General features: G+C 65.8%; 50 protein-coding genes and 1 riboswitch (2 of these 51 running past the window's edge). Of the genes, 30 read left to right on the top strand and 20 right to left on the bottom strand.

Going from position 1 to position 57,214, the window contains the following annotated elements:
• Nucleotides 1-762 carry the 5' portion of a LysR family transcriptional regulator gene (locus B2W22_RS08550; RefSeq protein ID WP_286937213.1) on the bottom strand. Its footprint begins 180 nt before the window's first position, so the window shows 762 of its 942 coding nt (coding positions 1-762); its start codon is at nt 760-762; its stop codon lies off the left edge, out of view.
• A gap of 123 nt (nt 763-885) precedes the next feature.
• Between B2W22_RS08550 and B2W22_RS08545 the strand changes: the two genes are divergently transcribed.
• From B2W22_RS08545 to B2W22_RS08535, 3 genes are read left to right on the top strand one after another with little or no spacing between them, the layout of a single operon-like run.
• Nucleotides 886-1,860 carry a Bug family tripartite tricarboxylate transporter substrate binding protein gene (locus B2W22_RS08545; RefSeq protein ID WP_286937212.1) on the top strand — a complete coding sequence of 325 codons (975 nt, stop codon included), beginning with the start codon at nt 886-888 and terminating at the stop codon, nt 1,858-1,860.
• A 20-nt stretch (nt 1,861-1,880) separates the two neighbouring features.
• Nucleotides 1,881-3,092, top strand: coding sequence for a CaiB/BaiF CoA transferase family protein (locus B2W22_RS08540; protein ID WP_286937211.1), 1,212 nt, complete (start codon nt 1,881-1,883; stop codon nt 3,090-3,092).
• Nucleotides 3,089-3,874: an enoyl-CoA hydratase/isomerase family protein gene (locus B2W22_RS08535; RefSeq protein WP_286937210.1), complete on the top strand. Its 786-nt coding sequence runs from the start codon at nt 3,089-3,091 to the stop codon at nt 3,872-3,874. The genes B2W22_RS08540 and B2W22_RS08535 overlap by 4 nt, the downstream gene beginning before the upstream one ends.
• A 2-nt stretch (nt 3,875-3,876) precedes the next feature.
• Here the strand turns inward: B2W22_RS08535 and B2W22_RS08530 are convergent, their stop codons facing one another.
• On the bottom strand, nt 3,877-4,680 hold the full coding sequence (locus tag B2W22_RS08530) for an enoyl-CoA hydratase/isomerase family protein (RefSeq protein WP_286937208.1): 804 nt from the start codon (nt 4,678-4,680) through the stop codon (nt 3,877-3,879).
• Between the two features lie 254 nt (nt 4,681-4,934).
• Here B2W22_RS08530 and B2W22_RS08525 point away from each other — a divergent pair, with 254 nt between their 5' ends.
• The 8 genes from B2W22_RS08525 to B2W22_RS08490 all read left to right on the top strand — a co-directional run bounded on the left by B2W22_RS08525 (nt 4,935) and on the right by B2W22_RS08490 (nt 13,429).
• Entirely contained in the window at nt 4,935-5,759 is an 825-nt protein-coding gene (locus tag B2W22_RS08525; RefSeq protein WP_175123393.1) for an ABC transporter ATP-binding protein, read from the top strand.
• Entirely contained in the window at nt 5,759-6,637 is an 879-nt protein-coding gene (locus B2W22_RS08520; RefSeq protein ID WP_175123392.1) for a branched-chain amino acid ABC transporter permease, read from the top strand. The genes B2W22_RS08525 and B2W22_RS08520 overlap by 1 nt, the downstream gene beginning before the upstream one ends.
• Before the next feature lie 3 nt (nt 6,638-6,640).
• A complete protein-coding gene (locus B2W22_RS08515) occupies nt 6,641-7,678 on the top strand; it encodes a branched-chain amino acid ABC transporter permease (protein WP_286937207.1) in 1,038 nt (345 codons plus the stop codon).
• Between the two features lie 52 nt (nt 7,679-7,730).
• On the top strand, nt 7,731-8,912 hold the full coding sequence (locus tag B2W22_RS08510; protein ID WP_056318909.1) for an ABC transporter substrate-binding protein: 1,182 nt from the start codon (nt 7,731-7,733) through the stop codon (nt 8,910-8,912).
• Between the two features lie 79 nt (nt 8,913-8,991).
• Entirely contained in the window at nt 8,992-9,786 is a 795-nt protein-coding gene (locus B2W22_RS08505) for an ABC transporter ATP-binding protein (RefSeq protein ID WP_370647810.1), read from the top strand.
• Nucleotides 9,783-11,627: an AMP-dependent synthetase/ligase gene (locus B2W22_RS08500; RefSeq protein WP_286937203.1), complete on the top strand. Its 1,845-nt coding sequence runs from the start codon at nt 9,783-9,785 to the stop codon at nt 11,625-11,627. Before B2W22_RS08505 ends, B2W22_RS08500 begins: the two co-directional genes overlap by 4 nt.
• Entirely contained in the window at nt 11,624-12,772 is a 1,149-nt protein-coding gene (locus tag B2W22_RS08495; protein WP_286937202.1) for a thiolase family protein, read from the top strand. The genes B2W22_RS08500 and B2W22_RS08495 overlap by 4 nt, the downstream gene beginning before the upstream one ends.
• A 6-nt stretch (nt 12,773-12,778) precedes the next feature.
• Nucleotides 12,779-13,429, top strand: a complete 651-nt coding sequence (locus tag B2W22_RS08490) for a TetR/AcrR family transcriptional regulator (RefSeq protein WP_175138338.1) — start codon at nt 12,779-12,781, stop codon at nt 13,427-13,429.
• On the opposite strand, the gene B2W22_RS08485 is transcribed toward B2W22_RS08490, so the two are convergent.
• The 4 genes from B2W22_RS08485 to prfB all read right to left on the bottom strand — a co-directional run bounded on the left by B2W22_RS08485 (nt 13,413) and on the right by prfB (nt 17,186).
• A complete protein-coding gene (locus B2W22_RS08485) occupies nt 13,413-13,733 on the bottom strand; it encodes a preprotein translocase subunit TatB (protein WP_286937198.1) in 321 nt (106 codons plus the stop codon). The genes B2W22_RS08490 and B2W22_RS08485 overlap by 17 nt on opposite strands.
• Nucleotides 13,734-13,748: 15 nt before the next feature.
• Nucleotides 13,749-15,272 carry a lysine--tRNA ligase gene (lysS, locus tag B2W22_RS08480; protein WP_175123385.1) on the bottom strand — a complete coding sequence of 508 codons (1,524 nt, stop codon included), beginning with the start codon at nt 15,270-15,272 and terminating at the stop codon, nt 13,749-13,751.
• Between the two features lie 10 nt (nt 15,273-15,282).
• Entirely contained in the window at nt 15,283-16,038 is a 756-nt protein-coding gene (locus B2W22_RS08475; RefSeq protein WP_286937197.1) for an SDR family oxidoreductase, read from the bottom strand.
• Between the two features lie 43 nt (nt 16,039-16,081).
• A protein-coding gene (gene prfB / locus B2W22_RS08470) for a peptide chain release factor 2 (RefSeq protein ID WP_175138336.1) occupies nt 16,082-17,186 on the bottom strand; the annotation gives its coding sequence in 2 pieces (ribosomal slippage) (nt 16,082-17,104 and nt 17,106-17,186; 1,104 coding nt in all).
• 254 nt (nt 17,187-17,440) lie between these two features.
• Between prfB and B2W22_RS08465 the strand changes: the two genes are divergently transcribed.
• A complete protein-coding gene (locus B2W22_RS08465; protein WP_286937196.1) occupies nt 17,441-18,751 on the top strand; it encodes an MFS transporter in 1,311 nt (436 codons plus the stop codon).
• 46 nt (nt 18,752-18,797) lie between these two features.
• Here the strand turns inward: B2W22_RS08465 and recJ are convergent, their stop codons facing one another.
• Both recJ and B2W22_RS08455 read right to left on the bottom strand, forming a co-directional pair.
• Nucleotides 18,798-20,498 (bottom strand): single-stranded-DNA-specific exonuclease RecJ, encoded by a 1,701-nt coding sequence (recJ, locus tag B2W22_RS08460; RefSeq protein WP_286937194.1) that lies wholly within the window; start codon nt 20,496-20,498, stop codon nt 18,798-18,800.
• Nucleotides 20,480-21,430 carry a hypothetical protein gene (locus tag B2W22_RS08455; protein ID WP_218344245.1) on the bottom strand — a complete coding sequence of 317 codons (951 nt, stop codon included), beginning with the start codon at nt 21,428-21,430 and terminating at the stop codon, nt 20,480-20,482. Before B2W22_RS08455 ends, recJ begins: the two co-directional genes overlap by 19 nt.
• Nucleotides 21,431-21,560: 130 nt before the next feature.
• Here B2W22_RS08455 and B2W22_RS08450 point away from each other — a divergent pair, with 130 nt between their 5' ends.
• The 4 genes from B2W22_RS08450 to B2W22_RS08435 all read left to right on the top strand — a co-directional run bounded on the left by B2W22_RS08450 (nt 21,561) and on the right by B2W22_RS08435 (nt 26,922).
• Nucleotides 21,561-22,841: a lipoprotein-releasing ABC transporter permease subunit gene (locus B2W22_RS08450; protein WP_056318935.1), complete on the top strand. Its 1,281-nt coding sequence runs from the start codon at nt 21,561-21,563 to the stop codon at nt 22,839-22,841.
• Complete coding sequence (locus tag B2W22_RS08445; RefSeq protein ID WP_056562341.1) at nt 22,834-23,547, top strand: ABC transporter ATP-binding protein; 714 nt, start codon at nt 22,834-22,836, stop codon at nt 23,545-23,547. The genes B2W22_RS08450 and B2W22_RS08445 overlap by 8 nt, the downstream gene beginning before the upstream one ends.
• Before the next feature lie 80 nt (nt 23,548-23,627).
• Nucleotides 23,628-24,446: a TatD family hydrolase gene (locus tag B2W22_RS08440; protein ID WP_175123379.1), complete on the top strand. Its 819-nt coding sequence runs from the start codon at nt 23,628-23,630 to the stop codon at nt 24,444-24,446.
• A gap of 226 nt (nt 24,447-24,672) precedes the next feature.
• Nucleotides 24,673-26,922 (top strand): TonB-dependent receptor domain-containing protein, encoded by a 2,250-nt coding sequence (locus tag B2W22_RS08435; RefSeq protein ID WP_286937191.1) that lies wholly within the window; start codon nt 24,673-24,675, stop codon nt 26,920-26,922.
• 21 nt (nt 26,923-26,943) lie between these two features.
• Here the strand turns inward: B2W22_RS08435 and B2W22_RS08430 are convergent, their stop codons facing one another.
• Complete coding sequence (locus B2W22_RS08430; RefSeq protein WP_286937190.1) at nt 26,944-28,365, bottom strand: sensor histidine kinase; 1,422 nt, start codon at nt 28,363-28,365, stop codon at nt 26,944-26,946.
• A complete protein-coding gene (locus B2W22_RS08425) occupies nt 28,365-29,078 on the bottom strand; it encodes a response regulator transcription factor (RefSeq protein WP_175138330.1) in 714 nt (237 codons plus the stop codon). Before B2W22_RS08425 ends, B2W22_RS08430 begins: the two co-directional genes overlap by 1 nt.
• A gap of 210 nt (nt 29,079-29,288) precedes the next feature.
• On the opposite strand from B2W22_RS08425, the gene B2W22_RS08420 reads away from it, so the two are divergent.
• From B2W22_RS08420 to B2W22_RS08400, 5 genes are all read left to right on the top strand, one after another.
• Entirely contained in the window at nt 29,289-31,310 is a 2,022-nt protein-coding gene (locus B2W22_RS08420; RefSeq protein WP_286937189.1) for a ligand-gated channel protein, read from the top strand.
• A gap of 44 nt (nt 31,311-31,354) precedes the next feature.
• Nucleotides 31,355-32,305 (top strand): siderophore ABC transporter substrate-binding protein, encoded by a 951-nt coding sequence (locus B2W22_RS08415; RefSeq protein WP_175123375.1) that lies wholly within the window; start codon nt 31,355-31,357, stop codon nt 32,303-32,305.
• A gap of 28 nt (nt 32,306-32,333) precedes the next feature.
• Nucleotides 32,334-33,326: an ABC transporter permease gene (locus tag B2W22_RS08410; RefSeq protein ID WP_286937188.1), complete on the top strand. Its 993-nt coding sequence runs from the start codon at nt 32,334-32,336 to the stop codon at nt 33,324-33,326.
• Nucleotides 33,327-33,420: 94 nt separating this feature from the next.
• Nucleotides 33,421-34,305, top strand: a complete 885-nt coding sequence (locus B2W22_RS08405) for an iron chelate uptake ABC transporter family permease subunit (protein WP_286937347.1) — start codon at nt 33,421-33,423, stop codon at nt 34,303-34,305.
• Entirely contained in the window at nt 34,302-35,060 is a 759-nt protein-coding gene (locus B2W22_RS08400) for an ABC transporter ATP-binding protein (RefSeq protein ID WP_286937187.1), read from the top strand. The genes B2W22_RS08405 and B2W22_RS08400 overlap by 4 nt, the downstream gene beginning before the upstream one ends.
• Nucleotides 35,061-35,102: 42 nt before the next feature.
• Here the strand turns inward: B2W22_RS08400 and B2W22_RS08395 are convergent, their stop codons facing one another.
• Both B2W22_RS08395 and thiM read right to left on the bottom strand, forming a co-directional pair.
• On the bottom strand, nt 35,103-37,223 hold the full coding sequence (locus B2W22_RS08395; RefSeq protein WP_286937186.1) for a 5'-nucleotidase C-terminal domain-containing protein: 2,121 nt from the start codon (nt 37,221-37,223) through the stop codon (nt 35,103-35,105).
• A gap of 74 nt (nt 37,224-37,297) precedes the next feature.
• Nucleotides 37,298-38,113, bottom strand: a complete 816-nt coding sequence (gene thiM, locus B2W22_RS08390; RefSeq protein WP_286937184.1) for a hydroxyethylthiazole kinase — start codon at nt 38,111-38,113, stop codon at nt 37,298-37,300.
• Between the two features lie 31 nt (nt 38,114-38,144).
• A riboswitch (TPP riboswitch) is annotated at nt 38,145-38,276 on the bottom strand.
• 127 nt (nt 38,277-38,403) lie between these two features.
• On the opposite strand from thiM, the gene B2W22_RS08385 reads away from it, so the two are divergent.
• On the top strand, nt 38,404-39,105 hold the full coding sequence (locus tag B2W22_RS08385) for a glycoside hydrolase family 19 protein (RefSeq protein WP_224776692.1): 702 nt from the start codon (nt 38,404-38,406) through the stop codon (nt 39,103-39,105).
• Nucleotides 39,106-39,354: 249 nt separating this feature from the next.
• Here B2W22_RS08385 and B2W22_RS08380 read toward each other — a convergent pair whose 3' ends face one another.
• Nucleotides 39,355-39,804, bottom strand: coding sequence for a PA2169 family four-helix-bundle protein (locus B2W22_RS08380; RefSeq protein WP_175123369.1), 450 nt, complete (start codon nt 39,802-39,804; stop codon nt 39,355-39,357).
• Nucleotides 39,805-40,063: 259 nt separating this feature from the next.
• On the opposite strand from B2W22_RS08380, the gene B2W22_RS08375 reads away from it, so the two are divergent.
• The gene (locus tag B2W22_RS08375; RefSeq protein WP_286937182.1) at nt 40,064-42,451 is read left to right on the top strand and encodes a DNA internalization-related competence protein ComEC/Rec2; all 2,388 of its coding nucleotides are present in this window, start codon (nt 40,064-40,066) and stop codon (nt 42,449-42,451) included.
• Between the two features lie 116 nt (nt 42,452-42,567).
• On the opposite strand, the gene B2W22_RS08370 is transcribed toward B2W22_RS08375, so the two are convergent.
• Nucleotides 42,568-42,975: a TonB family protein gene (locus B2W22_RS08370; RefSeq protein WP_175123364.1), complete on the bottom strand. Its 408-nt coding sequence runs from the start codon at nt 42,973-42,975 to the stop codon at nt 42,568-42,570.
• A gap of 216 nt (nt 42,976-43,191) precedes the next feature.
• Between B2W22_RS08370 and B2W22_RS08365 the strand changes: the two genes are divergently transcribed.
• From B2W22_RS08365 to B2W22_RS08345, 5 genes are all read left to right on the top strand, one after another.
• On the top strand, nt 43,192-44,112 hold the full coding sequence (locus B2W22_RS08365) for a LysR family transcriptional regulator (RefSeq protein WP_286937180.1): 921 nt from the start codon (nt 43,192-43,194) through the stop codon (nt 44,110-44,112).
• Between the two features lie 198 nt (nt 44,113-44,310).
• Complete coding sequence (locus B2W22_RS08360) at nt 44,311-45,309, top strand: threonine ammonia-lyase (RefSeq protein WP_254594836.1); 999 nt, start codon at nt 44,311-44,313, stop codon at nt 45,307-45,309.
• A gap of 6 nt (nt 45,310-45,315) precedes the next feature.
• Nucleotides 45,316-46,383, top strand: a complete 1,068-nt coding sequence (locus B2W22_RS08355) for a DUF4392 domain-containing protein (RefSeq protein WP_175121121.1) — start codon at nt 45,316-45,318, stop codon at nt 46,381-46,383.
• Complete coding sequence (locus B2W22_RS08350; protein WP_175121122.1) at nt 46,380-46,853, top strand: RidA family protein; 474 nt, start codon at nt 46,380-46,382, stop codon at nt 46,851-46,853. Before B2W22_RS08355 ends, B2W22_RS08350 begins: the two co-directional genes overlap by 4 nt.
• 43 nt (nt 46,854-46,896) lie before the next feature.
• Nucleotides 46,897-48,216 (top strand): MFS transporter, encoded by a 1,320-nt coding sequence (locus tag B2W22_RS08345; RefSeq protein ID WP_286937178.1) that lies wholly within the window; start codon nt 46,897-46,899, stop codon nt 48,214-48,216.
• Nucleotides 48,217-48,233: 17 nt separating this feature from the next.
• On the opposite strand, the gene B2W22_RS08340 is transcribed toward B2W22_RS08345, so the two are convergent.
• From B2W22_RS08340 to B2W22_RS08320, 5 genes are all read right to left on the bottom strand, one after another.
• Nucleotides 48,234-49,613, bottom strand: a complete 1,380-nt coding sequence (locus B2W22_RS08340) for a four-carbon acid sugar kinase family protein (protein ID WP_286937176.1) — start codon at nt 49,611-49,613, stop codon at nt 48,234-48,236.
• Nucleotides 49,610-50,887 (bottom strand): ribulose-bisphosphate carboxylase large subunit family protein, encoded by a 1,278-nt coding sequence (locus B2W22_RS08335; RefSeq protein ID WP_286937174.1) that lies wholly within the window; start codon nt 50,885-50,887, stop codon nt 49,610-49,612. The genes B2W22_RS08340 and B2W22_RS08335 overlap by 4 nt, the downstream gene beginning before the upstream one ends.
• A 25-nt stretch (nt 50,888-50,912) precedes the next feature.
• Nucleotides 50,913-51,452, bottom strand: coding sequence for a VOC family protein (locus B2W22_RS08330; RefSeq protein ID WP_175183784.1), 540 nt, complete (start codon nt 51,450-51,452; stop codon nt 50,913-50,915).
• Nucleotides 51,453-51,518: 66 nt separating this feature from the next.
• Nucleotides 51,519-53,399, bottom strand: coding sequence for a TRAP transporter large permease subunit (locus B2W22_RS08325; RefSeq protein WP_175183783.1), 1,881 nt, complete (start codon nt 53,397-53,399; stop codon nt 51,519-51,521).
• 11 nt (nt 53,400-53,410) lie between these two features.
• Nucleotides 53,411-54,427, bottom strand: a complete 1,017-nt coding sequence (locus B2W22_RS08320) for a TRAP transporter substrate-binding protein (RefSeq protein WP_286937171.1) — start codon at nt 54,425-54,427, stop codon at nt 53,411-53,413.
• 112 nt (nt 54,428-54,539) lie between these two features.
• Here B2W22_RS08320 and B2W22_RS08315 point away from each other — a divergent pair, with 112 nt between their 5' ends.
• Nucleotides 54,540-55,601, top strand: coding sequence for a LacI family DNA-binding transcriptional regulator (locus B2W22_RS08315; RefSeq protein ID WP_239212803.1), 1,062 nt, complete (start codon nt 54,540-54,542; stop codon nt 55,599-55,601).
• Between the two features lie 207 nt (nt 55,602-55,808).
• Here B2W22_RS08315 and B2W22_RS08310 read toward each other — a convergent pair whose 3' ends face one another.
• On the bottom strand, nt 55,809-56,657 hold the full coding sequence (locus tag B2W22_RS08310) for a class I SAM-dependent methyltransferase (RefSeq protein ID WP_218344232.1): 849 nt from the start codon (nt 56,655-56,657) through the stop codon (nt 55,809-55,811).
• A 149-nt stretch (nt 56,658-56,806) separates the two neighbouring features.
• On the opposite strand from B2W22_RS08310, the gene B2W22_RS08305 reads away from it, so the two are divergent.
• On the top strand, nt 56,807-57,214 hold the beginning of the coding sequence (locus B2W22_RS08305; RefSeq protein WP_286937168.1) for a transcriptional regulator. 1,722 nt of this gene lie beyond the right edge of the window; only the first 408 of its 2,130 coding nucleotides appear in the window; the start codon lies at nt 56,807-56,809; the stop codon falls past the right edge of the window.

Here is a 57,214-nt window from a genome sequence, read left to right as displayed (position 1 = left end):
GGCTTCAAACGACAGGATCGTATGGGCGACGCCGGCCTGCGCCAGCTCGATCAGCTGCGGGATGGCGTTGGCTTCGGCAATGACGCGGAATTCAACTTGTTCGCGCTGCTGATATTGATCCAGTAAGCGTCGCAGGCTGTGCGGATTGCCCGGCAGCACCAAAGGCAACGCGGACAGGGCGCGCAGGCTGATGGTCGGCAGCGCAGCCAGCTCTGATGATGCGCGTTTGCCGCGTTTTGCCAGGGGCGGTGATACGACCACCAGCTCCTCGTCGATCAGATGCTGGAAACGCAGATCGACGGACGCTTCATCGCTGAATGTCAGTCCCAGATCGGCATGGCCCGAGCTGACGAAGCCGGGGATGTAGCCCGTGCTGGACTCGATGATCTTCAAGTAGACGCCCGGCCAGTGGGCGAGGCTGAACCGCAGCAGCGGCACCGTCAGCAGCTTGGCCATGGACATCGACATGGCCAGCGACACCGTGCCACGCGGCGCGTTGAGGTCTTCGCGCACATCGGCACGCGCCGCGTCGATGCGGCCGAGGATTTCACGCGCGTGCGCCAACAGGCGCGAGCCCGCCGCGGTGGGCGTAACGCCGCGGGCGCTGCGTTGCAGCAGGACGACGCCCAGGTCTTCTTCAAGATTGCGGATCTGCAAACTGAGCGCAGGCTGGGCCACATGCAGCGCCGTGGCGGCGCGGCTGATCGAACCCGTTGACACCACCGCGACAAAGCATTGCATCGCGCGTATGGACATGGACATGAAGGATCTCAAAAAAGCGGGCCATCATTTTTTTGTTATGGCCCGCATATTTAAACGGTATTTCTAATATAGCAATCCGCTTCCGATAATGGGCGTCATCCAAGAAGAACCACAGGAGACATCATGACGCTCAACAAACTGTTTGCCGCCTGCCTCGCTTGTTCGGCGCTGTCCGCGCCCGCGTCTGCGGAAGCGTGGCCCTCCAAGCCCATCACGCTGGTGGTGCCGTTTTCAGCGGGCGGGCCAACGGATTTCATCGCGCGCCTGGTGGCCGAGCCGCTGGCGCGTGAACTGGGCCAGCAGGTCATCGTGCAGAACAAGCCGGGCGCGAGCGGCAACGTGGGCTACCAGAGCGTGCTCAATGGTCCGACCGATGGCTACACGCTGATGCACAACACGGTGGCCATGCAGGCCATCAATCCGCTGATGTATCCCAGCGCCAAGATGCATCCGCTGAAGGATTATGTGCCGGTCGGCACGACGGGCGCGATGCCGAACCTGCTGGTCGTGAACCCCGAGCGCACACCCGTCAACACGCTGGCCGAGCTGGTCGAGCGCGGGCGCAGCGCGCCGCACGGCCTGAGCTACGCGACGTTCGGTCCCGGCAGCTCGCCGCACGTGTACGGCGCGTCGCTGCAGAAGCTGGCCAATTTTCAGGCTGTGGGTGTGGCCTACAAGGGCAGCGCCAATGCCGTGACCGATGTGATCGGCGGGCAGGTCGACTTTCTGTTCGACAGCATGTCCACCAGTATCGGGCAGGTGCAAGGCGGCCGGTTGAAGGCGCTGGCCATCACGTCCGCCGAACGATCGCCGTTGCTGCCGAACGTGCCCACCTTGAAAGAGGCGGGCTATCCCAGTCTGGATTTGAAGTTCTGGTTCGCGTTGCAGACGCCCGCCGGCACGCCGGACGACGTCGTGCAGAAGCTGCGCGCCGCGGTTGCCAAGGTAGTGGCCAGCGACGCGTACCGCAAAGCGATGCAGGAGCGCGGGGCCGAGGCCTTTCAGGTGGCGCCGGCCAAGCTGGATGACTTCTTCAAGCAGGAAACCGCGCAGTGGACGCAGGCCGCGAACACCATTGGGCTGAAGGCGGAACAGTGAACACGGCAGGCGGGCATCGCATGACTCCATTGAAGAACATCACCGTCCTGGACCTGAGCAAGGTGCTGGCGGGACCGCTGTGCGGGCAGTATCTGGGCGAGCTGGGCGCGCGCGTGATCAAGGTCGAACCGGTGGGCACCGGCGACGATACGCGGGCGTGGTTGCCGCAGGATGCGGGCCAATCCGCGACTTTTCTGGCCGTCAATCACAACAAGCGCAGCCTGGCGGTGGACTTGAAGTCCGAGGCGGGGCGGGCGGTGGTGCATCGCCTGGCCGCGCAGGCCGACGTCGTGCTGCAGGGCTTTGGCGGCAAGACCGCCGCGCGGCTGGGCGTGGACTACGAGACGCTCGCTGGCATCAACCCGCGCCTCGTGTACTGCGAGATCTCGGGCTATGGGCGTGAGGGTCCGATGGGCGAGGAGCCCGGCTACGACGTCATGCTGCAAGCCTTCAGCGGCATGATCAGCACGATGGGCGATCCGGGCGGCAATTTTGCGCGTGCCAGCTTTTCGCCCGTGGATCTGGGCACCGGTTCGTTTGCGCTGAGCGGGATTCTGGCGGCGCTGCTGGAGCGCGGCCAGACGGGCAAGGGGCAGTATCTGGACGTGTCGCTGCTGGATACGTCGTTGGGCCTGATGTCCTACATGGCGCAGAACTATTGGCGCACGGGCAAGGTGCCCCGGCGCATGGGCACCGGGCATCCGGCCATGTGTCCTTACCAGGCCTTTCGCGCATCTGATGGCGATCTGATGCTGGGGGTGGGTAACGACGCGCAGTGGCGGCGTTTCTGCGCGGCGGCGGGGCTGCAGGATTATGTGGATGCGCCGGCGTTTGCGACCAATGCCGAACGTGTCCGCAACTTTGATGCGACGGTTGCCCTGGTGCAGTCGTGCATCGAGACGCGCACGGTGGCGCAATGGCTGGACGTGCTCAAGCCGGCGGGCATTGCTTGTTCCGCCATTCACACGTTGGACCAGGCGCTGGCGCATCCGCAGGTCGCGTCGCGTGAGCTGATCGTGACGAGCCAGCATCCGGTCCTGGGCGAGGTTCGCAACGTAGGCCTGCCTGTGCGCTTCGGACGGCAGCCGCGCGTCGCTGCGCGGCCCGCGCCGATGCTGGGCGAGCACAGTCGCGAGATCCTTGCGGAACTGGGCTTTGACGAATCGGAGGTCGCAACGATGTTGGCAACCGGCAGCGTGCAGCAACACGCCGCCCACGGAGATGCGATATGAGTCCCTTGCGTTATGAGGTCCGCGACGGCATTGCGGAAATTCATCTGTGCCATGCGCCCGTCAACGCGCTGGACGTGGGCGTGCTGGACGCGCTGATCGGCGCGCTGGACGAGGCAGATGCGGATCCGTCCGTGCGCGCGGTGCTGCTGGCGAGCGGTCTGCCGGGCCGATTTTGCGCGGGGCTGGATATGAAGCAGCTGCTGCAAAGCACGCCCGCGCGCGTGCGCGAGTTGTTGACGCGGCTCTACATCAAGCTGTATGACGCGCAGTTCAATCTGACCAAGCCGTCGATATCCGTCGTGTCGGGCGCGGTGCGCGGCGGCGGCATGACGGTCGCGATTTCCAGCGACATGATTGTGGCGGCCGACACCGCGACGTTCGGTTATCCGGAGATCGACGTGGGTGTGCTGCCCGCCATTCATTACGTGCATCTGCCGGCCATCGTCGGCAAGCACCGGGCGTTCGATCTGCTGTTCACCGGCCGCACCTTCGACGCGCACGAGGCGCACGCGATGGGCCTGGTGACGCGCGTGGCGCCGGAGGCCGAGCTGCTGGATCGAGCGCGCGCGCTGGCGCGGTCGCTGGCCGACAAGCCCCCGGAAGTCCTGGCGATGGGACGGCGCGCATTCGTGTACAGCAACGACAACGAGTACCGGCGCCGGGTCGCGACGGCGGTGGAGGTGTTCTGCAACGCCGCTGCCACGCCGGAGGCGCACGAAGGCTTGAGCGCCTTCGTGCAGAAGCGCGCGCCCGACTGGGCCAGCGTCGCCGAGGCGCGCTAGCGCTACTGGCCGGTGAAACGGGGAGGGCGCTTTTCGCGGAACGCCGCGACGCCCTCCGCGAAGTCCGCCCGCGCGGCCGACTGCAGAAAGCGTGCGGTCTCTTCGGCAAGCTGCGTTTCCAGCGGCGCGTGCGCGGCACTGCGCAGCAATGCCTTGGCGCCTGCAATGCCGTGCGGTGCGTGGCGGGCGAAATCCTGCGCATAAGCCTGCGCCGCAGCCGCCAGTTCACCGGCCGGCGCGGTGCGCGTGATGATGCCCCACTCCTGCGCCTCGTCAGCGGTGAACGCGTCGTGCCGCAACAGAAGATCAAGCGCGCGCTTGGGACCGGCGGCGCGGATGAGGCCATGCGTCATGCCGGCATCGGGCGTGGCGCCGAGCTTCAGGTAGGCCGTCATGAAGCGTGCGCCGGCTTCGGCGATGGCCAGATCGCAAGCCAGCACCAGCGACAGGCCCGCGCCCGCTGCCACGCCGTGCACCTGCGCGAGCCAGACCTTGTCCATGCGCGGAATGCGCGCGACGAAATCATTGAGTGGCGTGAAGAGATCCGACAGCGTGGCGCGCACCGTTTCGGTGTCGCCCGTGAACATGCTGATGTCGCCGCCCGCGCAGAAGGCCTTGCCCACGCCGCGCAACAGCACGACCTTCACGGCGTCGCGGGTTTCGAGCCACTGCGCGGCCCGCAGCAGGTCGCGGGCCATGGCGACATCGATGGCGTTGAGCGCGTCCGCGCGGTTCAGCGTCAGAGTGGCGAGGGCGCCGTCGGTCTCCAGCAACAGCGTCTGGAACTCCGGTAGTTCCTGGGTCATGGCGAGTCTCCGTTGTCGGGTAAATACCAACTGTCGATCAAAAAACCGCGATGCTATGGTCTGAACCGAGCGCTTGCTTGGTTGGGGTTTGAGCACGCTTAGCGTAACGCATAGAACGATTTTCCGGCGCTGTACTGGCGAAGGTAAAGACAGGTTCGTTGCATCACCTGCCTCGCAGGGTCGCCAGGTTCACCGTCGTAAAAAATGCCCGCCACAGGCGGCAAAAAAACTTCGCATCAAAAGCGGGGAGACAAATGGTGGATCAGTCCGACAGGCCTGCGTTGCTGGAGGCCGAGGGGGTGACGCTGGCGTTCGGCGGGGTGAAGGCGCTCACCAATGTGGGCTTTCGCGTCGCGCCCGGCTCCATCACCACGGTCATCGGCCCGAACGGCGCCGGCAAGACCTCGCTGTTCAACACGATCTCCGGGTTCTACAAACCGGCCGCCGGACGCATCCGCTTCGAGGGCCGCGACATCACGCGCGTGCATGCGCCGGAACGCGCCAGGCTTGGGCTGGCGCGCAGCTTCCAGAACATTGCGTTGTTCCGCGGCATGACGGTGCTGGACAACATCAAGCTGGGCCGCCACGCGCATCTGCGCACCAACGTGCTGGATGCGCTGTTCTACCTGGGCCGCGCGCGCCGCGAGGAAATGGCGCTGCGGGCTGACATCGAAGAACGCATCATCGACTTCCTGGAGATCGACCATATCCGCCACGCGCCGGTCGCGGCGCTGTCGTACGGGTTGCAAAAGCGGGTGGAGCTGGCGCGGGCGCTGGCGATGCAGCCGAAGGTGCTGATGCTGGACGAGCCGGTTGCCGGCATGAACCGCGAAGAGACGGACGACATGGCGCGCTTCATCCTGGATGCGCGCTCTGAATGGGGCGTGACCGTGCTGATGGTGGAGCACGACATGGGCATGGTGATGGACCTGTCGGATCACGTCGTGGTGCTGAACTTTGGGCAGGTGATCGCCCATGGCACGCCGGCAGAGGTGCAGGCCAATCCCGAGGTCATCAAGGCGTATCTGGGCGCGGGCGACGTGGGCGATCTGCGCCGGCGGTTGCGGGAGGCAGCCTGATGGACTGGCTGTTCCTGCTGGAGGTGTCGCTGGCCGGGCTGGGCAGCGGCGGCCTGTATGCCCTGGCCGCGCTGGCGTTCGTGATCGTGTACAAGGCGACCCGCGTGGTCAACATCGCCATCGGCGAGTTCCTGATGCTGGGCGCCTACGTGTTCTACGCGTTTGCGACGGGCATGGAGTGGCCGATCTGGCTGGCCATCGTCGGCGCGGTCGTCGTGTCCGGCGCGCTGGGCGCCGTTGTCGAGCGCCTGACGATACGGCCGATGCTGGGCGAATCGCCGATCTCCGTCTTCATGATCACTGTGGGCCTCGCGTCGATTCTGGTCGGCGCGGTCGAACTCATCTGGACGGCCGATCAGCGGCGCCTGCCGGAGTTCATGCCGCGCGCGCCCGTCATGGTGGGCGAGGCGTTCGTGGCGCCCAAAGTGTTCTACGGCTTCTGGGTGGCGGTGGTGCTGGCGCTGCTGGTGCTGGTGGTGTTCCGCTACTGGCGCGGCGGCGTGGCCCTGCGCGCGACCGCGTCGGATCAGGGCGCGGCGTATGCGATGGGCATCAACGTGCCGCGCGTGTTTTCGCTGGCGTGGGTGACGGCGGGCGCCATTGCCGCGGTGTCAGGCGTGATCGTGGGCGCGATCGGCGGCATTTCGTCGTCGATGGGCGTGTTCGGGCTGTCGGTGCTGGTGGTCGTGATCGTGGGCGGTTTGGACAGCGTTGCCGGCGCGCTGGTTGGCGGCATCTTCATCGGCCTGCTGGAAGCGTGGGCCGGCGCGTATCTGGGGGGCGAGTACAAGCTGCTGGCCACGTTCGTTGTGCTGGTGGTCGTGCTGATGGCCAGGCCCTATGGCTTGTTCGGCACCCGTGAAATCGAGAGGCTTTGATCCATGCGCATCGCGACCGCCAAGCAGACTTACCTGGCCGACGAGGCGCTTGTCGACACGCGCACGCAGCGCGTGTGGCTGGCGCTGCTGGCGGCCTCGCTGGTGCTGTTTCCCTTTGTGGCGAACGCCTATTGGCTGTATCTGGCGTGCCTGGTCGCCATCAACATCGCCAGCGCGACGGGGCTGAACATCCTGACCGGCTACACCGGGCTGGTCAGCCTGGGGCAGGCGGCTTTCATGGGCCTGGGCGCGTACACCGTGGGGGTGATGGAGCTGCACCTGGGCACGCCGGTTCTCGTCAACCTGCTGGCCGGCGGCATCGTGGCAATGCTGGGCGGGCTGCTGGTCGGCATACCCTCGTTGCGGGTGAAAGGACTGTACCTGGCGATTTCCACGATCGCCGCGTCCTTCATCGCGCATTTCATCTTTGCAAACTGGCAATTCACCGGCGGCACAAGCGGCCTGCAGGTGCCGCCGGCGCGCGTCCTGGGCATGGACCTGGACACCTCGTTCAAGATCTACTGGCTGATCGTGCCGGTGACCGTGCTGATGGTGCTGGGCGCGGCCAATCTGTTCCGCACGCGCATCGGCCGGGCGTTCATCGCGATCCGCGACCGCGACATTTCCGCCGAGGTGCTGGGCATCCGGCTCTTGCGCTACAAGCTGCTGTCCTTCGGACTGTCTTCGTTCTACGCCGGCGTGGCGGGCGGTTTGTGGGCGTACTTTTTCCGCGTGGTCACGCCCGAGAGCTTTCCGCTCATCATGTCGATCTTCTTTCTGGCGGCCATCATCGTGGGCGGCATGGGCTCGATTCTGGGATCCATCCTGGGCGCCATCTTCATGACGATGGTGCCCGAGTTCCTGAAGCTGGTTGTCGGCTGGCTGCCGGTGGGCGGCGACGCACTGCGGCTGATATCGCCGGTGCGCACCATTGTTTTCGGCCTGCTGATCGTGGGCTTCCTGATCTTCGAGCCGCACGGGCTCGCGGAAATCTGGCGGCGCGTGCGCCGATTCTTTCACCTATGGCCATTTCGCACGTAGCGCGATGCGTGCGGCGTGACGGCGGCCATCTATAAGACCCAGGAGACAAACCATGAAGCGCATCCGGATAGGCAGCGGTTTATCGAGATTGTTGGCCCCGTTGGGCCTGGCGGCAGCACTGGCGGCGGCGCCCGCCGCGCAGGCGGCCGAGGATCTGGTGCTGGGCGGCTCGATCCCGCTGAGCGGCGTGTTCGCCTTTGCGGGGCAGGGCATCCACGCCGGGATCACGGATTACGTGAAGATCATCAACGACCAGGGCGGCATCAAGGGCCGCAAGCTGCGTTACGTGCCGGAGGACACCGCGTACAAGGTGGACGCGTCAGTGGCGGCGTTCAAGAAGATCACCAGCCAGAACAAGGTCAATTTCTATTACGGCGATTCGACGGGCTTTTCCAAGACCATCAACGCCGAGCTGAACCGAACGGGCGACATCCTGATGACGGGCGCGTCGTTTGCGACCGAACTGAATGACCCGGCCAAGTATCCCGCCCAGTTCATGCTGGGGCCGGATTACACCGAGATGTTCGGCATCCTGCTGCGCTACATCGCCAAGGAGCAGCCGGGCGCCAAGGTGGCGTTTGTGTATTCGGACACGGAGTTCGGCCGCGACCCGATTGCCAGTTCGCGTGCGGTGGCCGAGAAGCTGGGCCTGAAGGTGGCGACCGAAATCATGACGCCGCCGGGCAGCGTGGACGTGTCGACAGAAGTCATCAAGCTGCGCCGCGCGGATCCGGACTTCACCATCTTCCATGGCTACGTGCTGGCGCCGATTCCCGAGTTCGTGGGGCAGGGCAAGCGCATGGGGCTGAAGACGCGCTACATGGGCACATTCTGGACGATGGACAACTCGACCGTGATGCAGATGGGGGAGGATGCCGAGGGCTTCATGGGTGTGATGCCGTACCGCTATTACTACGACCAGGCGGCCGACGCGCCGATGCTCAAGAAGATCCGCGAGATGCGGCCGCAGTACCAGAGCACGGGCTACATGCAGGGCTTTCTGGCCGCCATGCTGTTCTCCGAGGTCGCCAAGCGTACGCTGGATGCCGGCAAGGAACTGACCGCGGCCAACATGAAGGCGTCGCTGGATGGCATCAAGGACTTCGATACGGGCGGGCTGATCGGCGTGCCGATCACCATCAAGGGCAACTCGATACCCGTGGGCCGGATCTATCGCGCGGACGTCAAGCAGAAGCAGATGGTGCCGGCGTCCGACTGGATCGTGCTCAAGTGAGGCTGCCGTGAATCCGGGACATGACGCGCGGGGACCAGAGGTGCGAGCGGGCGTGACCGCCGCGGCGCCGCCCAAGGCGGTGCTCGACATCAACAACATCGAGGTCGTCTACAACAAGGCGGTGCAGGTGCTGCGCGGCTTGTCCCTGTCGGTGCCGGCCGGCAGCATCGTGGCGCTCCTGGGCAGCAACGGGGCCGGCAAATCGACCACGCTCAAGGCCGTGTCGGGACTGCTGGACCTGGAGGACGGCGAGCTGGTGCGGGGCCACATCGTGTTCGGCGGCGGCGATACGGCGGGCATCAAGCCGCAGAACCTGGTGCGATCGGGCCTGGCGCACGTGATGGAAGGGCGGCGCGTGTTCGAGGACCTGACGGTGGAAGAGAACCTGGTGGCGGCCACCTATGCGCTGACCGGACGGAAGGCGGCACGCGCGGATTTCGATCTGGTCTATGGCTATTTCCCGCGGCTGTTCGAGCGGCGGCGCGGGCTGGCGGGTTATCTGTCCGGCGGCGAGCAGCAGATGCTGGCGATCGGCCGCGCGCTGATCGCCCAGCCCACGCTGATGCTGCTGGACGAGCCGTCGCTGGGTCTGTCGCCGATGCTGGTCGAAAGCATCTTTTCGATCATCGCGCGCATCAATAGCGAACAGGGGGTGTCGATGCTGCTGGTGGAGCAGAACGCGTCCGTGGCGCTGGCAGTGGCGCATTACGGCTACATCATGGAGACCGGCAAGGTGGTGATCGACGGTTCCGCGGACAAGCTGGCGGCGGATCCCGATGTGCGCGAGTTCTATCTGGGCATCGGCGGCTCGGGAGAGGCCCGGGGTTTTCGGGACATCAAGCATTACAAGCGCCGCAAGCGCTGGCTGTCATGAAGGACGCGCATACCGATCCGGGCGACTGGCCGCCGCTGACGCTGCCGCAGATGCTGCGCGAGCAGGCGCGCCGTCAGCCGTCCGCCGTCGCGATCCGGCAAAAGGACTTCGGCATCTGGAAGCCCATGACGTGGGATCAGTACTGGCAGCGCGCCTGCCACGTCGGCCTGGGACTGCGCGCGCTGGGGCTTAGCGTGGGCGGGCGGGTTGCCATCGTCTCGGACAACCGGGTGGAATGGCTGCTGACGCAGATGGGCGCCTGCGCGGCGGGCGGCGTGGCGGTGGGCGTCTATTCCACCAGCCCGGCCGAGGAAATGGGCTACGTGCTGGCGCATGCGGATGTCGAACTGGTGGTGTGCGAGGACCAGGAGCAGACGGACAAGGTGCTGCAGGTGGCGGACAGGCTGCCCCATCTGCGCCGCATTGTGGTGATCGAGACCAAGGGGTTGCGTTCGTATTCCGACGCGGATCGGGCGCGCATCGTGACCTTTGCCGAGGTCGAGGCCGATGGCGGCCAGCGCGAGGCGGTGGAACTGACCGCGCTGAACACGATGCTGGACGGACAGCAACTGGACGACACCGGGTTGATGATCTACACGTCTGGATCGACCGGCAAGCCGAAGGGCGCGATGCTGAGCTATCGCAACATGCGCGGCGTGGCGCCCGGCATTGCCGATCGCCTGTCGATGGATGCGTCCAGCGTGCACCTGTCGTACCTGCCGCTGTGTCACGTCGCCGAGCAGATGTTGTCCACGTTCGTGCCCATCTATTTGGGCTCGCAGGTGAATTTTGGCGAGTCGCTGCGCACCGTGCAGGAAGACCTGCGCGAAGTCGCGCCGACGATTTTCCTGGGTGTGCCGCGCATCTGGGAAAAGCTGCACGCCGCAATTTCGATCAAGATGCAGGAGGCCGGCGCGGTGCAGCGGTGGCTGTACGGCCGCGCGCTGGCGCAATGCGCGCCGTTCCTGGAAAAGTCTCCCGCGCAGTACAGGCTGGGCGAGCGGCTGACGCACTGGCTGTGGTATTGGCTGGTGCTGCGCGCCTTGCAGAACTTCATCGGGCTGCGGCGCGTGCGGGTGGCGATGACGGGCGCGGCGCCGATCCCGCCGGACGTGGTGCGCTACTTTCGCACGCTGGGTGTGCCGCTGGTCGAGGTGTACGGCCTGACGGAGTCGACCGGGATGATCTTTGGCCAGCATCCGGACCGCGTGAAGGTGGGCACGGTGGGCGAGCCGATCCTCGGCGTGGAATGGCGCATCGGTGAGGCCGGTGAACTCCTGGTGCGCGGCGACATGGTGTTCCAGGGTTATTACAAGAACCCTGAAGCGACGGCCGACACTGTGCGCGACGGCTGGTTGCACACGGGAGATGTCGTGGCCGAGGAGGCCGGGCGCGTGCGCATCGTGGACCGGCTCAAGGACATCATGATCACCGCGGGCGGCAAGAACCTGACGCCGTCCGAAATCGAGAACGCGGTCAAGGGCAGCCCGTACGTCAAGGAATGCATCGTCATCGCCGACGGCAGGAAGTACGTGTCCGCGCTGATCCAGCTGGAGTTCGACACGGTGGGCAAATGGGCCGAATCGCGGCGCATCGCATTCACGCATTTCCGGTCGCTGGCCGAATGCCCGCAAGTGCGCGAGCTGGTGCAGCAGGAGGTCGCGCGCGCCAACGCCGGGTTGGCGCCGGTCTCGCAGATCAAGCGTTTCCATCTGCTGACCAAGGAACTGGACCACGACGACGGCGAGGTGACGGCGACGATGAAGGTGCGGCGCGCCAGCATCTACCGCGCTTACGCCAACGAAATCGAAATGCTCTACGTTGAGGAGACGACGGCATGAACCAAGCCGTGATCCTGGAAGCCGTGCGCACGCCGTTCGGGCGGCGCGGCGGATGGTGGGCGCAGACGCGGCCGGACGCGCTGCTGGCCGAGACTGTGCAGGGACTGCTGGCGCGCGCGGCGCTGCCGGGCGACAAGGTTGAGGACCTGATCGCCGGATGCGTCAGCCAGGCGGGGGAGCAAGGCGCCAACATCGGGCGGCTGGCGGCCATGCTGGCCGGGCTGCCGGAGAGCGTGCCGGGCGTAGCGCTCAACCGGATGTGCGGGTCCAGCCAGCAGGCCGTGCATTTCGGTGCGCAGGCCATCGCCGCGGGCGACATGCGCTACGTGGTCGCGGGCGGCGTCGAGAGTATGAGCCGCGTGCCCATGTTCCTGGACGTGACGCTGGGCCAGACGGAATTCCGCGGCTTTGAATCGCTGAACCCGGCGCTGCTGGCGCGGTATCCGCTGATCCATCAGATAGAGAGCGCGGAGCGCATCGCCAGCCATTGGGGGCTGTCGCAGGCCGAGATGGATCAGTGGGCGCGGGAGAGCCACGCGCGGGCCTGGGCGGCTGCCAGCGCCGGCCTGCACGCGGAGCTGCTGCCCGGCACGCCGGCGCTGCGCGACGAGGGCATCCGCGAGACCACGGACGCGGTCCGCATGGCGGCCATGGCGCCGGCGTTGCGGCCGCCGGGTCAGGGGGGCGTCACCGCGGCCAATGCGAGCCAGCTCGCCGACGGCGCAGCGGCGGTGCTGCTGGCTGACAAGGATACGGCCCTGGCCGATGGCTTGCGGCCGCGGGCGCGATTCCTGGCGCGTGTCGTGGTGGGGTCGGATCCCGTGATGCAGCTGACGGGTGTGATCCCGGCGGCGCGGCAGGCGCTGTCGCGCGCGGGCCTGGCGCTGGAGGACATCGACTGGATCGAGATCAACGAGGCCTTTGCGAGCGTGGTGCTGGCCTGGCAGCGCGAAATGGGCGCCGACCTGGCGCGTGTGAATCCGTGGGGCGGCGCGATCGCGCATGGCCATCCGCTGGGCGCCACGGGCGCGGGTTTGATGGCCAAGATGCTGGCGGGACTGGAGGCGACCGAAGGCGAGCTGGGCATGCAGCTTATGTGCATCGGCCACGGCATGGCGACCGCGACCATCATCCAGAGGGTTTGACACGCCATGGACAAGACCGGGACCGCCGCGCCGCGGGACGATGGCGCGGAGACCGAGCGGCGGCGGGAACTGGTCCTGGCCGCCGGCCGGCTTTTCAGCAAGCATGGCTACGAGCGCACGACGGTGCGCGAACTGGCCAAGGCCGTGGGGCTGCAATCGGGCAGCCTGTTCCATCACTTTCGCAGCAAGGAGGAAATCCTGGTCGCCGTCATGAACAACGGCATCCAGGAAGTGATCGACCTGGGCGGCAAGGCGCTGGCCAGCTATGTTGAGCCGGAGGACCGCTTGGCGGCGCTGTTTCGCGTGCACATGTGGAGCATGCTGCACGGCGCGGGCGGGGACGCGATGAACGCACTGGTGTACGAATGGCGCAGCCTGTCCGCGCCCAGCCAGGCGGCCGTGAAGGGGCTGAGCGATCGCTACGAGGCGATGTGGCAGTCGGTGGTCGCGGGGGCGGTGGAGGCGGGATTGCTGCAGGGGGACGCACGCGTCATCAAGCGATGCGTGCTGGGCGCAATGAACTTGACGGTGCAGTGGTACAAGCCGGGCGGCCGGCTGGCGCCCGCCGCGTTCATCGACGCCATGCTGCAGGCGTCATTGCCGGCGTTGCCGGCGGGTGCGGGCAGGTGGCCCGTGGACCCTAACCCCGCCGCTTGAGGAATGCGCCGACGGCGCAGGCCACCGACAAGGCCAGCAGCGAGGCCGCAACCGGCAGCAGGAAATCGGCTTCGCCGTGATACCCGCCGCCGGTGACGCCGCCTGCCACGCCGCCCATCCAGAGCAAGGCGGTCAGGATGGCGGCGATGAGCGAGATGGCGGTGGCGACGCACAGCACGATGAATACCGGCCGCCGCGCGGGGACGGCGCGATAGGGCGCGCCGGGCTCGATGCGGCGGGGTTGCTTGATCCAGTAGACCAGCCCCGCCACGACCAGCAGCAGCATCAGGATCTTGAAGATCATGATGCGCTCCGGGGATCAGTCTTCACGGCGCAGGTGCGGGAAGAGGATGACGTCGCGGATGCTGGGGCTGTCGGTCAGCAGCATGACCAGGCGGTCGATGCCGATACCGCAGCCGCCCGTCGGAGGCATGCCGTATTCCAGGGCGCGGATGTAGTCCGCGTCGTAAAACATGGCCTCTTCGTCGCCGGCGTCCTTGGCTTCGACCTGCGAGCGGAAGCGTTCGGCCTGGTCTTCGGGGTCGTTCAACTCCGAGAAGCCGTTGGCGATTTCGCGGCCGGTCATGAAGAGTTCGAAGCGCTCGGTGATGCCTTCGCGGGTATCGGAGGCGCGCGCCAGCGGCGAGACTTCGACCGGGTAGTCGATGATGTAGGTGGGGTTCCAGAGCTTGGCTTCGGCGGTCTCTTCGAACAGCGCCAGTTGCAGCGCGCCCAGGCCGGCGCGCGACAGCACGGGGCCGTCGGCGTCCGCGCCCAGCTTCTTCAGTTCGGCGCGTACGAACGCCGGGTCATCCAGCTGGGCCTGCGTGTAGCCGTCGGCGTACTTGAGGATGGCTTCGCAGATGGTCAGGCGGTCGAAGGGCTTGGACAGGTCCAGCTCGCGTTCCTGGTAGGTCAGGACGGCGCTGCCGCTGGCCGAGATGGCGGCCTGGCGGATCAGTTCTTCGGTGAAGTCCATGAGCCAGCGGTAGTCCGCGAAGGCTGCGTAGAACTCCATCATCGTGAATTCGGGGTTGTGACGCGGGCTGACGCCTTCGTTGCGGAAGTTGCGGTTGACTTCGAACACGCGTTCAAAGCCGCCGACGATCAGGCGCTTGAGGTAGAGCTCGGGCGCGATGCGCAGGAACATTTCCATGTCCAGCGCGTTGTGGTGCGTGACGAAGGGCTTGGCCGCCGCGCCGCCCGGGATCGGGTGCAGCATGGGCGTTTCGACTTCGAGGAAGCCCGCGTTCAGCATGAACTGGCGGATGCTGCCCACGGCCTTGCTGCGCGCTTCAAACGTGCGGCGCGTGGCGTCGGTCATGATGAGGTCGACGTAGCGCTGGCGATAGCGCAATTCCTGGTCGGCGACGCCGTGGAACTTGTCGGGCAGCGGACGCAGCGACTTGGACAGGAGGCGCGCGGACGCGGCGTGCACCGAGAGTTCGCCCTTGTTGGTCTTGAAGACCGACCCTTCGATCGCGATGATGTCGCCGATGTCCCATTGCTTGAACGCGGCGTAGACGTCTTCGCCGAGCGTGCCGCGGTCCAGGTAGATCTGGATGCGGCCAGTGCTGTCCTGCAGCGTGGCGAAGCTGGCCTTGCCCATGACGCGCTTGAGCATCATGCGGCCGGCGACCTTGACGGTGACGGCGGCGGCGGCCAGGGCTTCCTGCTCCTCGCCGTCGTACTTGTCATGCAGGGCCGCGGCGCGGGCGTCCGGGACGAAATCGTTGGGGTACGCGACCCCGGTTTCGCGCAGTTTGGCCAGCTTGGCGCGCCGTTCGGCGATCAAGCGGTTTTCATCCTGGGCGGGAGCCGGAGTGGTCGAGTGGTCGGTCATGGTCGGGGGATCAGTCGTAATTGCGGATGTCGTCGATTTCGGTCGTGCCGAAATCTTCGCGATCCAGGTAGGCGAGGATGCGGGAGGCAACGCTGGCGGGCGAGGACAGCTTGCCGGTGGCATGGAAGTCCTGGAACTTGGCCAGCGCAGGGAAGCTTTCGACGGAGCTGGCGCGGATGGCAGCCTGCATGTCGGTGTCGACGATGCCGGGGGCCAGCGCGACGATGCGCGCGCCGTCGGCGCCTTGTTCCTGCTTGACGACGCGGGCGTGCATGTCGAGGGCGGCCTTGGTGGCGCAGTACACGCCCCAGCCCGCGTTCGGGTTGCGGCCCGCGCCGGAGGAGATGTTCAGCACGCGGCGGTCGGCCTTGATGTCGGCGACGGCGGCGAGGAAGCGCGCCGTGAGCAGCATGACGGCGGTGACGTTCAGGTTGAAGGCGGCGGTGATGGCCGCGCCGTCGGTGAGTTCGTCGGTGCGCGCCACGGGATGCACCGTGCCCGCGTTGTTGATCAGCAGATAGCGCTTGGCGTCGCCCGGGAGCGCGGCGCAGATGCGTTCAGCCGCGGATTCGGCCGCTTTCAGGTCCGAGAGGTCCACGGACAGTTGTTCCAGCTGCACATCCTGCGAGCGCGCGTGGGCGGCGAGCTCGGGGTCTTCGCGGCGCGCCAGCGTGATGAGGCGGGTGCCGGGTTTGACCAGGCCGCGCGCCATGGCGGCGCCGATGCCGCGCGAAGCGCCGGTGAGAATTGCAATGGTGTCGGACATTCGTGGACCTCTGGGTGCGTGAAAGCGGGAAGAATCGCGGAACTTAGACGTTTTGCTTCAGGCTGGCCTGGATGAAGGGATCCAGGTCGCCGTCCAGCACCTTCTGCGTGTTGGAGATTTCGACGTTCGTGCGCAGGTCCTTGATGCGGCTTTGGTCCAGCACGTACGAACGGATCTGATGGCCCCAGCCCACGTCGGTCTTGGAGTCTTCCAGCTTCTGCTGCTCGGCCATGCGGTTGCGCATTTCCAGTTCGTAGAGCTTGGACTTCAGCATCTGCATGGCTTCGGCGCGGTTGCGGTGCTGCGAACGGTCGTTCTGGCACTGCACGACGATGCCGGTGGGGATGTGCGTCAGACGCACGGCCGAGTCGGTCTTGTTGATGTGCTGGCCGCCCGCGCCCGAGGCGCGGTAGGTGTCGACGCGCAGGTCGGCGGGGTTCACTTCGACTTCGAAGGAATCGTCGACTTCCGGGTACACGAAAACGCTGGCGAACGACGTGTGGCGGCCGCCCGACGAGTCGAAGGGGCTCTTGCGGACCAGGCGGTGCACGCCGGTTTCGGTGCGCAGGTAGCCGAAGGCGTAGTCGCCTTCGATCTTGATCGTGGCCGACTTGATGCCCGCGACTTCACCGTCGGATTCTTCAAGGATCTCGGCCTTGAAGCCCTTGCGTTCGGCGTACTTGAGGTACTGGCGCAGCAGCATCGACGCCCAGTCCTGCGCTTCCGTGCCGCCCGCGCCCGCCTGGATGTCCAGGAAGCAGTTCAGGGGATCGGCCGGATTGGAGAACATGCGGCGGAATTCCAGGGCTTCGAGCTTTTCCTGGAAGGCGTTGGCGTCCAGTTCGATCGCTTCGAGGGTGTCGCCGTCATCGTCGGCGGCGGCCATTTCGAAGAGTTCCTGGGAATCGGCCACGCCGGCGCCCAGGCTCGTCAGTGTTTCCACCACGTCCTCGAGCGATTTCTTTTCACGGCCCAGGTCCTGGGCGTGCTTGGGGTCGTTCCAGACGGCCGGGTCTTCGAGTTCGGCGTTTACGACCTGGAGGCGTTCAGCTTTGGCATCGTAGTCAAAGATACCTCCGTAGAGCCTGTTCGCGCTCCGCGTAGTCGGCGAGGCGGGCTGCGAGCTGGTTCTGACGTTCGGCTTCCATGATTGATCCTGTGATGACTTTTGTGCGAAACCTGGCATTTTACCGTGGTTGGACCGACTGCGCGGGCGCACGGCGGCAGACAGGGGACGGGCCCGATTTCGGCCGCCCGGCGGCGCGGTTCCAAGTTGTTCAGTTTTTTGTCAACCCGACGGCTCTAGCCTTGGCGGGTGGCTGCGATGTCCCCGTTTGGGACCGCCGACCCCGAAAACGCCGGCCCCGCGCCGGCCTATCCCGCCAGAGGAATGGAGACAGAGATGGAAAACACGATGACCCCCGGGGTCTCGCCGGCGCTTGACGCCAGCGAAGAGGACCGGATCTACCGCAAGGTGGGCTGGCGGCTGGTGCCGCTGTTGGTGGTCTGCTATGTGGTGGCGTACCTGGACCGCGTCAACGTGGGGTTCGCCAAGCTGCAGATGTTGCAGGAATTGCAGTTCAGCGAGACGGTGTACGGGCTGGGCGCCGGGATCTTCTTCATCGGCTATTTCATCTTCGAGATTCCCAGCAACATCATCCTGCACAAGGTGGGGGCGCGGATCTGGATCGCCCGGATCATGATCACGTGGGGCATCATTTCGGCCTGCATGATGTTCGTGACCAGCGTGCATATGTTCTATCTGCTGCGCTTTCTGCTGGGCGCGGCCGAGGCCGGGTTCTTTCCCGGCATCATCCTGTACCTGACTTACTGGTATCCGGCCGCCCGGCGCGGCCGCATCACGACGTTCTTCATGACCGCGGTGCCCATGTCCGGCCTGATCGGCGGCCCGATCTCGGGATGGATCATGGCGACCTTTCACGGTGACCACGGCCTGTCGGGCTGGCAATGGCTGTTCCTGCTGGAGGGGATTCCGTCGGTGGTGATCGGCGTGCTGGTGCTGATCTATCTGGACGACCGCATCAACAAGGCCAAGTGGCTGACGGCCAATGAAAAGGCCGTCTTGATCCGCAATATCGCGGCCGAGGAACAGCAGAAGGAGGATCCGCCGATCCGCGCCGCGCTGACCAAGCCACGCGTGTGGGCGATGGCGCTGATCTATTTTTCGTTCGTGATGGGCCTGTACGGCGTGGGGTTCTGGATGCCGAGCCTCATCAAGAACACCGGGGTGCAGAGTCCGCTGGCGATTGGCCTGCTGACGGCGGTGCCCAACCTGTTCGCCGTGATCGGCATGATCCTGATCTCGCGCAATTCCGACCGGCAGCGCGAGCGCCGCTGGCACGTGGCCTTGCCGGCGATGTTCGGCGCGGTGGGGCTGTTCCTGTCGGCGGTGTGGAGCGGTAACACCGTGCTGGCGATTCTGGCGCTGACGGTGGCCAACATCGGCATCTGCACGGTGCTGCCGCTGTTCTGGAGCCTGCCGACGGCGCTCCTGGGCGGCACGGCCGCCGCCGCGGGGATCGCGCTGATCAATTCGGTGGGGAACCTGGCCGGCTTTGTCAGCCCGTATCTGGTGGGCTGGCTGAAGGATATGACCGGGACCACGAACACCGGGCTGTACATGCTGGCCGGCTGCCTGGTGGTGGGTGCGCTGGTGGCGCTGGCGCAGCCGGCGAAGCTGGTGAACAAATAAGACCGCTGGCGGACGGTGTCTTATGGGTGTCAGACACCGTCGCGCATTATCCGGCGTGTTCGATCACCAGCTGCACCGACACCATCCCGTTCCACACGTTCTGTTCCAGGCGGTACGCCGCCTGGATGCGTTCCGGCAGGGACTGGTCGTGGCCGAACCAGATGGCGTCGAAACGTTGGTGGCCGCGTTCCAGGGACAGCTTCAGGTGCTTTTCGCCGACCAGACGCTGGTTGCGCACGACAAACTCGTCCAGGAACAGGGGGGCGGCAAAGCCTGCGCCCCAGACCTGCTGTTGCAGCATCCCGGCCACGTCGGCGTTGGCGTAGCCGGTTTCCAGCGAGCCGTCGGTTTCGATGACGGGCTCGAAGGAATCGCGTCCGGTCAGTTCGCGCACGGCGGCGTCGAAGGCGGGGGCGAAGGTCGGGAAATCGGACTTGCCCAGCGTCAGGCCGGCCGCCATGGCGTGGCCGCCGAACTTGCGGATCAGGTTGGGATGGCGCTTGGATACGAGGTCCAGCGCATCGCGCAGGTGCACGTCCGGGATCGAACGGCCGGAGCCGCGAATCTCGTCGTCGCCGGCCGGCGCGAAGGCCAGGGTGGGGCGCCAGAATTTCTCTTTCAGGCGTGAGGCGACCAGCCCCACGACGCCCTGGTGCCAGCCCGGGTCGAACACGCAGACGGTGGCGCCGGCGGTGGCATCGGGCGCTTCCATGGCGGCCAGCGCCTGCTCGCGCATCTCGGCTTCGATCGTGCGACGTTCGCGGTTGATGTTGTCCAGCTCGCGCGCCATCTCCAGCGCCTGCGCCTCGTCGTCCGTGGTCAGGCAGGCAATGCCCAGGCTCATGTCCGCCAGGCGGCCCGCGGCGTTGATGCGCGGTCCGAGCGCGAAGCCCAGGTCGAAGCCATTGGCGCTGCGCGGCTCGCGGCCAGCGACGGCAAAGAGCGCGCGTAGCCCAGGTTGCAGACGGCCGCTGCGCATGCGCTGCAGGCCCTGCGTGACCAGGAGCCGATTGTTGGCGTCCAGTTTGACGACGTCGGCCACCGTGCCCAGCGCAACCAGATCGGACAGCGCGTCCAGGCGCGGTCCGCCGTCCGGCGCGTAGACGCCGCGCCGGCGCAGTTCGGCGCGCAGCGCCAGCATCATGTAGAAGATGACGCCCACGCCGGCCAGGTTCTTGGACGGAAAGCCGCAGCCGGGCTGGTTGGGGTTCACGATGGCCAGCGCGTCCGGCAGGGTGTCGCCGGGCAGGTGGTGATCGGTGATGACCACGCCGATGCCGGCGTCATTGGCCGCAGCCACGCCGTCGACGCTGGCGATGCCGTTGTCGACCGTGATGATGATGTCGGGCTTGCCCGCGCGGTGGAGGCAGGCCAGTTCGACCACGGCCGGGGAAAGGCCGTACCCGGTCTCGAAACGATTAGGCACCAGGAAGTCGACGTCGGCGCCCATCGCGGACAGCGCGCGCAGGCCGACGGCGCAGGCGGTGGCGCCGTCGCAATCGTAGTCGGCCACGATCAGCAGCTTTTTCCCGGCCTGGATGGCGTCGGCCAGGACGGCGGCCGCGTGGGCCGAATGGGTCAATCCAGCCGGCGGCAGCAAGGACGGCCAGGCGAGGCGGGTCTGGTCCGGATGCGTCACGCCGCGCGCGGCCCACAGGCGGGCCAGCAGGGGGTGGATGCCGGAGGATTCGAGGACGTGGCAGGCGGCCAGATCGGCCGGACGGATGGTTAAGCGGGGTGAGACCACCAGGCGCTCCAGTTCTTCTTGGGCGCGGGCAGCAAGCCAAGCAGGCCCCCGCGCGGTTTCAGGTCAAGGGCAACCTTGCGGTCATCGCCCAGCAGCAGCAGTTGCACCGGCGTGGCGGGCAGGCCTTTGGCGGCGGCCAGCGGACGCAGATGCTGCGTATCGAGTTCGGTCAGCGCGTCGAGCCACGCGGCCCAGTCGCCGGCGCGTTGCGGCGCGTCCAGTTGCGTCAAGACTTGCGCCGGGCCGGCGGGCGCCGCCGTCCAGGGCGTGCCGCCGCCATACAGCCACAGCGCGTTGACGGGCGGCAGGCCGCGGGCGGCCCGGACGTCGTTGACCGGGTGTTCGTGCCACGCCATCTGGATTTCGTTCAGCAGGCGCCGCCACGGGCGCGTTTCGGCATCCTGGCGCCACCAGTCGTTCAGGCGCTTTCCGGCTACGGCCAACGGACTGGCGGTCTGGGGGCGCAGGTCCGCCGGCAGGCGCAGGCGCCAGCGCTGCGGCGACAGCGGCTCGACCGAGAATCCGGTGCCTTCGAAGATAGGGCGCGCAGTGTCGAGCAGGGCGGCCGTTTCCGATTCGGTCAGGTCCATCGAATCCGGATCCAGCAGCGACGCCTGATCCGCGCCCAGCGCGAGATGGACCAGTTCGCATAGCCAGACGGGTTCGTCAGCCTGTGTGTGGGATTGTTGCCCGGCCAGCAGCGGGCCGAGCCCGGCGCTTTGCAGCAGGCCAGGTTCGGGCGCATACCCGGCGCGCTCCAGCTGCCACGATTCGAAGGCGGTGCAACCGTGGGCGCGCAGGTCGTAGGCCTGGGGACGAGCGGTCGCAGCCTGTAGCCAGCCGTGCAGGGTGGGCGCGCGCTCGGGCATAAGCTTGGCCAGCTCGGCGGCGACGGGAAGGGCGGGCAAGGCGCCCGGAATGACGATCAGCATGGCGGCGATTGTAGTCCGCGCCGGGATGGGGAACTTAGCGTCGCGGCCAACTGCCATACGTTGTCACGCCTGGTCTAGGATCCGCACATCCGCGGGGCGATTTACGGGCGGTTAATGCAATAATGCGCACGTGCTGAAAATACCCTACGAACTATGGATCGGCGCCCGCTATGCGGGGCTTGCCCGGATCCGCCAGCGACGCGGCCGCCGCGATCGCTTCATCTCCTTCATCGCCGCCAGTTCCATGGCGGGCATCGCGCTGGGCGTCGCCGCCCTGATCGTGGTGCTGTCCGTGATGAACGGGTTCCAGAAAGAAGTGCGCGACCGCATGTTGTCGGTGCTGCCGCACATCGAACTCTATCTTCCCGGCGCATCGCCCGAACGGGTGCTTGAGCAGTGGCAGCAGTTCGCCACCGCCGCCGAGCGCAATCCCGAGGTCAAGGCCGGCGCGCCCTTCGTGGCAGCGCAGGGCATGCTGGTCCGGGGGCAGGCGCTGCGTGGCGTGCAGGTGCGGGGCATCGACCCCGCCACCGAGGGCAACGTGTCGGACCTGCCGCGCCAGATGGTGTCGGGCAAGCTGACCGACCTGAAACCCGGCGGCTTCGGCGTCGTGCTGGGCAACGAGCTGGCCGACGGCATGGGCGTCAAGGTCGGCGACACGCTGCTGATGATGGCGCCGCAGGGCTCGATCAGCCCGGCCGGGTTTGCCCCGCGCATGCGCCAGTTCACCGTGGTGGGCGTGTTCTCGTCGGGCCACTACGAATACGATTCTTCGCTGGCGTTCGTGGACAACGAAGATGCGGCGCGCGTCTTCCGCGAAAGCGGCACCGCCGGCGTGCGTCTGCGCATTGCCGACATGCAAAAAGCCCCCGAAGTGGCGGCCGAACTGCGCAACGTCCTGCCGCCGTATGTCATGGCCAGCGACTGGTCGCGCAACAACCGCACGTGGTTTGCCGCGGTGCAGACCGAAAAGCGCATGATGTTCCTGATTCTGGCGCTGATCGTGGCCGTGGCGGCGTTCAACCTGCTGTCCTCGCTGGTCATGGCCGTCAAGGACAAGCAATCCGACATCGCCATCCTGCGCACGCTGGGCGCGGGTCCCGGCGAAGTGGCCCGCATCTTCCTGGTGCAAGGTGCGCTGATCGGCGTGATCGGCACCTTGCTGGGCGTGGCCGGCGGCATCGCCATTGCGTACAACGTGGACGTGATCGTGCCGTTCATCGAACGCATGCTGGGCGTGCATTTCCTGCCGCGCGAAATCTACTTCATCAGCGCGCTGCCGTCCGATCCGCAAGTGGGCGACATCGTCACCATCGGCGTGACCTCGCTGGTGCTGTCGCTGCTGGCGACCTTGTATCCGAGCTGGCGCGCCTCGCGCCTGCAACCCGCACAGGTGCTGCGCCATGATTGATACCCCGACGCAGAAACCGCAGGCCGGCACGACGCCGGCGCTGCAGGCCGAAAACATCGTCAAGGTCTACGACGAAGGCCCCGCCCGGATCGAAGTGCTCAGCAATGTCAGCCTGTCCGTCGCGCGCGGCGAGATGGTCGCCATCGTGGGCGCGTCGGGGTCCGGCAAAAGCACCTTGCTGCACATTCTGGGGCTGCTCGACGTCCCGACCAGCGGCTCGGTATCGGTTGATGGCCAGGTGGGCATCGGGCTGTCCGAGTCCAAGAAAAGCGCGGTGCGCAACCGCAGCCTGGGCTTCGTCTACCAGTTCCACCACCTGCTGGCCGAGTTTTCGGCGCTGGACAACGTGGCGATGCCGCTGATCGTGCGCCGCGAGAACCGCGACAAAGCCCGCGAGGCGGCACGAGAAGTGCTCGGATTGGTCGGCCTTTCCGCCCGGGAAGGGCACTTTCCCGGCCAATTGTCCGGCGGCGAACGGCAGCGCGTGGCGCTGGCGCGCGCGCTGGTGACGCGGCCGGTGTGCGTGCTGGCGGACGAGCCCACGGGCAACCTGGACCGGCACACTGCCCACAACATGTTCGAACTGCTGACGCGGGTGAACCAGGAGTCGGGCACGGCATTTGCGATCGTCACCCACGATCCCGAGCTTGCCGCCCGCGCCGACCGTCAGTTGCTGATGGAAAACGGCCGCCTGGTGTCAGGCTAGCCCGGTCCGCAGCGAAAGCCGTCAGCGCGGGTCCGCGCGACGGCCGCGGGGCGGATAATCCGCATAAGGAGGACACGCCCATGCTCATCGACACCCATTGCCATCTGGACGCCGCTGAATTCGATGCCGATCGCACCGAGGTCGCGGACCACGCCGCCCATGCGGACGTCCAGGCCATCGTGATCCCTGCCATCGAGCGCGCCAATTTCGCGGTCGTGCGCGACTTGGCCGCCAGCATCGCCGGCGGCGCGTATGCGCTGGGCATCCACCCGCTGTACGTCGCGCGCGCCGACGACGGCGATCTGGACGTGCTGCGACAGACCATCAAGGAATCCCTGGGCGATCCGCGCTTTGTCGCCATCGGCGAAATCGGGCTGGACTTCTTCGTGCCGGAGATCGCGTCCGGCCCGCCGCGCGAACGTCAGGAACGGTTCTACGCTGCGCAACTGGACATGGCCGTGGAGTTCGGCCTGCCCGTGCTGCTGCACGTGCGCAAATCCCAGGACATCCTGCTGAAGTACCTGCGCCGCCATCCGCGTATCGGCGGCATCGCGCATGCGTTCAATGGCAGCGCGCAGCAGGCGCAGGCTTTCATCGATCACGGTTTTGCGCTGGGGATGGGCGGCGCGATGACGTTCGAGCGGGCGCTGCAGATTCGCCGTCACGCGGTGGACGTGGGGCTGGAGCATCTGGTGCTGGAGACCGACGCGCCGGACATTCCGCCCGCCTGGCTGCATGAACCCGATCGGCGCAATCGTCCCGGCGAACTGGCGCGGATCGCGCAAGTCCTGGCGGAGCTGCGCGGCATCACGCCGGCGCAGGTGGCGCACGCCACCACCGCGAACGCGATGCGGGTATTGCCGAGGTTGCCGGCAGCGATACTGGCCGACGCGGACTGAGCTTTCGGCATTCGGCGATGTGCGCACGATGCCGACGTTGTCGTGCGCGATTGCTGCGTCCGTCGGACCCGTCCGAAATGCCATTCAAGGCTTCTAACGATTCTTCGAAAACGCCTTCGTGGCATTGAGTTGGGGTAATGGGAATACCTATCATTGGCGTCCCTAAGCACGTCAATCAGCGCACAGCGCGGCCGCCCTGATCGGGCGGTTTTTTTATTTGATTCCCATGTCGACTCAGAAACGCTTTAACGGCTCTGCGCGGGCCGCTTCAACACCCGGCGCGCGATTCCGTCTTTTGCCCATCGCGCTGGCGCTTGCCGCTGCCGGCGCTCAGGCGCAGACCGGCACGGCCGAGCTGGAAGACACGATGGGCGTGACGCAACTGGACACCGTCGTGGTCACGGCGTCTGGGTTTGAGCAAGAGATCCGCAACGCGCCCGCGTCCATTTCGGTCATCACGCGCGAACAGCTGGAAGCGCGGCCTTTCCATAACCTGGCCGACGCGGTGCGCGACGTGGAGGGCGTGTCGGTGGAGCGCGGCGGCAAGGCCGGCGGCATGAACATCAGCATCCGCGGCATGCCCAGCGACTACACGCTAGTGCTTGTGGACGGCAAGCGCATGAACCAGAACAGTTCGGGGGCGCGCGCCAATGGCTTCGGCGACGTCGACACCAACTTCATTCCGCCGATGGCCGCCATCGAGCGCATCGAAGTGGTGCGAGGCCCGATGTCCACGCTGTACGGCTCGGACGCAATGGGCGGCGTCATCAACATCATCACGCGCAAGGTCGCTCGCGAATGGACGGGCCAACTGACGCTGGACGGCACGCTGCAAGGCGACAACCGCTTCGGCAACACCTACGGCGCGGGCTTCTACCTGAGCGGCCCCTTGAAGACCGACAACTTTGGCCTTAGCCTGCGCGGCGGCCATTACCGGCGCCTGAGCGCGACCGGCAGCTATCCCGCCACCCAAGCCGACTACGACAGCGGCCACTACACCGGCGACCTGGCGAGTTTCAGCGGGCTGGGCGACAGCACACAGCAGAACGTGGGCCTGCGTCTGTCGCTGACGCCAAACCGCAACCACGACATCCTGTTCGACGTGGACAGCAACTGGCAGACCTTCGACAACGGCAACGGGGAGCTTGGCACGTTGAACGCCGCCGTGGCGCCGAATCGCCAGGGCGGCGGCTACGAGCCCGAAATGAAATTCAACCGGCAGCGCTATGCGTTGACGCATCTGGGCCGCTACGGCAGTTCGGTCAGTTCGGACACCAGCCTGGTCTACGACACCACCGAGACCATCGGCCGCACGAATCCGATGAGCACGCCGCGCCAACCCACCGACGGGGCCAGCCGCGACCTGGAATACGACAACTGGGTGTTCGACACCAAGTGGACGATGCCGTTGTTCGATAACCGCCACAACCTGACCTTGGGCGGCCAGTGGCGCGAACAGCAGTTCAAGGACACGCTGGTGTCGGCGCCGCTGAACCTGCGGCAGTACCAGTGGGCGCTGTTTGCGGAAGACGAATGGCGCATCGTGGATAGCGTGGCGCTGACCGCCGGCGTGCGTTACGACCGCAACGAGCAGTTCGGCGGCAAGTGGAGTCCGCGCGGCTACCTGGTCTGGAATGCCACGCCCACGTGGACGTTCAAAGGCGGCGTCAGCAAGGGCTACAAGACGCCCGATATCAACCTGATGACCGACGGCATCATCGGCCTGGGCGCGCAAGGCACCATGCCGCTGCTGGGCAATGCGCAGCTCAAGCCGGAAACCAGCACCTCGTCGGAATTGGGCGTGTTGTTTGACGATGGCGAAGGGCTGTCCGGCAACCTGACCGCCTTTCACACCAAGTTCAAGGACAAGATCGACAGCCAGAGCGTGCCCAATTGCCTGGCGGCGGGCGGCCCCGCGCCGGGCTGCCTGGATCTGGGCGTGTGGGAACGCAACGGCGTGCCCGTGGCCAACTTCTCGCAACGCGTGAACATCGATTCGGCCACCATCCAGGGCTTTGAACTCGGCGGCCGGATTCCGCTGTACGCGGGGCTGTCTTTCAATGGCAACTATACGCTGACCGCCAGCGAGGTCACCTCCGGCGCCCGGCGCGGCCAGCCCCTGGGTTCGCAGCCGCGACACGCGGTGAATCTGGGGTTGAACTGGCGCATCAACGATCAGTTCAACACCTGGGTCCGCGGCGAGTACCGCGCGGGTCAGTTCAACGACATGAACTGGGAGAAGAAGCAGGTGTTCTACAGCCCGTACTGGCTGGCCAGCATGGGCGGCTCGTACGTGGTCAGCAAGAACGTGACGTTGTCGGCCTCGGTGCTGAATCTGTTCGACAAGAACTTCGTGGACTACGGTCCGGCCAAGACCGGCGCGACGGCGCCCGCGGCCAACGCCAGCTGGAGCAATTCGTATCGGCAGGTACTGGAAGGCCGCCGGCTGTGGATGTCGGCGAACATTACGTTCTGATGCAGGGCGCTGTCCGTGGCGTCAACCCGAAACGGGACGCGCCACGGCGGCGGATAACAGCGGCAGATCCATGCGCACGCTCAAGCCATGCGGGGCGACGTTGCGGGCCGATATCGATCCTTTGTGCGCGGCGATCGCGGCCTGCGCGATGGAAAGACCCAGTCCCGCGCCGCCGCCCGGCGTGTTGGCGGTGCTGGCAGAGCCCGCGCGATAGAACGGCTCGAAAAGCGAGGCCAGCTCCTGCGTGGCGACACCCGGGCCGCGGTCTTCGATCTCCAGGCTGGCTTCGCTGGCGCTCGTCAGAAGCCGCACACGGATGACGCTGTGCGCAGGCGCAAAGCGCAGGGCGTTGCGCAGCACGTTCTCGATGGCGCTGGCCAGGCTGGCGCGGTCGCCGGCGATGAGGATCGGCGCGGGCGTGTCCCAATCGATCTGCAGATGCCGCCCCTCGGCCTCATAGCGCGCATCATCCACGACGCCGGCCACCACGTCCGACAGATTCAGCGGATCCGTCGGCACGGGCAACGCACCCACGCGGGCAAGCCGCAGCGTGTTGCCCACCAGGGCGTCCAGCCGCTCGCATTCGCGTTCGATGCGGTCCAGCTGCAGATCCCGGCGTTCGTCGTTGCGCCGCGCCAGTTCGGAAGCCAGGCGCAGGCGCGCAAGCGGTGACCGGAGTTCATGCGCTACGTTGTGCAGCAGTTGTTCGCGCGTATCGACCAGCGCTTTCAGACGCACGGCCATCGCGTTGAAGTCGCGCGCCAGCAGGCCAAGTTCGTCCTGGCGCGTGGCGAGCTTCGGCGGTGTTTGTGTATCCAGTTGCCCAGCGGCCAGGGCGTGCGTGGTCTCGCGCAATTGCGCCAGCGGCGCGGTGATGTGGCGCGTCAATGCCCAGCAGAAGGGCGCAGTCACCGCCAGCGCGAACAGCAGCAGCGCCAGCGCGACGGGCGACAGCGCCAGCACCTCCCAGCGCGACGAATCGAACGGCAGGAACAGCATCAGCAGTTCCGAGCCGTCCGGCAGGATCAGGATCTGCGGCTCCCACCACGACACGCGTTCGCCCGCGGGATCCGCCGGCACATAGTCGGACTGCGGCGACCGGTCAGACGCGGCGCGGTACGCCACCAGCCAGTCATACAGGCGCGTGGGCAGGCGCCGGCCCAGGATCTCCTGGTCCTGCGCGTCCAGGACATAGATCTTCAGCGCCGAATAGTTGTCGTCCATGGCGCGGACCCAACGTTCCAGGCCTTCTGCGCCCTGCGTGCGCGCGACCTGCGCGGCGTCGCGCGTGAGGTTGCCGGGATTCAGGCCATCCAGCGAATTGAAGCGGTACCAGGCCACCGACGCCGTCAGCACCATGCCGCAGACCAGGATGACCGCCATGGCGCCCCAGAACGTCAGGAACGCGCGCCAGAAGAGCGAACGGGCAGGCAGCAACGTCATCACGCAGCACCCGCCAGCACGTAGCCCAGGCCGCGCAGATTGCGGATGGACAGCGTGTCGGCGTGTTGATCCAGGCGCAGCTTCTTGCGCAGGCTGCTGATGTGCGTGTCGATGCTGCGGTCGTAGCGGTCCGGGGCTCGGCCCAACGCGTACAGGCCGATCTGGTCGCGCGCGATCACCTGGCCGGGCGTGCGCATCAGGATTTCCAGGATGCGCTGTTCGGCGCCGGTCAGCATCACTTCGTCGGCGCCCATGCGCGCGCGGCCGGTGGCCGGGTCCAGCGACAGGGCGCCCAGGCTCAGCGACGGACTGGCAGGGACGGGCGTTTCCTCGAAGCGGCGCAGCACGGCCGTGACGCGCGCCTTGAGTTCACGCGGGCTGAAGGGCTTGGCCAGGTAATCGTCGGCGCCGAACTCCAGACCCAGCACGCGGTCGGTCTCGCCGCCGTGCGCGGTGAACATGATGACCGGGCGGCGCGAGCGCTGGCGATAGTGCTTGAGCAGATCCAGCCCGTTGCCGTCGGGCAGCATCAGATCAAGCAGCACCAGGTCGAAATCGTCCTGCGCCAGCAAGGACAAGCCTTGCGAGCCGGTATGCGCCAGCGTCAGCTGGCATTGATGGGGTTCCAGGTATTCGCGCAGCATCTGCGCCAGCTCGACGTCGTCGTCGATCAGCAGGATGCGGCGCGCCACCGCTGAATGAGTGAAAGGCATGCGTGTTGGGCGTCGAGCATCCGGCAGTTTGGCCGAACGCTGCGCGCCGGAGTGTCAAGAAATGCAAAGAAGATAAAAGTTGCGGAAAGCGTGTTGCGGCGTGCTGCAAGCCCCAATTCTAATATGAGAATGGTTTTCATTAATAAGTGGGAGCCGGGTAGTGCGGCGCGTGGGGCGCAGTGCAAACCGGGGACGGGAGAAGTTGGAATCATGAGCAGGAAAGATCTGGCCGCCGGCCAGCGCATCGCCGCGTCGCGCACGCAACTGGCCGCCGCCTTGTGCGCCGCGGGTTTTGGCCTGGGGCCGTCCGCCGTCTGGGCGCAGGCCGCGGACGCCACCACGACGATGGACACGGTGGTCGTTACGGCCAGCGGTTTCGAGCAACGCATCCAGGATGCGCCGGCCTCGATCAGCGTCATCACGCGTGAAGATCTGGACAAGAAGTTCTACCGCGACCTGAACGACGCGCTGGTGGAAGTGCCCGGCGTCATCGTCACGGGCGGCGGCGATCGCCAGGACATCAGCCTGCGCGGGATGGGCCCGAAGTACACGCTGATCCTGATCGACGGCAAGCGCCAGAGCTCGCGCGAAACCCGCACCAACTCGGACTCCACGGGCGTGGAGGGCGGCTGGACGCCGCCGCTGTCGGCCATCGAGCGCATTGAAGTGGTGCGCGGTCCGATGTCGTCGCTGTACGGGTCTGACGCCATGGGCGGGGTAATCAACATCATCACGCGCAAAGTCCCCGACGAATGGCACGGCGAAATCCGCATGGATACGACGATCCAGGAGAGCAGCAAGTCAGGCGACATCTACCAGGGCAACTTCTACCTGGCCGGGCCGATCAAGAACGACCTGCTGGGTCTGCAGATCTACGGCCAGGCCACGCAGCGCGACGAAGACAACATCTACAACGGCTACCGCAAGCGCAACGCCGAAAGCGTGACCGCCAAGCTGGCGCTTACGCCCAACCGCGATCACGACATCGTGCTGGAAGCGACCACGATGCGTCAGAAGTTCCAGGACACCCTGGGCAAGACCGTCGAGCCGCTGCCGCCTGGCACGGCGTGCCCGCGCACGGGTTGCCCGGCGTCGTCCGAAACCGATTACCGCAGCAGCAAGTGGGCGTTGTCGCACACCGGCCGCTGGGGCTGGGGCGTGTCCGACAGCTACGTGCAGCAGGAAGAGTTCGACAACCGCTCGCGCCAGATGAAGATCAAGAATCTGGACCTGCAGACGAGCTGGTCGCTGCCGCTGGGTTCGCACATGCTGACGTTGGGCGGCAGCTACCTCAGCCAGCGTCTGCATGACCAGAATGGCAACCAGTTGCCCAACGGCCCGAGCAAGGTGGACCGCTATCAGTGGGCACTGTTCGCCGAGGACGAATGGCGCCTGACCGAAAGCTTTGCCGTCACGACGGGCCTGCGCATGGACGAGGACGAGAATTTCGGCAGCCACTTCAGCCCCCGCCTGTACGGCGTGTGGCACATGGCCGAACGCTGGACCCTGAAGGGCGGCGTGTCCACCGGCTTCCGCGCGCCGGACCTGCGCCAGACCGTGGCCGGCTGGGGCCAGACCAGCCGCGGCGGGAACATGTACGGCAACCCGGACCTGACGCCCGAAAAGTCGGTGACGCAGGAAATCGGCCTGCTGTATGACGACGGCGAAGGCATGAGCGCCGGCGTCACGCTGTTCAACAACGACTTCAAGGACAAGATCACCCGCGTGGCTTGCCCCTTGTCGCAGTGCACGGACGGTCCCAACCAATTCGGTTCGGATCCCACCACGTACATGAACGTGGACAAGGCCGTGTCGCGCGGCGTGGAAGCCAGCCTGAAGCTGCCGCTGGCCGCCGACTGGTCGATGACCAGCAGCTATACGTTCACGAAGTCCGAGCAGAAGTCCGGCCAGTACAAGGGCGAGCCGCTGAATCAGTTGCCCAAGCATCTGTTCACGACCACTGTGAATTGGCAGCCCTCCGACGCGCTGCAGGCGTGGGCGCGCGTGAACTTTCGCGGCCGCGAAAGCCAGCCCACCACGGGCCCGTCGTCGGACGCGCTGGTCGCGCCGTCCTACACGTTCGTGGACCTGGGCGGTTCGTACGCCGTCAACAAGACCGTGTCGGTGTATGCCGGCATCTACAACCTGTTCGACAAGCAGGTCGCCTACGACGACTTCGGCTACGTCGAAGACGGCCGCCGTTACTGGCTGGGCGTGGGCGTGAAGTTCTGAATTATGACGGGGCGCCGTTGGCGTCCCACCACAGAGAGGTTTGCATGAACAATGGAAAACAGGCGGGCGCCGCCCGCCGCTGGGCAACCCGGGCCGGCGTGGCGCTGGCACTGAGCGCCGCGGCCGCCGTGAGCGCCGCGCAGTCCACCACGCCGGTCAAGCACGCACGCGGCGAAACCGCCGTGCCGGCCAATCCGTCCAAGACGATCGTGCTGGATCTGGCCGTGCTGGACACCCTGCACACGCTCGGCGTGGACCCCATCGGCGTGCCCAGCGCCGCCAAGCTGCCGCCGCAGCTCAGCCAGTTCGCCGACAAGCGGTATCTGAAGGCGGGCACGATGTTCGAGCCCAACTACGAAGTCATCCACGCCGCTGCGCCGCAAGTCATCTTCGTGGCCGGCCGCTCCGCGCCCAAGTACGACGAGCTGTCCAAGATTGCGCCGACCGTGGATTTGACGGTAGACGCCAAGGATCTGGTCGGCAGCGTCCGGCGCAACACCGAAACGCTGGCCGCGCTGTACGGCAAAGAAGGCGTGGCCAAGGAGAAGCTGGCCGCGCTGGACGCGTCCATCGCTTCGTTGAAAGGCAAGGCCGCCAACGCCGGCACCGCGTTGATCGTGCTGACGACCGGCGGCAAGATGAGCGCCTACGGCCCGGGCTCGCGCTTTGGCGTGATCCACGACGCCTTCGGCGTGAAGCCCGCCGCGACGGGCCTGAACGTGTCCAACCACGGCCAGGCGATTTCGTTCGAGTTCATTGCCCAGACCGATCCGGACTGGCTGTTCGTGATCGACCGCGACGCCGCCATCGGCCGCGAAGGCGTGTCGGCGCAGCGCATGCTGGACAACGAATTGGTGCGTCCGACCAAGGCGTGGAAGAACCAGCGCGTGGTCTACCTGAACGGCTTCAACTGGTATCTGCTCGGCAGCGCGGGCCTGACGGCCATGCAGCAGAACGTGGATCAGATCGCCGCGGCGTTGTCGCAAGGAAAGTAAGCAGCATGCAAGACGGGAAGGGCTGCCGGTGAACTGGCGGCGCGCAATCAGCGGGTGGGGTGGCCTGACGGCCGTGGTGGTGGTGTTGCTGCTGTTGTGCGCGGCCAGCGTCAGCCTGGGCGCGGGCCAGATGCATTGGGCCGCGCTATGGAACGGCGGCGAAGAGGGCGAGCGCGCGTGGCGGCTGCTGCTGGTCAGCCGCGTCCCGCGCACCCTTGCGCTGCTGCTGGCAGGCACGGCGCTGGCCGTCGCCGGTCTCATCATGCAGATGCTGGTGCGCAACCGGTTTGTTGAGCCCACGACGGCCGGCACCGTCGAATCCGCCACCCTCGGCATCCTGGTCGTCACCTTGCTGGCGCCCGATACGTCCGTGATCGGCAAGATGCTGACGGCTACGGGTTTTGCGCTGGCGGGCACCTTGCTGTTTCTGGCGCTATTGCGCCGCGTGCCGCTGCGCACGCCATTCATCGTGCCGCTGATCGGATTGATCCTGGGCGGCGTGATCCAGGCGGTCACCACCTTCATGGCGTATCGCTTCGACCTGTTGCAGTCCCTGCATGCGTGGACCACCGGCGACTTCTCCGGCGTGCTGCGCGGCAGGTATGAACTGCTGTGGATCGGCTTTGCGCTGGCGTGCGCCGCGTATGCCGCCGCCGACCGTTATACGGTGGCGGGCATGGGCCGCGAGTTCGCGTCCAACCTGGGACTGAACCATGCGCGGCTGACGCTGGTCGGCCTGTTGATCGTTTCCGCCATCTCGGCCGTGGTAGTGGTGACGGCCGGCAGCATTCCGTTCCTGGGCCTCATCGTGCCCAATGCCGTCAGCCTGTTGCTGGGCGACAACATGCGACGCGCCATTCCTTGGGTGGCATTGCTGGGCGGCGTGTTCGTGCTGGCCTGCGACATCATCGGCCGGCTGGTCATCCACCCCTACGAGATTCCCATCGGAACGGTAGTCGGCGTGCTGGGCAGCATCCTGTTCCTGTGGCTGCTGCGCACGCGGAGGAACCGCCTTGGCTGAAATCGCCTCGACTTCCCACATAGCTCCGCGCCCGCCGCAGACATGGCGTCTTACCGCGCTGGGCGCCGGTGCGCTGCTCTGCATCGTTGCCTTCATGACGCTGGGCGCAAATGGCCAATGGTCGTTCGTCATTCCCTTCCGCGGCGGCAAGCTGCTGGCCATGCTGCTGGTGGCGTATGCGGTGGCGGTGTCGTCCGTGCTGTTCCAGACCATCACGCATAACCGCATCCTTACGCCCGCCATCATGGGCTTCGACGCCCTGTATCTGCTGATCCAGGCCGTGGTGGTGTTCGGCTTCGGGCAGGCGGCGGCGACTGCCAATCATCCAGTCGCCGCATTCCTGCTGGAAGTGTGCGCGATGACGGCGTTCGCGTGCCTGCTGTTCCGCTGGCTGTTCTCCGACGCTGTGCGCAGCCTGCATTTGATGATGCTGGTGGGCATCATCTTCGGACTGCTGTTTCGCAGCCTGTCGAGTTTCGTCGTGCGGTTGATCGATCCGAATGAATTCCTGGTGCTGCAGGACCGCATGTTCGCCAGTTTCAATTCGGTGCGCGTGGAGTTGCTGCCAATCGCTTTCGGGGCGGTCTGCGCCGCGTCGCTTTTCGTCTGGCGCATGCGCCGGCGCTACGACGTGCTGGCGCTGGGGCGCGATATGGCATTGAACCTGGGCGTGAACTATCGCCGCACGCTGATGGTGACCCTGGCGACGATCGCGGTGCTGGTGTCCGTCTCGACGGCGCTGGTCGGTCCCGTGACGTTCTTTGGTCTGCTGGTCAGCAACCTGGCGTACCAAGCCATGGGATCGGACAGGCATCGGTACACGGTGCCGGCCGCGACGCTACTCAGCGTCATCTTCCTGGTGGGCGGCCAGACGCTGTTGGAGCGCGTGTTGGGGCTGAACACCACGGTCAGCGTGGTGATTGAATTCGTGGGCGGCGTGATGTTTCTCGTCCTGATCTTGCGCAGGGGGCGCCGATGATAGAAATCCAGAACGTCAGCAAGCAGTACGGCGACACCGTCGTGATCGACGATGTCAGCCTGGACCTGCCGGCCGGCGGCGTCACCGCCATCATCGGGCCGAACGGGGCGGGCAAGTCGACGTTGCTGTCGATGGTGAGCCGGCTGCTGCCGATGAGCGCGGGCCGCGTGCTGGTGGAAGGCCTGGACGTCACGCATACCGACAGCCGGGAACTGGCGCGGCGCCTGGCCATCCTGCGCCAGGACAACCACCTGCCGCTGCGGTTGACGGTGAAAGACCTGGTGGCGTTTGGCCGCTACCCGCACACGGGCGGGCGGCTGACGATGGATGACAAGGTCCACATCGATCAGGCCATTGCGTACCTGAACCTGGAGCCGCTGGCGGACCGTTATCTGGACGAGATGTCCGGCGGCCAGCGCCAGCGCGCGTTCGTGGCGATGGTGCTGTGCCAGGATACGCGCTACGTGCTGCTGGACGAGCCCTTGAACAGCCTGGACATGAAGCATGCCGTCGCCATGATGGGCACCTTGCGGCGCGCGGCGGACGAACTGGGCAAGACGGTGGTGCTGGTGCTGCACGACATCAACTTTGCGTCCAGCTACGCGGACCGCATCGTGGCAATGCGGCAGGGGCGGATCGCCCGGCACGGCACGCCGGCGGAATTGATCCGGCCCGACGTGCTGAGCGATCTGTACGAACTGCCGATCGACGTGCATGAGATCGGCGGCAAGCGCATCTGCGTGTACTACCGCTGAGGCGGGGCGCCCCACTGCAGGGCGCCCGCCGGATCGAACCGCTTACTGCGTCAGATCGATCGCGTAACGCGACAGCTGCGTCACGGGATCGGGTGTGGCGTCAAACACCGACACGTTGGTCACGTCATGCGCCGTGGCCATCGCCAGCGTGCCCGGCACCGACGAAAACACCACCGGTCCGGCCAGCGAACTGACCTGCGCGAAACGCCAGCTGCGGTCCAGGCCGTAGGTGGCCAGGTCGAGCGTGGGGTTCTTCTTGATGTAGCTGATCAACACGTCGCGGCTGGCGTCCGGCGCCTGCAGCACGATGTCGCCCTTGCCGCCGGCCAGACCGGGGAAGTCGCCGCCACCGCTGGCGCGGTAGTTGTTGGTCACCACCAGGAATTGCGCATTCAGATCCAGCGGTGCGCCGTTGTACGTCAGCGCCGTGATGCGCGAGCCCTTCGGCTTGGTCACGTCGATTTCATACTGCAGCGCATTGCCGGCCGCATACAGCACGTCGAAGTTGAACGTCGGAAAGCCGGTGTCGATCAGATCCTGCGGCGCGACCTGTGCGGGGTCGATCTGCTTGAACTGCTCGGCCGTCTTTTCCAGCCATTGGCGCACGATGTCGCCGCTGACCCGCACGACTTGCAGCGTGTTGGGGTACAGGTACAGGTCGGCCGCGTTGTTGATCGCGACGTTGCCTTGCTTCACATACGTGAAGTCGCCGGGACCGTTGCGCCCGCCCTTGAACGGCGCGGCGGCCGACAGGATCGGCAGGCCCGCGTACGACGGGCTGTTCTTGGCGATGTAGTCCGTCAGGTAATCGATCTGCGCCATGTTCACAATCTGCAGCGCGGACACGTCGCCCGCCAACGCGTAGTACGTGGCCATGTCGAACTGGCTCTGGCCGATCGGCGTCTTCACGTAGTCGATCGTCGCGGCGTGCTCGGCTTGAACCAGCTGCTGTGCGGCCGCGTCGGGCGCCACGTAGGTCGCCGGCGTGGAGCCGCTTTGCGCGGTCAGGCGCGTGGAGATGCGCTGCACCTGCGTCGCCTCCTTCTGCACCTTCCAGCCCTGGTCATACGCGAGCTTCAGCGTGATCTGGCCGAGGTTGTTGCCCCACTGGCCGGCCTGCACGGTCGGCACGCCATTGATCAGGCCCTTTGCCAGCTCGACACCGGGTTGCCCCGCGAACTGCGATTTCTCGTTCGTGTCGGGGAACAGCAGATGCTGGTGGCCCGTGATGAGCGCGTCGATGCCGGGCACCTGGCTCAGATAGCCCGCGCCGTTTTCCATGTCGGGGCTGTAGGGCGTGGCCAGGTCGATGCCGCCGTGCGCCAGTGCCACCACCAGGTCCGCGCCCGCGGCCTTCATTTCCGGCACGTAGCGCGCCGCGGTCTCCTTCCAGCCCGTGACTTCCACGTGGCCTTCCAGATTCGCCTTGTCCCACTGCATGATGGGCGGCGGTGCGAAGCCGATCACGCCCACCTTGAGCGGCACGTCGATGGACTTGCCCGCGCTGTCGGTGGCGGTGAAGGTCTTTTCAAGCAGCACATAAGGCTTGAAGATCGGCTGCTTGGAGGCCGCCGACACGACGTTGGCTGACACGAACGGGAACGCCGGCGCCGCGCAATCCTTGGCGCCCGCCGGGTTGGTCTGTGCCGTACCCTTGCCGATGCCGGCCAGACCGAAGTCCACATTGGTGATCTGCGACAGATAGGGCAGGCCGTAGTTGAACTCGTGATTGCCCATCGTGGCCGCGTCGTACGACAGCAGCTTCATCTGCTTGTAGATCGCGATCATGTCGGAACACTGGACGGGCGACACGAGCGCCTGATAGTCCGACAGCGCCGTGCCCTGCACCGTGTCGCCGTTGTCCAGCAGCAGCGTGTTCGGATACTGCTTGCGCGCATTGGCGATCAGCGTGGCCGTGCGGTCCATGCCGTAGCTCTTGTCTTCGGCAAGCTTGTAGTAGTCGTAACCCAGCACATTGGCGTGCAGGTCGGTCGTGCCCAGGATCGCGAGGTCCAGCGTCGTGCCTTGGGGCACGCTGGCCTGCGGCGGGGTCTCGGGCGCGGCGGTGTCGTCGTCATCGTCATCGCCGCCGCAGGCGGACAGGCCGGCCACCAGCGCGAAGCTGGCGGTCACTGCAAAGATCTTGCGTAGGTTTGGCTTCACCGTCTTTCCTCCGTGTTGAAGGGAGGAATTTTGGGGACGGTGTGTGACCTACCCGTGACATGCACGGTGTCAAATCAACGCAGCGGGGATTCGCGGGTCAGGCAATCCGCGTCCAGCGCCGCCAGCGCATCCAGGAACCGCCAGGCGAAAGAACCCGGCCCGTCGGCGTGTACCGCGGCGCGCTCGCCCGCGATGCCGAAACACGACAGCGCGGCCACTGCCGCCACATAGGGATCGTCTTTCGATACGGCGGCAAAGGCGCCGACCACGGCGCTGAGCGCGCAGCCGGTGGCCGTCACGCGGGGCATCAGCGGCGAACCGCCCGCAATGCGTACCGCGCGCGTGCCGTCCGTGACGTAATCGACTTCGCCGGTGACCGCGACCACGCTCTTGCGGCGCGCTGCGATGTCGTGGGCTGACTGCTCGGCCTGCGCCACGGCGTCGCGGGCGTCCACGCCCTTGCCGGCGCTGTGGCCGCCGGCCAAGGCGATGATCTCGGATGCGTTGCCTCGGATGATGGCGGGTTCAAGGTCCAGCAGCCGCTGAATGGCATCGCGGCGAAAGGCGGTTGCGTGATGCGCCACGGGATCCAGAACCCAGGGGGTGCCGGCGTCCACCGCGGCTTGCGCCGTCAGCAGCATGCTCCGCAGCCAGGGCGAAGACAGCGTGCCGATATTGATGACCACCGCGCCGGCAAAGCGCGCGAATTCGGGCGCCTCTTCTTCGGCGTGCACCATGGCGGGCGACGCGCCGATGGCGAGGACCGCATTGGCCGCGTAGTTCATGGAGACGAAATTGGTCAGGCACTGCACCAGCGGCGCGTCGCGGCGGACGGCGCCGAGCAGGTCCTGGGATTGGTGGGAGAGGGAATGCAGGTCGGGATGCGTCATGCCGGGCGGTCCTGGGGCGTGGGACGCGCATGCGGCGGCACACGCACCATCCCTACGCCAGCGTTATCTGGATCAGGTTCGACGGGTCGCCGTGCATTGCCTGCCATAGGACGGCAGGCCAACGGATTCTCAGCTTCTTGGCGAAGCTCCCCGGGTGGTTGGCGTATGTTCCCGGCGGAACCGGGCAGGTGTCAAGCGGCCAATTCGTGCCGGATCGATCCACATACTCAATTTGAGGTATTGGCGGCTGTCACGCCCGGCTCACAATCATTGACCCGCGTTTGATCGCCGTGATGAATGCACACGCGACGGTATCGGCGGGGCGTGATGACTTCCTATGCAAGCAGGTGACCGCCATGCTGAGTGCAGAACAACTCCAACGCATCTTTCCCAACTGCAAAACCCCCGGTGCGTGGGCCGACGCATTGGCTCCCGCATTTCAGAAATACGAAATCGAAACGCCGGATCGCATCGCCAGCTTTCTGGCGCAAACGGGGTATGAATCGGGCCAGTACAACCGTATCGAGGAAAACCTCAATTACTCAACCGCCGCGCGGTTGACCAAGGTGTGGCCAAAGCGATTTCCCGATGAAGCGTCGGCCATGCCGTATGTGAACAATCCGCAAGGACTGGCGAATCTGGTGTATGCGAATCGGATGGGTAATGGCGATGCGCAAAGCAACGACGGCTTCCGGTATCGGGGCAGGGGCATCATCCAGCTGACGGGGCGCAGCAATTACGACTCGGCCGGCGACGCCATGGGTCTCAATTTGCTTGAGACGCCCGAGTTGCTGTCCGATCCGAAATGGGCTGCGCTGAGCGCCGGGTGGTATTGGCAGTCTCGCGGGCTGAATGAGTTGGCGGACGACCGTACGCATGACGATGACCTGGAGGATTTCGCCAGGATCACACGGCGGATCAATGGCGGGCTGGTGGGTCTGAAAGATCGTTTTGCGTTGTTCAAGCAGGTTTATGCCGAGCTGATGCGGTGAAGGTGCTGGTCCGCGCCGGCGCTTCGGATAGCCCTGTCCGGCGGCAGTCGGCACATCCGGAATCGGCAGATTGCGTGTGGCCAGATTGAGTAGGGTTTGCGGACACATTGAAGAAAATGCACGTCATGCGCCGGTGCATTATTAGTCCGGCGAGCTTACGTAGCCGAAGCCATGCAATACAACGCCCGCCCGGCGCATATTGCGGCGGGCGGGCGGTCTCAATACAACGCGTATTGCAGCTTGAAGTGCTTAGGTCGCAGCGCGGAAGCGATTACGCAGATCGCGGATCTGGTCGTGGTTGCGCAGCACGCCCTGATATTGGCGTTCGATAACGGCGCGCACGTTGTCGGGCAGGGTTTCCTTGAGCGCCTTTTCGTAGTCCGCCTTGGCCACGTCCTCGCCTTTCTCGCATTCCTCGAGCAGCGTCAGGTCGGTGCGGCTGGATACCGCCGCCTTGATGTTGGTCCAGCCACGATGCATGGCGCCGGCCACCGTGCCGCTGTCCTCGGGCTCGCCGCCCAGTTGGGTCACCAGGGTTTGCAACTCCGTGGCGCCGGCCGCGCAGTCGCGCGAACGGTTGCGGAACAGCTCCTGCATCTCGGGCGCCTTGGCGTCTTCAGCGGCCGCGGCAAAGCCCTTTTCGCCGTTCTTCGACGTCTCGATCAGATTGTTCAGCACCTTGATTACATGTTCAGCCATGTTGGTCTCCTTGGTTTGGAAGGAACAGGCGGCGCAGGCCGCCTGGGAATTGGAGACTCAGCAAGTGGCGTGCCTGGGTAGGGTTGCGGATCAATCAGCGGGGTAAGGGTCTCGGCGCAGGCCTTGCGGTCAGCCGCGGTGGACAAGCGCGTTCACTGCGCGATCAGCTGCGTTTCTGTCCCCCTAAGCTGTGGGCTTTCGGGAGGCCGACATCAACGGGCGATCATTCTGTCTGGCATTCGTGGCGGGCGCTGCGTGGGTGCAGATTCTGCCTGCCCTGCCGCCGGCGTACGCGCTGTGGATCCTCGCATGCGGTTGTGCAGGGGCGCTCTGGTTCACGTCGGGAGCAACGCGTCCGCTCGCGGCGACCGGGGCAGCGGTGATCGCGGGGTTGTTGGCGGGTGTGCTGAATGCCGCGCTGCAAGCACAGCATCGCCTTGACGATGCGCTGGCGGACGTTCACCAGGACGAGGTGTCGCGTCTAGTCTTGCGCGTGGTGGCGTTGCCGGACGGCGATGCGCAGCGTCAGCGCTTTCTGGCCGAACTGGCTGAGCCGGCACGATCGGGCATCCCAAAACGGATCCAGGTCACCTGGCAGGCGGGCGCCGGCGCCAACCAACGTGTGCCGCAGGTGCTGCCGGGGCAGGTCTGGCGGATGGCGCTGGTGCTGCGCAGACCGCATGGCCTGCTCAACCCGGCCGGACCCGACATCGAAGGGCGCATGTTTGCCAGCGGCGTGCGGGCAACCGGCACCGTGCGTGGACAACCTGTGTTGCTGGATGACCGGCCATGGGCGTCGCCCGGCATCGCAATTGAACGTGCGCGGCATCACGTGCGCGAAGGCATGCGTGCGGCGCTGGGCGCGCATCGTTATGCGCCGGTGTTGATTGCATTGGCGATTGGCGATCAGGCTGGTGTGTCGCGCGACGACTGGCGGATATTCAACCGCAGCGGCATCACGCATCTCGTGTCGATCAGCGGCATGCATGTGACATCGATTGCGGGCATTGGCGGTCTGCTCGCGTCGGCGCTGTGGCGACGTCTGCGCTGGCGGGGAGTGGGAATGGCGGAGCGCATGCCGGCCCGCATCGCCGGCGGGGCGGTGGCCGCGCTGGTTGCGCTGATGTATTGCCTGCTTGCGGGGTGGGGCGTGCCGGCGCGCCGCACGTTCTTCATGTTGCTGGTGGTGCTGGCGGCGGCGTTGTCTCGGCTGCCGTTGTCGGGTGGCCGTGTGCTGGCGTGTGCAGCGGCCGCCGTGGTGGCGCTGGACCCGTGGGCGCCAATGGCCGCGGGCTTCTGGTTGTCGTTCGGCGCGGTAGCAGTGTTGTTGCGCATCGCTGCCGCGCCGATTGATGTCGACGCTGGCTGGCGCGCGCGCTGCGCGACGCGGCTGGGGCAGGCCGTGCGCGTGCAATTGCTGGTGACTATTGGGCTGATGCCGTTGCTGGCATATCTGGTGCATCAGGTGTCGCTGGGCTCGCCTTTGGCCAATGCCGTGGCCATACCCGTTGTGACCTTTATCGTGACGCCGCTGGCGTTGCTGTGCGCGGCGCTGTCGTGCCTGCCGGGTGCCGAAACGTTGGCGGCGTGGGCAGGGCAGGCAGGACTGGACACTTTCGACCTCACCATGGTGCCAGTGGCATGGGTGGGCAACGCAAGCTGGGCCAGCGTGCCGGTTGCGGCCGCTGGTTGGATGTGGCTGCTGCTGGCGGTCGCGGGCATGGCGTGGGCGTTGCAGGCACGCGGGTGGCCGGGGCGTCATCTGGGATGGGTCTGCATGTTGCCGTTGCTGTTCTGGCGGCCGGATAAGCCCGAACCCGGCTACTGGCGCATGAGCGCGATGGACGTGGGGCAGGGCAGCGCGATCCTGGTGGAGACGGCCAGCCAGTCGTTATTGTTTGACGCCGGGCCGCGCAGCTATGGCGGCAGCGATGCGGGCGAACGGGTGGTCGCGCCGTTCTTGCAGGCCCGGGGGATCGGACGGCTGGACGTGCTGGTGCTGTCGCACGCGGATATGGATCATGTCGGCGGCACGCGTGCGGTGCTGGCGGCGGTGCCGGTGGCGCGAAGTTACACGTCTTTCGATCTGCCGGCCTACGTGCGGCGGGACGCCCGTATGTGGCCGGACGTGGGCAACGCGCAGCCGGTCTTGCCCGATGAGATGGTGCGGTGCGAACGGGGAGGGCGCTGGGAGGCCGATGGGGTGGTATTCACATTCCTGCATCCGGGGCCGTCAGAACGCACAGGAAAGGCGGATGACCGCAATGCCGACAGTTGCGTGCTGCGCGTGGACGGCAAGGAGCATTCGCTGTTGCTGACGGGAGATGTCGGTGTGGCGCAGGAGCGGGCGCTGGTCGAGCAAGGGCTCGCGGATGCCGACGTCGTCCTGGCGCCGCATCACGGTTCGTCGTCATCGTCCAGCCGTGAATTGGTGGCGGCGGCGCAGGCCAAACACGTCATCGCGCAGGCCGGGCACCTGAATCGGTTCAAGCATCCGGCGCGGGCGGTGGAGTTGCGGTGGATGCGGGCTGGCGGAAGGTTCTGGCGCAGCGACAAGGACGGGGCGGTGATGGCCGAAGCGACGCCGCAGGGGTTGACCGTGTGGGGCCAGCGGGAATCGGCGAAGCGGTACTGGCACGGCAGGTAGAAATCGCATGCCAACGTCGTCAGGGCATTCGCCAAGCACCGAGTGCGCCGCCACGCCGCAAGCATTCATGCGCCCCACATCAGAAGAGTCGGCGGGCCGCAAGCGACGAGTCGATGCTACCGGGTTCGTGTGGCGGGGAATCCTGGTGGCGCATCGCCGTTGAAATGAAACCGGATGGGCAGCGTCAGGTCCTTCCGGTCTTCTGCCATGTCGGCAGAGAAGGGCAGTAACGTGCCGTTGCGCCGGATCATGCCGAGCGTCGCCTCATCCACGGCGTCGCTGCCCGAAGATTCCACCAACTCGACGGTGTCGATCGCGCCGTCGCGAAGGATGGCGATTCGAACCTTGAGCACCACAGGAGAGCTCATCTCGCGGGTAGCCGCCGGGAGCCTGATGCCGCGCAGGATCTTTTGACTGACCGCCTTTTGCCATTCGGCCTGTGTGGCCGGCGATTGCGCCGAGGCAGGCGCTGCAAGGCAAAGCAAAAGTGCAGCCATGCTGGCCGCGCGGACACGCCAATTCATTGCGGGAGCTCCTGTTTGACCGGATCCCGCGGAAAGCGGGATGTTTCGCCAGGGAGCATAACGCGCTGGCAAGCGCTTAGCCGTTGCCCGCCATCACCAGGGTGTCAGACACCCGGGAATATAAAATTCGAGCCATGCGCCTGTGATCGTGCTGCGGGCTGCACAATAGCCGTCGAATCGGCGCCGCCGAACTCCCCCGCTGACGCGAAATCCAAAATGAATTTCAAAAGCCTTGAGGTCTTTTACTGGGTGGTCAACTTCAGCAGCTTCAACAAAGCTGCGGTAAAACTGCACACCACTCAGCCTGCAGTCTCACAACGAATTGCGGCGTTGGAGAAGGAACTGGGTATCAAGGCGTTGGACCGGACATCTCGCGCGGTAAAGCTCACCGCGAAGGGCCGCGTCCTGTATGGGTACGCCGAGCGTTTCATGGCGCTGCATTCGGAAATGATGATGAAGGTAGCTGAAGAGCAGGCGATCAGTGGAGTCATTCGTCTTGGCGTTGCCGAAACCATCGTTCATACCTGGCTGGTGGAGTTCCTGGAGCAATGCCGCAAGCGCTATCCCAATGTGATTATCGATTTTGTCGTGGATATCACGCCCACCCTGCGCGAAAACTTGAAGTCGGGTGAGTTGGACATGGCCTTCCTGCTCGGGCCATTGAATGACGATGTGCTGATTGAAAAGCCGCTTTGCAGCTACGAACTCAACTTTCTGTCGGCGCCTTCGCTGAAAGTGGGGAAAGAACCTTTGTCGAACAGCGAGGTAGCGCGACATCCTCTGATCACTTTTCCCAAGCGGACCTACCCGTATACGTTTCTTCATCGGGAACTGACTACCCCCGAGCATGGCGCGCCTCGAATCTTCACCAACTGGTCCCTGTCCACCATCGTTCGCATGGCAGAGGATGGCTATGGCGTATGCGTTGTCCCGCGGTTGGCGGTAGCGAAGGAAGTGGCGCAGGGGCGGTTGAAGGTTCGGCGGGCGCAGATGCAACTGCGTGATCTGTCCTTTGCCGTGGCTTATGCGCCAGGCAGTGACCAACAGACGAAAGAGGCGTTGTCCGAGCTTGCCGGCGAAATTGCGCGCGCTTCATCCGCTGGCAATCCGCGTGGGCGGAAAAAAGGCCGCCCGTAGCAGTTCTTTCACCTCGTCAACGTATTAGTGGTTTCCCTGATAACCGCGGGCTTGGTGCGCCCGCTGAAAGTCCACGCGCCTGGGAAAACTGCGATCCATAAGGCTGCCTTATTGATTTCTATCCAAAGATAGGATTGGTTGTTATGAAACGACCGGGATGTAATGGGTGCGCAAAATCCCATTCAGCCAGGAGCAGCCTTGAATACCGCAGATCCCACATCCGCCTTTGCCATCACGCTTGGTGACGTGCAGCAGGCACACGAACGCATTCGTTCCCACATCGTGCGTACCCCTTTGCTGGAGAGCGCATCGCTCAATGCATTGACGGGGGCGCGGGTGTTGGTCAAAGCCGAATCCTTGCAAAACGCCGGGGCCTTCAAGTTCCGGGGGGCCGTCAACCGGTTGTTGCAACTGTCCGACGCAGAAAAGCGAGCAGGCGTGGTGGCGTTTTCATCCGGCAACCACGCGCTGGCCACGTCGTTGGTGGCTCGCACGTTAGGCATTTCGGCGTCGATCATCATGCCGGCCGACGCGCCCCGGGCCAAGATTGAAGGCGCACGCGCGAACGGTGCGGAGGTGGTGCTGTACGACCGCCAGAAGGACGACCGCGAAGCGATTGGCGCGGAAATCGCTGGCAGGACCGGCGCCGTGATCGTTCCGCCCTATGACGACCCGCACATCATGGCCGGACAGGGCACCGTCGGCCTGGAAATCGTTGAGCAGGCCCGCGACATGGGCGCGCCGCTGGATATCGTGATTGCGGCGTCCAGCGGCGGCGGTCTGGTCGCTGGCGTGGCGACGGCCGTGAAGTCGCTGTCGCCCGAAACGGCGGTGTATGCCGGTGAGCCAGCGGGCTTTGACGAACTGGCGCGATCGCTGGCATCCGGCCAGCCTGAAAGCAATGCGCCCGGCGCCAAGTCAATCTGCGACGCGCTGCAGGTGGTGAAGCCGGGCAAGCTGACCTTTCCGATCAACCTGGATCTGCTTTCCGGCAGCCTTGTCGTCACCGACGACGAGGTCAGGCGTGCAATGAAAGCCGCGTATCAACACCTGCGTCTGGTGGTGGAGCCGGGCGGCGCCGTGCCGCTTGCCGCCGTGCTCGCGGGAAAAATTGACGTTGCGGGCAAGACCGTTGTCGTCGTACTGAGCGGCGGCAACGTCGATACCCCTGTTTTCATCGAGGCCTTGAACGCCTGACCTATCATGCTGAATTCTGAATCCAAGACATATCACCGCGTTGCACGCACCATCGACGACTTCATGCGCGTCGACTACACCGGCGTGGGACTGATCGGCAATCTCTACGAGGCGCTGCAGACGCGACAGCCTGGATATGCGTGCATGGGCGCTGCCGAGCGGTTGCAGCAGGCCACCCAGGAAAGCGCCGGACCGATCCTGATCGCGACAGGTTTTCCGGAAGGCGGCGGTGCGCCCGAAACCGATGGCCCGATCGGTGCCGCGCTGATGGCCCGGGCCTTTTTCCTGGGGTTGCGTCGCGAGACCGTCATCGTCATCGACGAAGACTGGGAGGAGATGATGATCGCCACCTGCCGCGGCGCGGGCCTGGCGCCGATGCCGTTCCCGGAAGATGGCGTCATCAAGCCCTTCGATTTCTTGCGGCCGGTGTATATCAAGACGGTCCCCAAGGACGATCGCGGCGCACACGCAGTTTGCGACGCGCTGGTGACAATAACGCGTCCCTGCGCCGCGATCGCAATCGAACGGCCCGGGAAGAACGCCAAGGGCCTGTACCACGGGTTGGGCGGTCGCCCGCTGGACGGGCTGGTCGCCAATCTGGACTATTTGTTCGAGAAAATCCAGGCGGCAAAGATCCCGTTCATCGGCATCGGTGACGGCGGCAACGAGCTAGGCATGGGCGTGATTGCCGAGGACTTACCACGGTTTTCACCCAAGGCTGCGGATACCGGCACACCGGGACGCGGCGGCGTCGCCGCTGTCACGGCTGCCGACTGGCTGGTGGTGTCGAACATCTCCAATTTTGGTGCAACGGGCGTGGTGGCGGCGCTTGCTGCCTTGCTGGAGAACCCGGTGGTGTTCCACGAGCCCGAACTGGAAATCCGCAGCACCGAGCTGTGCGTCGCCAGCGGCGGCGTGGATGGGATGTTCATGGCCCCGGAGCCAGCGCATGACGGCATTGCCATGCAGGAGTACGCAGGGATGGTTCGCGCACTGCGTGGCAGTGTGATGCGTGCGCTGGGTCACTCGATCAACTGGCAGGGGCATCAGGGCGACTGGAGGCAACTGAAATGAGCGCAACCACCATCTCCGGTCGGCTGGCCGAACTGGGACTTGCATTGCCAACGGTCAATCCGCCGCGCGGCAGTTACGTTCCGGCCGTGCGCGCCGGAGACTTGCTGTTCGTCGCGGGACAGGCGCCGCGGCGCAACGGCGTGCTGGAGTTCTCGGGCCGCGTGGGGCGCGATCTAAGCGTCGAGCAAGGCCGCGATGCCGCGGCCCTGTGCGCGCTCAACGTGCTCGGCCATCTGGCTCAGGCCTGCGGGGACGATCTGGCGCGCGTCGCCGGCTCGGTGCGGCTGGCCGGTGTGGTCAATTGCGCCGAGGACTTTGATGCCCATTCAAAGGTCCTGGACGGCGCATCGGACTTGCTGACCGCTGTGCTGGGCGAACGCGGCCTTCATGCGCGCATCGCCACCGGCGCTTCATCGCTGCCGTCGGCCATGGCGGTGGAAGTCGAAGCCATCTTCCAACTCAAACCATAAGTCGGGGCGGGGCGTCCGCCTGACATCCGCAAGGGGAAAATTCGTGCAAGCAACTCTGACTCAGCCCGCCTACGCGGGAAATGCGCCGGACCGGAATGCCGTCTACCGCAAGGTGGCGCTGCACATCATGCCGTTTCTCATGTTGTGCTACGTGGCGGCGTATCTGGACCGCATCAATATCGGCTTTGCCAAGCTGCATATGCTGAACGACCTGGGCTTCAGCGATGCCGTTTATGGCTTGGGCGCGGGACTGTTCTTTATCGGGTACCTGATCTTCGAGGTGCCCAGCAATCTGCTGATGATGCGCATCGGCGCCAAGCGGACGATTTCCCGCATCATGATTCTGTGGGGCATCATTTCGGCCTGCTTTGCCTTTGTCGAGACGCCGACGCAGTTCTACGTGTTGCGCTTTCTGCTGGGCGCGGCCGAGGCCGGCTTCTATCCTGGCGTGATCCTGTATCTGACCTATTGGTTTCCGGCAAACAAGCGCGCGAAGATGGTGGCGCTCTTTGTGGGGGCGGTACCGTTGTCAGGCATGATCGGCGCGCCGCTTTCTGGCGCCATCATCGAATGGGGCCACGGAGCGCACTCGTTGGCTGGCTGGCAATGGATGTTCCTTATCGAAGCCGTGCCGTCGCTGATCCTCGGCCTGCTGTGCCTGAAGTATCTGGCCGACAGTCCCGCGGTTGCCCCGTGGCTCACGCAGGGCGAGCGCGAGTTGGTGGAAGGCGAACTCCACGCCGAGCGCGAGCTCACCCGCCACGACAAGTCCACCGTGTCGCTCGCGGCCACGCTGAAAGACCGGCGGGTGTGGAAGATGACCAGCATCTGCTTCTGCTCGGCCATCTGCTCTTACGGCGTGTCGTTCTGGCTACCCACGCTTGTGCAGCAGCTGAACGTGGGGGACGTCATGCACGTGGGTCTTTACACCGCAGTGCCGTTCACCGCGGCTTTCGTGGTGATGTATCTGATCGGCCGCAGTTCTGATCGCATGCGCGAGCGCCGCTGGCATCTGGTCGGACCGTTCACCTGCGTGTGCGTCGGCTTGATTGGCAGTGTCTGGTTCCATGGGTCGATGGGGCTGGCGCTTCTGTCGCTGACGATCGCCGCGGTTGGCGCCTACAGCACGACGTCCATGCTGTTCACGATTCCCGGACTGTTTCTTTCGGGCGTCGGCATGGCAGCGGGCGTGGCACTGATCAACTGCTTCGGAGGACTGGGCGGATTTGTCAGCCCGTATGTCGTCGGTGTCGTCAAGGATGTCACAGGCAGCACCGATAATGGCGTGGTATTCATCGCCTGCGTGGCAATGATCGGTGCGGCTCTTACGTTGACGCTGCCCAAGAAGCTGGTGAATCGTTGAGCCGATGCGTTGGCCGCTCAGGCGTCGCCTGCGGCCAACGCATCAAACAGGCGATCCCCGCCCATTTGCCCGCCCTTGAGCATCAGCTCAATGCCGTCGATCACCGGGTCGTCGCTGCGTGCAACGCTGACGGTCACCCCCGGCGCCAGCACGCAGCGAAACGCCAGTCCCCACAATCCCAAGGCAAGCGTCGCCTGGCTGGAAGTGTCTCCACCTGCGATGCCGATGCGATTCAGCCGTTGACCGGCTGTTGCGCTGGCGCGCACGATGTCCGCGGCGAGGCTGGCGGTGGCGCGGGCTGTTGCGGCGGTCTGGTCTGCGCTGACCGTGCCGACAGGCCTGTCGGTATGCACCAGGACGTTGCGGCCTTCGGCCAATGTCACGGCGGCCAACGCAACCTGTTGCGCGGCATAGCCGGCATCAGCCAGCAGCCGCGCGACTTGCAGCGGTTGGCGCGTATAGCTCTCGGAAGCGGCGATCTGCCGGGCGGTGACAGGCGACAGGCTGCCCGCGACAACCAGCACCGGGCCGTCCGACGGGCCGAGTGGGGAAGCCTGCGTAGCGGGGGCTTGTCCGGTGGGCCGGGCGCGAGCCAGAGCTTGCTGCACGCTGCTCGGGCCGACAGCGACCAGCGGGGCGCGGGCTGCGGCGCGTTGGATCAGGCGGCCGATCGCGGCGAGCTGCGATTCGTCCACCAGATCCAGCAGCAGCGGTCCATCCGCACTCTCCGTGACCTGTTCGATCCACGCATCGAGCGAGGCTAAGTCGGTACCGGAACTCACTGCGGAGTCCGTACGCGTGTTCACTGCCAAGTTCGCACTCGGGGGATAAGCAACATGCGGCACCGACCGCACGCCCTCCAACCCCTGCGCTTCCAAATGCCGCCGCAAATCTGCCTCGTGCATCGGCGTGACAGGATGCACGCTCATCACGGGATGGCGATCAATGCGATGAATCTCGGGCGCAGACCCCGCGCGTGCAAAGAGGTTTCCGAAGCTGCAGTACCGGCCAATGCTGGGCTGCCCGCCAACGATCGGCACGATGGGATTCGCAAAATGCCGGCGCAGCTCCCGCACCGCCACGCCGATGCTGCCGACGTGTGGCGCGCTGTCGAAGGTGGAACAGCACTTGTAATGCAGCACGCGCGCGCCGGTGCTGGCCATGAACGCGCCAACCGCGCGCAGTTCCTCGACCATCTCCGCCGGCGCCATCCCACGCGCGGCGCCGGCGATGCCGATGGCGTCCAATGGCCCGGCCCGTTCCAGTTGCGCAGAAGAAGGCACGCCCAAAAACAGCAGGCTGCGCAGGCCCGCCCGCGCGACCTCGGCGAGCGTGTCAGTGGCGCCGGTGAAGTCGTCGCCATACCAGCACACCTGCGGCGCGGTGCCGCCAATCATGCGCGGCTTCCAAAAAATTCCAGCGCGCGCTGCAACTCAGGCGCGTTGCGGGCGTAGTCTTCCAGCCGCTGGTTGTCGCGCACGGCGTGCCACGCCTGACGAATGCTTTGCACCCCAGCCGCCGGGCCATCCGGATGCGCAAGAATGCCCCCGCCCGACATGAACAGCAGGTCGTCGCTGCGCACGGCCGCCCACGTGGCGGGCACCGTGCCGGCCCACTGACCCGACGAGAAAGCAGGCATGACGGCGTCGTCGATTCCCGGTGTCAACGACGCCAGGCAATCGCGCGCCGAGTCCACGACTTCGCTGTCCTCCTGCGAGAATTTCCCTTGCAACCCATGCACATGCATATGGTCCACGCCCGCCAGCCGCCACAGCGTCTGATACGCCTGAAATCCCATGCCCAGCAGCGGATGGCGAGACAGCGCGCCGAACCCATTGCGATGGCCATGCAACGCCAGCGGCGTGCTGCGGCGCAGGGTCTGGATGGCGGAGTAGCCGCACCAGTTCAGGCTGGTCATGACGCAAGTGCCGCCTTCGCGTTCGATCAGCTCGGCGTGGCGGCGCATGGCATCGGTTTCGTCGGTGATGTTGAACGCGACCATCACGTTGCGGCCGGTGCGTTCGCGGTGCGCGCGCACCACGGCCATTACGGCGGCCACGCGCTGGGCGAGCGGGGCGTGGGCCGGGTTGGCGCACACCTCGTCGTCCTTGATGAAGTCCACTCCGGCCGCGCACAGTTGCGCCACCAGGTGCGCGGTCTGCTCGGGCGAGAGGCCGACGTTGGGCTTGATGATGGTGCCGACCAGCGGGCCCTTGTCCACGCCGGTCAGCGCGCGCGTGCCGGCGATGCCGACCTGGGGGAGGTCGAACTGCGCGCGGTAGTTGGCGGGCAGCTCCATGCTTTCGAGCCGCAGGCCGGTGACTTCGCCCAGGTCGTACAGATTGCCGCCGACGGTGGCGGCCAGCGTGGGCAGGTTGGCGCCCACGTTGGCGACGGGAAATGCAATGCGAATCCGTGCGCGCTGGAATTTGCCGGGCATGCCGCCCGGCTGTCGCGCGAGATATGCATTGGGCAGGCTGGGCGAGTCGACCGTTTTCAGTGTTTCGATGGATTCGATGCGGGCGCGTGCGCGGGCGCGCAGCTCGTCGGTTTCGCCCTGCACACGGGTGAAGGTGCCGCAGGACTGCTCGCCGGCCATGACCTCCGCGACCTTGGCGGGGTCGACGGGGGTTTCAATCAGGTAGGTGGCGGTAAACGATTGGGAATTCATGGTGGCGGTGTGCGGCAGGGGCGTATCAGAGGCGGCTCAGGTCGGGAAAGGCGCGGACGGGGTCCTTGCCGTCCCAGTTGACCGAGCTTTCGCGGATCAGGTCGAAGAGGCGGCCCTTGGGGCCGGCCACTTCGGAGAGCTCGATGACGGTGCCGGGGTGGTATTCGGTGTCGAAGTAAATGAAGCGGCCTTTTTCGCCGACTTCGCCGCTCATCTTGGGCTTGAAGCCTTGCGCCAGCAGGCGCTCGAGGTCAGCGTCGTAGCTTTCGGTCCAGTAGGCGACGTGCTGCAGGCCGGTGCGGCCGGCTTGCAGGAAATCGCGGTACATGGAGGGCACGTCGTTGCGGGTCTGGATCAGCTCGACCTGCACATAGCCCGAGTTGGCCAGGGCGACGGAGTTGTGCGGCTCGTGGCGTTCGCCGTCGTATTGGTAATTGACGATGGGCACGCGCGGGTTGTAGTACCAGGGACCCACGCCGAGCTTGGTGCTCCAGTAGTCCATGGCGGCTTCGATGTCGTGCACGACATAACCGAGTTGGCGGATCTCGCCCAGGAAACGACTCATGTTGGATCTTTATAAAAGGGTGGCTGAGAGACGGGAGGGGCGCGGCCCGCAAGGGGCCGCGCCGCGTCACAGGAAACCGATGGAGAACCAGGGGAAGGCGGCGACGACGATCAGGCCGATCAGCAGCGCGCCGATGTAGCCCCAGATCGGCCGGATGCCTTCGTTGGGATCGACGCGGCTGATGGCGCAGGCGCCGTAGTAGCCGACACCGAAGGGCGGTGCGAACAGGCCGATGCCCATGGCGAAGATCACAACCATCGCGTAATGAACTTCATGCACGCCGGCCTGCACCGCGATCGGGAACAGCAGCGGGCCGAACAGCACGATGGCGGGAATGCCTTCCAGCACGCTGCCCAGGATGATGAAGGCCACGATGGAGACGGCCAGGAAGCCGTAGCTGCCGCCGGGCATGCCTGCCATCAGCTTGGCGAGATCGCCCGAGAAGCCCGATTGCGTCAGCGCCCAGGCCATGGCGGTGGCGCAGCCCACGATCAGCATGATGGCGCCGGACAGGGACGCGGTCTCGATCAGCATGGGCTTGACTCGCGCCCAGTCGAAGCAGCGGTAGATCACAAGGCCCACGACGACGGAGTACACGATGCCGATGGTGGAGACCTCGGTGGCGGTCGCCACGCCTTCGACGACGGCGGCGCGGATCACGAACGGCAGGGCCACGGCGGGCAGCGCGATCATGAAGAAGCGGCCGATCTCCTTGAAGGTGAAGCGCTGGACGAGGCTCAGGTCTTCCTTGCGGTAGCGCCACCACACCACGCCGCACAGGGCCAGGCCCAGCACGACGGCGGGCAGCAGGCCGCCCGTGAACAGCGCGGCGATCGACACGCCGGTCACCGAACCGATGGTGATGAGCACGATGGACGGCGGAATCGTCTCGGTCTGCGCGCCGGTGGCGGACAGCAGGGCGACCAGATCGCCAGGCTTGGCGCCGCGCTTTTTCATTTCGGGGAACAGCACGGGCGCGATGGCCGCCATGTCGGCGATCTTCGAGCCCGAGATGCCGGACACCAGATACATGGCGCCGATCAGCACGTAGGACAGCCCGCCGCGCACGTGGCCCAGCAGGCTGGCCAGGAACTGGATCATGGCGCGTGCCATGCCCGTCATTTCGATGAGCGAGCCCAGGAAAATGAACAGCGGCACCGCGAGCAGCATCAGGTGCGACATGCCTTCGTCCAGCCGGCCCACCATGACGACCATCGGCGTGTTGGTGGTCAGCGCCAGGTACGAGAAGGTGGCCAGCGCGAACGAGAATGCGATCGGCACGCCCGAGAACACGGTGGCGGCGACGATGCCTACGAAGAAGATCACCAGGTTCAGCTTGCCCAGTCCGGAGAACAGGGGCTGCGCGAGCCAGAACAGGCCCACGACCGCCGCCACGCCAGCCAGCGCCATCGCCACCTGCGGCAGCGGCTGCGTGCGCAAGAGGCGCAGCAGCGCGATGATGCCCATCAGGCCCATGCCGACCGGAATCGCCGAGGCACGCCACGCGTTGCTCAGTTCCAGCGCCGGCGTGATGATGAAGTGTTCTTCATGCGCGTACTCGATGGCGGGCGCCAGGATCAGCACCAGGAACGCCAGCGACGCGGCAAGCGCTGCGGTTTCAAGCTGCGCGCGCCGCGCCGGGCTGACGTTGTTCACCAGCGCCGTCATGCGCATGTGCTCGCCGCGCCGCAACGCCACGACGGCGCCCAGCATGGACAGCCAGAGGAACAGGATCGACGCCAGTTCGTCGGACCAGACCAGCGGGCTGTGGAACGCGTAGCGCGCCACCACGCCCGCAAACAGGACGAGGATCTCGACCAGCACGATGGCTGCGGCAACGTGTTCGACCACGGTGCCCAACACGCTGTCGAGCGCGCCGGCCGCCCGGCGCAGGGGATTGGCCGGCAGCGCGGGCGCCGCGGCGTGGGGAGCGGACAGGGAGGACATGGCGCGCGACCTCAGGCCAGCTTGCCGACGGACTGCTCCAGGAGGCCCCAGGCCTCATTGCCGAACCGGCCTTGCCATTCCTTGTAGAAGCCGGCAGTGCGCAGCTGTTCGCGGAAGCTGTCGGCGGACGGCTGGTTGAACACCAGGCCCTTGGATTCCAGGTCTGCCTGCACCGAGGCGTTGAGCTTCTTGATGTCTTCGCGCTGGGCCAGGCCGGCTTCGTTGATGCCACGCGCCACCACCGTCTTCAGGTCGGCGGGCAGGCCTTCCCACATGCGGCCGTTGGCGATGAACCAGTAGCCGTCCCAGATGTGCTTGGTCAGCGAGCAGTACTTCTGCACTTCGTACAGCTTGGCGACCTGGATGATGGGCAGGGGGTTTTCCTGCGCGTCCACCACCTTGGTCTGCAGCGACGAGTAGACCTCGCTGAACTGCAGGCTGGCGGGCGCGGCGCCCAGGCCCTTGAACATGGAGATCGGCAGCGAGCTCACCGGCACGCGGATCTTCAGGCCGTCCATGTCGGCGGCCGTGTTGACCGGACCCTTGCTGCTGGTGGTCTGGCGGAAGCCGTTGTCCCACATCTTTTCAAAGGCGTAGAGCTTGCGCTGCGCGATGGCGGCGCGCACGTGGGCGCCCAGCGCGCCGTCCATGGCGTTCCAGACCTGGTCGTAGTCCTTGAACGCGAAGCCGACGGCGTTGATGGCGGCCACCGGCACCAGCGTGGCGATCACCAGGGCGGACGGCGTGAAGAAGTCGATGCCGCCGGAACGCACCTGAGCAAGCATGTCGGTGTCGCCGCCAAGCTGGTTGTTCGGGAAGATCTTGATGTCGACGCGGCCGTTGCTTTCCTTGAGGATGCGTTCGGCCGCTTCCTGGGCACGGATGTTCAGCGGATGCGTCACCGGCAGGTTGTTGCCGTACTTAAGCGAGAAATCGGCAGCGCGGGCGATCAGCGGAAAGCCGGTGCCGGCGAGGGCGGGAACCGCGCAAAGGCGGCGCAGGGCACTGCGGCGAGTAAGCAGCTTCATGGTTGTCTCCGTTGTCTTGCTTATGATGTTTTTTGATGTGCCACAAAACCGCCTTAGCCCTGCGGCACTGTGGACAATAGTGAATAGGCGCTATCATCGTCAAATCTTATTCATGATGGTTTTTGATGTGAATAGAAGCGCCTCCTCTCGTGGACTCGCCAAGCTGGCGGACGTGGCTGCCCGCGCGGGCGTGTCGACGGCCACGGCCGATCGCGTGCTCAATCGCCGGCCTGGCGTGCGCCCGGCCACGGCGCAAAAGGTCTTCAAGGCCGCCATCGAACTGGATTACCTGCCGGACGACGAGGCGTACGCGGCCCCCGCGCCCGAGCCGATGCGGCTGGTGTTCCTGCTGCCGCGCGGCAGCAATCGCTATCTGCGCATGCTGGGCGATACCGTCAACTTTGCGCACGAGCACTTTGCGCCGCTGAACGCCAAGTGCCATGTCGAGTACGTGGAAAGCTTCAATCCCGATGCGCTGGCGCAGGCGCTGGCCAAACACGGCAAGCGGGCCGACGGAATTGCGTTCATGGCGCTGGAGCACCCCGTGGTGCGCGAGGCCGTGAATGCGCTGGCGCAGCAGGGCGTGCCGACTGTGACGCTGATCTCGGACATCGCCAACAGTGCGCGCACGGCTTACGTGGGGTTGGACAACCGGGCCGCCGGGCGCACGGCCGGCTATCTGATCGCGCGCTTTATCGGGATGCGCGCGGCGCATGTGGCGCTGATCGCGGGGTCGCGGCATTACCGCGCCCATGAAGAGCGGGAAAGCGGATTTCTGCAGCTCTACGCCGAACAATTCCAAGCCATGCAGGTGGTGGACTTGCGCGAAGGCTATGACGACGCGCAGCGCAACTACGAACAGACGCGGCAGTTGCTGGAGCAGTATCCGCAGCTTGCCGGGATTTACAACATCGGCGGCGCGTCAGATGGTGTGGCCCGCGCGCTGAAAGAAGCAGGGCAGCAGCACCGGGTTGTTTTCATCGGGCATGGACTGACGCCCGACACGCGTTCGCTGCTGATCGACGGCACGATGGACGCCGTGATCACGCAAAGCCCGATGGAAGCGCTGATGAGCTGCGTGCGCATTTTCAGCAATCTGCGGGATAAGCGCAGCGCGATGAATGGGGTGGAATTGGCGCGCAGCCAGGTGATATTCCGGGAGAACCTGCCGTAGGGGTAGGGGCGGGCGTATTATTTCGGCTATGGGCTCGCACCCAGTGCGGCAGCGGCGGGGCACGCCGCTGCCTACTTCAACGGATGGTTCCTCTACAACGGTTGCCCGGCGCTTGCCGGCGGACGGCCGTGAAGGCGCTGCGCCATGGACCACACAGCCGACCGCCAGGCCGATCCCGCCGCTTGCGATGCGGTGTCTGCCGCGCGATCACCGGCGGGTGATCACGATTTCCATGTACTCGCTGGGCACCACGACCGCCGAATCGCCGGAGCGGTTGAAACGTTCGATCTGCGCGGTGATATCGGCGGTCAGCGCCGTCTGCGCCGCGGGTTCCAGCGCGCCGAAGGCCTTGAGCAGCGGGCCGTAGTAGGTCTTGAAGACCTGCATCCAGTGCTCGGGCGAGCGGTAGCGGAACACGAAGTGGCGCGGTTCGCACTGAATCGACGCGGCTTGCGATCCGAACATCTCTTCGATGCGCGCCTTGGTGCCCCACAGCGCGGGCGACTTGACGCCGGCGGGCGGGGGCAGGTGCTTGCCGATGGTCTTGAAGATCTGGCCGATGAAGCCGTCGGGCGTCCAGTTGGCCAGGCCGATCTTGCCGCCGTGCTTGCACACGCGCATCAGTTCGGACGCGGCCTTGTCCTGGTCGGCCGTGAACATCACCCCGAAGGTCGACATGACGACGTCGAACGCCGCGTCGGGGAAGGGGAGCGCCTCGGCGTCGGCCTCCTGGAATTCGATCTTCAGGCGTTCCGCGGCGGCGCGCTCGCGGCCGCGGCTGAGCAGCGCGGGCACGTAGTCGGTCGACGTGACGTCGCACCAGCGGCGGGCGGCGGCCAGCGTGGCATTGCCGTTGCCGGCGGCAACGTCCAGCACCTTCTGCCCGGCGCGGACATCAAGGGCTTCGCAAAGCTGTTCTCCTACGATCTGCAGCGTGGTGCCGACGACGGCGTAGTCCCCGGAGGACCAGGTGCCCTGCTGGCGGGTCTTCAAGGCGGCCAGGTCGGGCTGTGCGGTTTCGCGCACGTCACTGGTGGCAAGGGAGGAAATGGACATGGTGACTCTCCGTTATTGCGTGGGGTGCGCGACAGCATCCATTGCCAGCGCGCCGGGGTAGTGCAACCAGCGCCGAGAAGGAATTCGCGTGCCGTGCGCCCCGGAAACAACGATAAAAACCAGGCGTGGAGGCGAGCGTGGTAGCGGGCGTGGAATCTGCCGTTGATTCGGCCGGCGCGGGCATCCACGTGCGCATGCTGGGACCGCTGGCGATCAGCCGCGGGGGCGCGCCGCTGGCGTTGCCGCCGTCGCGCAAGCTGCGGGCGCTGATCGCCTACCTGGCGCTGGCCCCGAACGCCGTGATGCGAGCGCACCTGTGCGAATTGCTGTGGGATGTTCCGAACGATCCGCGCGGTGAGCTGCGCTGGTGCCTGAGCAAGGCGCGCGGCCTGCTGGATGAGCCGGGCCGCCGCCGGGTCGAGACGGTGCAGGACGCGGTGCGCCTCGACCTGTCCGATTGCCGCGTGGATGTCCTGGACATCGGCGCGGCGATGCAGGACGGCATCGACAAGGCGGGTCCCGACAGGCTGCGCGCTCTGTTGGCGCTGTTCCAGGGC

This window comes from Achromobacter sp. UBA4530 (assembly GCF_002388205.1).
Lineage (GTDB): Bacteria > Pseudomonadota > Gammaproteobacteria > Burkholderiales > Burkholderiaceae_B > Achromobacter > Achromobacter animicus.
This window is presented reverse-complemented; position numbering and strand designations above follow the sequence as displayed.

Bases quoted from the DNA above. Each gene is read 5' to 3' on its own strand.
- B2W22_RS08545 (WP_286937212.1), top strand. From the start codon at position 886: ATGACGCTCAACAAACTGTTTGCCGCCTGCCTCGCTTGTTCGGCGCTG.
- B2W22_RS08540 (WP_286937211.1), top strand. From the start codon at position 1,881: ATGACTCCATTGAAGAACATCACCGTCCTGGACCTGAGCAAGGTGCTG.
- B2W22_RS08535 (WP_286937210.1), top strand. From the start codon at position 3,089: ATGAGTCCCTTGCGTTATGAGGTCCGCGACGGCATTGCGGAAATTCAT.
- B2W22_RS08530 (WP_286937208.1), bottom strand. From the start codon at position 4,680: ATGACCCAGGAACTACCGGAGTTCCAGACGCTGTTGCTGGAGACCGAC.
- B2W22_RS08525 (WP_175123393.1), top strand. From the start codon at position 4,935: ATGGTGGATCAGTCCGACAGGCCTGCGTTGCTGGAGGCCGAGGGGGTG.
- B2W22_RS08520 (WP_175123392.1), top strand. From the start codon at position 5,759: ATGGACTGGCTGTTCCTGCTGGAGGTGTCGCTGGCCGGGCTGGGCAGC.
- B2W22_RS08515 (WP_286937207.1), top strand. From the start codon at position 6,641: ATGCGCATCGCGACCGCCAAGCAGACTTACCTGGCCGACGAGGCGCTT.
- B2W22_RS08510 (WP_056318909.1), top strand. From the start codon at position 7,731: ATGAAGCGCATCCGGATAGGCAGCGGTTTATCGAGATTGTTGGCCCCG.
- B2W22_RS08500 (WP_286937203.1), top strand. From the start codon at position 9,783: ATGAAGGACGCGCATACCGATCCGGGCGACTGGCCGCCGCTGACGCTG.
- B2W22_RS08495 (WP_286937202.1), top strand. From the start codon at position 11,624: ATGAACCAAGCCGTGATCCTGGAAGCCGTGCGCACGCCGTTCGGGCGG.
- B2W22_RS08490 (WP_175138338.1), top strand. From the start codon at position 12,779: ATGGACAAGACCGGGACCGCCGCGCCGCGGGACGATGGCGCGGAGACC.
- B2W22_RS08485 (WP_286937198.1), bottom strand. From the start codon at position 13,733: ATGATCTTCAAGATCCTGATGCTGCTGCTGGTCGTGGCGGGGCTGGTC.
- lysS (WP_175123385.1), bottom strand. From the start codon at position 15,272: ATGACCGACCACTCGACCACTCCGGCTCCCGCCCAGGATGAAAACCGC.
- B2W22_RS08475 (WP_286937197.1), bottom strand. From the start codon at position 16,038: ATGTCCGACACCATTGCAATTCTCACCGGCGCTTCGCGCGGCATCGGC.
- B2W22_RS08465 (WP_286937196.1), top strand. From the start codon at position 17,441: ATGGAAAACACGATGACCCCCGGGGTCTCGCCGGCGCTTGACGCCAGC.
- B2W22_RS08455 (WP_218344245.1), bottom strand. From the start codon at position 21,430: ATGCTGATCGTCATTCCGGGCGCCTTGCCCGCCCTTCCCGTCGCCGCC.
- B2W22_RS08445 (WP_056562341.1), top strand. From the start codon at position 22,834: ATGATTGATACCCCGACGCAGAAACCGCAGGCCGGCACGACGCCGGCG.
- B2W22_RS08440 (WP_175123379.1), top strand. From the start codon at position 23,628: ATGCTCATCGACACCCATTGCCATCTGGACGCCGCTGAATTCGATGCC.
- B2W22_RS08435 (WP_286937191.1), top strand. From the start codon at position 24,673: ATGTCGACTCAGAAACGCTTTAACGGCTCTGCGCGGGCCGCTTCAACA.
- B2W22_RS08430 (WP_286937190.1), bottom strand. From the start codon at position 28,365: ATGACGTTGCTGCCTGCCCGTTCGCTCTTCTGGCGCGCGTTCCTGACG.
- B2W22_RS08425 (WP_175138330.1), bottom strand. From the start codon at position 29,078: ATGCCTTTCACTCATTCAGCGGTGGCGCGCCGCATCCTGCTGATCGAC.
- B2W22_RS08420 (WP_286937189.1), top strand. From the start codon at position 29,289: ATGAGCAGGAAAGATCTGGCCGCCGGCCAGCGCATCGCCGCGTCGCGC.
- B2W22_RS08415 (WP_175123375.1), top strand. From the start codon at position 31,355: ATGAACAATGGAAAACAGGCGGGCGCCGCCCGCCGCTGGGCAACCCGG.
- B2W22_RS08405 (WP_286937347.1), top strand. From the start codon at position 33,421: ATGACGCTGGGCGCAAATGGCCAATGGTCGTTCGTCATTCCCTTCCGC.
- B2W22_RS08400 (WP_286937187.1), top strand. From the start codon at position 34,302: ATGATAGAAATCCAGAACGTCAGCAAGCAGTACGGCGACACCGTCGTG.
- thiM (WP_286937184.1), bottom strand. From the start codon at position 38,113: ATGACGCATCCCGACCTGCATTCCCTCTCCCACCAATCCCAGGACCTG.
- B2W22_RS08380 (WP_175123369.1), bottom strand. From the start codon at position 39,804: ATGGCTGAACATGTAATCAAGGTGCTGAACAATCTGATCGAGACGTCG.
- B2W22_RS08370 (WP_175123364.1), bottom strand. From the start codon at position 42,975: ATGAATTGGCGTGTCCGCGCGGCCAGCATGGCTGCACTTTTGCTTTGC.
- B2W22_RS08365 (WP_286937180.1), top strand. From the start codon at position 43,192: ATGAATTTCAAAAGCCTTGAGGTCTTTTACTGGGTGGTCAACTTCAGC.
- B2W22_RS08355 (WP_175121121.1), top strand. From the start codon at position 45,316: ATGCTGAATTCTGAATCCAAGACATATCACCGCGTTGCACGCACCATC.
- B2W22_RS08350 (WP_175121122.1), top strand. From the start codon at position 46,380: ATGAGCGCAACCACCATCTCCGGTCGGCTGGCCGAACTGGGACTTGCA.
- B2W22_RS08340 (WP_286937176.1), bottom strand. From the start codon at position 49,613: ATGATTGGCGGCACCGCGCCGCAGGTGTGCTGGTATGGCGACGACTTC.
- B2W22_RS08335 (WP_286937174.1), bottom strand. From the start codon at position 50,887: ATGAATTCCCAATCGTTTACCGCCACCTACCTGATTGAAACCCCCGTC.
- B2W22_RS08330 (WP_175183784.1), bottom strand. From the start codon at position 51,452: ATGAGTCGTTTCCTGGGCGAGATCCGCCAACTCGGTTATGTCGTGCAC.
- B2W22_RS08325 (WP_175183783.1), bottom strand. From the start codon at position 53,399: ATGTCCTCCCTGTCCGCTCCCCACGCCGCGGCGCCCGCGCTGCCGGCC.
- B2W22_RS08320 (WP_286937171.1), bottom strand. From the start codon at position 54,427: ATGAAGCTGCTTACTCGCCGCAGTGCCCTGCGCCGCCTTTGCGCGGTT.
- B2W22_RS08315 (WP_239212803.1), top strand. From the start codon at position 54,540: ATGATGGTTTTTGATGTGAATAGAAGCGCCTCCTCTCGTGGACTCGCC.
- B2W22_RS08310 (WP_218344232.1), bottom strand. From the start codon at position 56,657: ATGTCCATTTCCTCCCTTGCCACCAGTGACGTGCGCGAAACCGCACAG.